53 protein-coding genes are annotated in these 56562 nt (G+C 62.8%); 22 read left to right on the top strand and 31 right to left on the bottom strand.

The window, feature by feature from the left end; translation table 11 throughout:
* Positions 1–84: 84 nt before the first annotated feature.
* From AC0IPL_RS20165 to AC0IPL_RS20155, 3 genes are all read left to right on the top strand, one after another.
* On the top strand, positions 85–726 hold the full coding sequence (locus AC0IPL_RS20165) for an acyl-homoserine-lactone synthase (protein ID WP_474276914.1): 642 nt from the start codon (positions 85–87) through the stop codon (positions 724–726).
* Positions 727–810: 84 nt separating this feature from the next.
* Positions 811–2349, top strand: coding sequence for an ATP-dependent DNA helicase (locus AC0IPL_RS20160; protein WP_474276913.1), 1539 nt, complete (start codon positions 811–813; stop codon positions 2347–2349).
* Positions 2346–3083 carry an SDR family oxidoreductase gene (locus tag AC0IPL_RS20155; RefSeq protein WP_474276912.1) on the top strand — a complete coding sequence of 246 codons (738 nt, stop codon included), beginning with the start codon at positions 2346–2348 and terminating at the stop codon, positions 3081–3083. Before AC0IPL_RS20160 ends, AC0IPL_RS20155 begins: the two co-directional genes overlap by 4 nt.
* A 204-nt stretch (positions 3084–3287) precedes the next feature.
* Here AC0IPL_RS20155 and AC0IPL_RS20150 read toward each other — a convergent pair whose 3' ends face one another.
* From AC0IPL_RS20150 to AC0IPL_RS20060, 19 genes are all read right to left on the bottom strand, one after another.
* On the bottom strand, positions 3288–4073 hold the full coding sequence (locus AC0IPL_RS20150) for a TIGR02186 family protein (RefSeq protein ID WP_474276924.1): 786 nt from the start codon (positions 4071–4073) through the stop codon (positions 3288–3290).
* Between the two features lie 2 nt (positions 4074–4075).
* Complete coding sequence (locus tag AC0IPL_RS20145; RefSeq protein ID WP_474276911.1) at positions 4076–4999, bottom strand: sulfite exporter TauE/SafE family protein; 924 nt, start codon at positions 4997–4999, stop codon at positions 4076–4078.
* Positions 5000–5189: 190 nt separating this feature from the next.
* Positions 5190–6197: an ABC transporter permease gene (locus tag AC0IPL_RS20140; RefSeq protein ID WP_474276910.1), complete on the bottom strand. Its 1008-nt coding sequence runs from the start codon at positions 6195–6197 to the stop codon at positions 5190–5192.
* Positions 6197–7291 (bottom strand): ABC transporter permease, encoded by a 1095-nt coding sequence (locus AC0IPL_RS20135; protein ID WP_474276909.1) that lies wholly within the window; start codon positions 7289–7291, stop codon positions 6197–6199. The genes AC0IPL_RS20140 and AC0IPL_RS20135 overlap by 1 nt, the downstream gene beginning before the upstream one ends.
* Entirely contained in the window at positions 7292–8821 is a 1530-nt protein-coding gene (locus AC0IPL_RS20130; protein WP_474276908.1) for an ABC transporter ATP-binding protein, read from the bottom strand. It lies immediately after the preceding gene.
* A 235-nt stretch (positions 8822–9056) separates the two neighbouring features.
* Complete coding sequence (locus tag AC0IPL_RS20125) at positions 9057–10055, bottom strand: BMP family lipoprotein (protein WP_474276907.1); 999 nt, start codon at positions 10053–10055, stop codon at positions 9057–9059.
* A gap of 163 nt (positions 10056–10218) precedes the next feature.
* A complete protein-coding gene (locus AC0IPL_RS20120) occupies positions 10219–10617 on the bottom strand; it encodes a GNAT family N-acetyltransferase (protein ID WP_474276906.1) in 399 nt (132 codons plus the stop codon).
* Between the two features lie 19 nt (positions 10618–10636).
* On the bottom strand, positions 10637–11233 hold the full coding sequence (gene tsaB / locus AC0IPL_RS20115) for a tRNA (adenosine(37)-N6)-threonylcarbamoyltransferase complex dimerization subunit type 1 TsaB (protein ID WP_474276905.1): 597 nt from the start codon (positions 11231–11233) through the stop codon (positions 10637–10639).
* Between the two features lie 39 nt (positions 11234–11272).
* Positions 11273–11839 (bottom strand): NifU family protein, encoded by a 567-nt coding sequence (locus tag AC0IPL_RS20110; protein WP_474276904.1) that lies wholly within the window; start codon positions 11837–11839, stop codon positions 11273–11275.
* A gap of 193 nt (positions 11840–12032) precedes the next feature.
* The gene (locus tag AC0IPL_RS20105) at positions 12033–12488 is read right to left on the bottom strand and encodes a universal stress protein (protein ID WP_474276903.1); all 456 of its coding nucleotides are present in this window, start codon (positions 12486–12488) and stop codon (positions 12033–12035) included.
* Positions 12489–12563: 75 nt separating this feature from the next.
* Positions 12564–13427: a branched-chain amino acid aminotransferase gene (locus AC0IPL_RS20100; RefSeq protein ID WP_474276902.1), complete on the bottom strand. Its 864-nt coding sequence runs from the start codon at positions 13425–13427 to the stop codon at positions 12564–12566.
* Positions 13428–13704: 277 nt separating this feature from the next.
* Entirely contained in the window at positions 13705–14466 is a 762-nt protein-coding gene (locus tag AC0IPL_RS20095; protein WP_474276901.1) for a Phenylacetic acid catabolic protein, read from the bottom strand.
* A 23-nt stretch (positions 14467–14489) separates the two neighbouring features.
* Positions 14490–15563 carry a 1,2-phenylacetyl-CoA epoxidase subunit PaaE gene (paaE, locus tag AC0IPL_RS20090; RefSeq protein ID WP_474276900.1) on the bottom strand — a complete coding sequence of 358 codons (1074 nt, stop codon included), beginning with the start codon at positions 15561–15563 and terminating at the stop codon, positions 14490–14492.
* Between the two features lie 10 nt (positions 15564–15573).
* Positions 15574–16047, bottom strand: a complete 474-nt coding sequence (gene paaD, locus AC0IPL_RS20085; protein ID WP_474276899.1) for a 1,2-phenylacetyl-CoA epoxidase subunit PaaD — start codon at positions 16045–16047, stop codon at positions 15574–15576.
* A gap of 97 nt (positions 16048–16144) precedes the next feature.
* On the bottom strand, positions 16145–16945 hold the full coding sequence (paaC, locus tag AC0IPL_RS20080; RefSeq protein ID WP_474276898.1) for a 1,2-phenylacetyl-CoA epoxidase subunit PaaC: 801 nt from the start codon (positions 16943–16945) through the stop codon (positions 16145–16147).
* On the bottom strand, positions 16945–17229 hold the full coding sequence (gene paaB / locus AC0IPL_RS20075; protein WP_474276897.1) for a 1,2-phenylacetyl-CoA epoxidase subunit PaaB: 285 nt from the start codon (positions 17227–17229) through the stop codon (positions 16945–16947). The genes paaC and paaB overlap by 1 nt, the downstream gene beginning before the upstream one ends.
* Positions 17230–17287: 58 nt before the next feature.
* Positions 17288–18265 carry a 1,2-phenylacetyl-CoA epoxidase subunit PaaA gene (gene paaA, locus AC0IPL_RS20070; RefSeq protein WP_474276896.1) on the bottom strand — a complete coding sequence of 326 codons (978 nt, stop codon included), beginning with the start codon at positions 18263–18265 and terminating at the stop codon, positions 17288–17290.
* A gap of 24 nt (positions 18266–18289) precedes the next feature.
* Entirely contained in the window at positions 18290–19492 is a 1203-nt protein-coding gene (gene pcaF, locus AC0IPL_RS20065; RefSeq protein ID WP_474276895.1) for a 3-oxoadipyl-CoA thiolase, read from the bottom strand.
* Between the two features lie 102 nt (positions 19493–19594).
* Entirely contained in the window at positions 19595–20167 is a 573-nt protein-coding gene (locus tag AC0IPL_RS20060) for an N-acetyltransferase family protein (RefSeq protein ID WP_474276894.1), read from the bottom strand.
* A gap of 128 nt (positions 20168–20295) precedes the next feature.
* On the opposite strand from AC0IPL_RS20060, the gene AC0IPL_RS20055 reads away from it, so the two are divergent.
* From AC0IPL_RS20055 to AC0IPL_RS20045, 3 genes are all read left to right on the top strand, one after another.
* Positions 20296–21921 (top strand): sulfatase-like hydrolase/transferase, encoded by a 1626-nt coding sequence (locus AC0IPL_RS20055; RefSeq protein WP_474276893.1) that lies wholly within the window; start codon positions 20296–20298, stop codon positions 21919–21921.
* Between the two features lie 132 nt (positions 21922–22053).
* Positions 22054–22704, top strand: a complete 651-nt coding sequence (locus AC0IPL_RS20050; RefSeq protein WP_474276892.1) for a GntR family transcriptional regulator — start codon at positions 22054–22056, stop codon at positions 22702–22704.
* 42 nt (positions 22705–22746) lie between these two features.
* A complete protein-coding gene (locus AC0IPL_RS20045; protein WP_474276890.1) occupies positions 22747–23895 on the top strand; it encodes a calcium-binding protein in 1149 nt (382 codons plus the stop codon).
* A 29-nt stretch (positions 23896–23924) separates the two neighbouring features.
* Here AC0IPL_RS20045 and AC0IPL_RS20040 read toward each other — a convergent pair whose 3' ends face one another.
* Positions 23925–24632 carry a type 1 glutamine amidotransferase gene (locus tag AC0IPL_RS20040; RefSeq protein WP_474276888.1) on the bottom strand — a complete coding sequence of 236 codons (708 nt, stop codon included), beginning with the start codon at positions 24630–24632 and terminating at the stop codon, positions 23925–23927.
* Between the two features lie 81 nt (positions 24633–24713).
* Here AC0IPL_RS20040 and AC0IPL_RS20035 point away from each other — a divergent pair, with 81 nt between their 5' ends.
* Positions 24714–25973: a cytochrome P450 gene (locus AC0IPL_RS20035; protein ID WP_474276886.1), complete on the top strand. Its 1260-nt coding sequence runs from the start codon at positions 24714–24716 to the stop codon at positions 25971–25973.
* 111 nt (positions 25974–26084) lie between these two features.
* Positions 26085–27374, top strand: coding sequence for a type I glutamate--ammonia ligase (locus AC0IPL_RS20030; RefSeq protein ID WP_474276884.1), 1290 nt, complete (start codon positions 26085–26087; stop codon positions 27372–27374).
* A 229-nt stretch (positions 27375–27603) separates the two neighbouring features.
* Here the strand turns inward: AC0IPL_RS20030 and AC0IPL_RS20025 are convergent, their stop codons facing one another.
* Positions 27604–28959 (bottom strand): aminotransferase class III-fold pyridoxal phosphate-dependent enzyme, encoded by a 1356-nt coding sequence (locus AC0IPL_RS20025; protein ID WP_474276882.1) that lies wholly within the window; start codon positions 28957–28959, stop codon positions 27604–27606.
* A 48-nt stretch (positions 28960–29007) separates the two neighbouring features.
* The gene (locus AC0IPL_RS20020) at positions 29008–29787 is read right to left on the bottom strand and encodes an IclR family transcriptional regulator (RefSeq protein WP_474276880.1); all 780 of its coding nucleotides are present in this window, start codon (positions 29785–29787) and stop codon (positions 29008–29010) included.
* A gap of 171 nt (positions 29788–29958) precedes the next feature.
* On the opposite strand from AC0IPL_RS20020, the gene AC0IPL_RS20015 reads away from it, so the two are divergent.
* The 6 genes from AC0IPL_RS20015 (at position 29959) to AC0IPL_RS19990 (ending at position 38104) form a co-directional block, all read left to right on the top strand.
* Entirely contained in the window at positions 29959–30906 is a 948-nt protein-coding gene (locus AC0IPL_RS20015) for a tripartite tricarboxylate transporter substrate-binding protein (RefSeq protein WP_474276878.1), read from the top strand.
* 73 nt (positions 30907–30979) lie between these two features.
* Complete coding sequence (locus AC0IPL_RS20010; protein WP_474276876.1) at positions 30980–31510, top strand: tripartite tricarboxylate transporter TctB family protein; 531 nt, start codon at positions 30980–30982, stop codon at positions 31508–31510.
* A 9-nt stretch (positions 31511–31519) separates the two neighbouring features.
* Positions 31520–33139 (top strand): tripartite tricarboxylate transporter permease, encoded by a 1620-nt coding sequence (locus AC0IPL_RS20005; RefSeq protein WP_474276875.1) that lies wholly within the window; start codon positions 31520–31522, stop codon positions 33137–33139.
* Positions 33046–34488 carry an aldehyde dehydrogenase family protein gene (locus AC0IPL_RS20000; protein WP_474276923.1) on the top strand — a complete coding sequence of 481 codons (1443 nt, stop codon included), beginning with the start codon at positions 33046–33048 and terminating at the stop codon, positions 34486–34488. The genes AC0IPL_RS20005 and AC0IPL_RS20000 overlap by 94 nt, the downstream gene beginning before the upstream one ends.
* Positions 34489–34616: 128 nt before the next feature.
* A complete protein-coding gene (locus AC0IPL_RS19995; RefSeq protein WP_474276873.1) occupies positions 34617–35849 on the top strand; it encodes a Tm-1-like ATP-binding domain-containing protein in 1233 nt (410 codons plus the stop codon).
* Positions 35850–36013: 164 nt separating this feature from the next.
* Complete coding sequence (locus AC0IPL_RS19990; protein ID WP_474276872.1) at positions 36014–38104, top strand: 3-hydroxyacyl-CoA dehydrogenase NAD-binding domain-containing protein; 2091 nt, start codon at positions 36014–36016, stop codon at positions 38102–38104.
* 189 nt (positions 38105–38293) lie between these two features.
* Here AC0IPL_RS19990 and rpe read toward each other — a convergent pair whose 3' ends face one another.
* Positions 38294–38983, bottom strand: a complete 690-nt coding sequence (rpe, locus tag AC0IPL_RS19985) for a ribulose-phosphate 3-epimerase (protein ID WP_474276871.1) — start codon at positions 38981–38983, stop codon at positions 38294–38296.
* A 217-nt stretch (positions 38984–39200) separates the two neighbouring features.
* On the opposite strand from rpe, the gene phnC reads away from it, so the two are divergent.
* The 5 genes from phnC (at position 39201) to AC0IPL_RS19960 (ending at position 43982) form a co-directional block, all read left to right on the top strand.
* Positions 39201–40019 carry a phosphonate ABC transporter ATP-binding protein gene (phnC, locus tag AC0IPL_RS19980; protein WP_474276870.1) on the top strand — a complete coding sequence of 273 codons (819 nt, stop codon included), beginning with the start codon at positions 39201–39203 and terminating at the stop codon, positions 40017–40019.
* A gap of 64 nt (positions 40020–40083) precedes the next feature.
* A complete protein-coding gene (gene phnD / locus AC0IPL_RS19975) occupies positions 40084–40986 on the top strand; it encodes a phosphonate ABC transporter substrate-binding protein (protein ID WP_474276868.1) in 903 nt (300 codons plus the stop codon).
* 111 nt (positions 40987–41097) lie between these two features.
* A complete protein-coding gene (gene phnE / locus AC0IPL_RS19970; RefSeq protein ID WP_474276866.1) occupies positions 41098–41967 on the top strand; it encodes a phosphonate ABC transporter, permease protein PhnE in 870 nt (289 codons plus the stop codon).
* Positions 41964–43328, top strand: coding sequence for a phosphonate ABC transporter, permease protein PhnE (phnE, locus tag AC0IPL_RS19965; RefSeq protein WP_474276865.1), 1365 nt, complete (start codon positions 41964–41966; stop codon positions 43326–43328). The genes phnE (AC0IPL_RS19970) and phnE (AC0IPL_RS19965) overlap by 4 nt, the downstream gene beginning before the upstream one ends.
* Positions 43329–43367: 39 nt before the next feature.
* Positions 43368–43982: an LbetaH domain-containing protein gene (locus AC0IPL_RS19960; RefSeq protein WP_474276864.1), complete on the top strand. Its 615-nt coding sequence runs from the start codon at positions 43368–43370 to the stop codon at positions 43980–43982.
* A 345-nt stretch (positions 43983–44327) separates the two neighbouring features.
* Here AC0IPL_RS19960 and gap read toward each other — a convergent pair whose 3' ends face one another.
* Entirely contained in the window at positions 44328–45341 is a 1014-nt protein-coding gene (gene gap / locus AC0IPL_RS19955; protein ID WP_474276863.1) for a type I glyceraldehyde-3-phosphate dehydrogenase, read from the bottom strand.
* Positions 45342–45486: 145 nt separating this feature from the next.
* On the opposite strand from gap, the gene AC0IPL_RS19950 reads away from it, so the two are divergent.
* The gene (locus AC0IPL_RS19950) at positions 45487–46491 is read left to right on the top strand and encodes a LacI family DNA-binding transcriptional regulator (RefSeq protein WP_474276862.1); all 1005 of its coding nucleotides are present in this window, start codon (positions 45487–45489) and stop codon (positions 46489–46491) included.
* 62 nt (positions 46492–46553) lie between these two features.
* On the opposite strand, the gene AC0IPL_RS19945 is transcribed toward AC0IPL_RS19950, so the two are convergent.
* The 7 genes from AC0IPL_RS19945 to AC0IPL_RS19915 all read right to left on the bottom strand — a co-directional run bounded on the left by AC0IPL_RS19945 (position 46554) and on the right by AC0IPL_RS19915 (position 54678).
* Positions 46554–47699: an iron-containing alcohol dehydrogenase gene (locus tag AC0IPL_RS19945; RefSeq protein ID WP_474276860.1), complete on the bottom strand. Its 1146-nt coding sequence runs from the start codon at positions 47697–47699 to the stop codon at positions 46554–46556.
* Between the two features lie 63 nt (positions 47700–47762).
* Entirely contained in the window at positions 47763–49145 is a 1383-nt protein-coding gene (locus tag AC0IPL_RS19940) for an aldehyde dehydrogenase family protein (RefSeq protein WP_474276859.1), read from the bottom strand.
* A 100-nt stretch (positions 49146–49245) separates the two neighbouring features.
* Positions 49246–50598 carry a glutamine synthetase family protein gene (locus AC0IPL_RS19935; RefSeq protein WP_474276858.1) on the bottom strand — a complete coding sequence of 451 codons (1353 nt, stop codon included), beginning with the start codon at positions 50596–50598 and terminating at the stop codon, positions 49246–49248.
* Positions 50599–50715: 117 nt separating this feature from the next.
* A complete protein-coding gene (locus tag AC0IPL_RS19930) occupies positions 50716–51750 on the bottom strand; it encodes a TRAP transporter substrate-binding protein (RefSeq protein ID WP_474276857.1) in 1035 nt (344 codons plus the stop codon).
* Positions 51751–51801: 51 nt separating this feature from the next.
* Positions 51802–53304: a TRAP transporter large permease gene (locus AC0IPL_RS19925; protein WP_474276856.1), complete on the bottom strand. Its 1503-nt coding sequence runs from the start codon at positions 53302–53304 to the stop codon at positions 51802–51804.
* Positions 53304–53900, bottom strand: coding sequence for a TRAP transporter small permease subunit (locus tag AC0IPL_RS19920; RefSeq protein ID WP_474276854.1), 597 nt, complete (start codon positions 53898–53900; stop codon positions 53304–53306). Before AC0IPL_RS19920 ends, AC0IPL_RS19925 begins: the two co-directional genes overlap by 1 nt.
* Entirely contained in the window at positions 53893–54678 is a 786-nt protein-coding gene (locus AC0IPL_RS19915; RefSeq protein ID WP_474276853.1) for an N-formylglutamate amidohydrolase, read from the bottom strand. The genes AC0IPL_RS19920 and AC0IPL_RS19915 overlap by 8 nt, the downstream gene beginning before the upstream one ends.
* 151 nt (positions 54679–54829) lie before the next feature.
* On the opposite strand from AC0IPL_RS19915, the gene AC0IPL_RS19910 reads away from it, so the two are divergent.
* Together AC0IPL_RS19910 and AC0IPL_RS19905 are read left to right on the top strand one after the other, a co-directional pair.
* The gene (locus tag AC0IPL_RS19910) at positions 54830–55702 is read left to right on the top strand and encodes a MurR/RpiR family transcriptional regulator (RefSeq protein ID WP_474276852.1); all 873 of its coding nucleotides are present in this window, start codon (positions 54830–54832) and stop codon (positions 55700–55702) included.
* A 105-nt stretch (positions 55703–55807) separates the two neighbouring features.
* Entirely contained in the window at positions 55808–56158 is a 351-nt protein-coding gene (locus AC0IPL_RS19905; protein ID WP_474276851.1) for a hypothetical protein, read from the top strand.
* Positions 56159–56562 lie beyond the last annotated feature (404 nt).

Genomic DNA, 56562 nt, shown 5'->3' with positions numbered 1-56562 from the left:
TGTACAGGCTCTGCTTGATACACTCTGGAATTGCAGAAAATCGCGTACCCTGTCCCCACTGTTCACCAGAAAGGGGACCAAATTATGCTTCGTTATATCTATGGCCACGACCTGCACAACCACGCCGCGCTGGCGCACGCGATGTTTCGCGACCGGGCGGACCAGTTCCAGACCCGGCTGGGCTGGGAGGTTCAGGTCGATGACAGCGGCGAGGAGCGCGACCAGTATGATGCGCTGGATCCGCTCTATGTGATCTGGGAGATGCCCGACGGCAGTCATGGCGGCTCGATGCGGTTTCTGCCCACCACCGGTCCGGTGATGGTCAACGACGTGTTTCTGGATCTTGCGGGCGGGGTGCCGGTGTGCAGTCCGCTGATCTGGGAGTGCACCCGGTTCTGCCTGTCGCGCAGCGCCGGGCGCAATGTCGCCGGGGCGTTGACGCTGGGCGGGGTCGAGATCATGCGCCATTTCAAGGTCCGCCATTTTGCCGGCGTCTTTGACCGGCGGATGGTGCGGATCTACCGCAGCCTCGGCTTCAGCCCTGAGGTGATTGGCAGCAGCGGCGAGGGCCGCGAGCGGATCTGCCTGGGCCTGTGGGAATACAGCTCGGAGGTCTATCTGGCGGTGTCCGCCAAGGCCGGGATCTCGCCTGAACTGTCGCAGCTGTGGTTCGACCGGTCCTTTGGCGGTGCGACGGTGCCCGCCGCGTTGGCGCTGACGGGCTGAGGCCGCACCGGGCAGACGCAGCAATGCACATCGCGGGGCCGGGAGCCTCTGGCGGACCCGGCCCCGCGTCTGTAATGTCGCGTCATGACAGCCTTGCCCGTACAGTTTTCCGATGACCAGGCCACCGCTTATGACAGCGTGACCGAGCTCCTGCGCCAGGCGGGGATTGATCTTGATGACGGGCTTTTGCAGCCGCCGCGTGGCGATGCCGGGGTGATGGCGGTGATCGGCAAGGCGGGCTCGGGCAAGACGCTGCTGCTGGCGGAGCTGTACAAGGCACTGGAGCAAGCGGGCGTCGAGGTGGTGTCAGGCGATTATGAAAGCCGCAAGAAAAGCGACGACCGCCGGACCCTGGCGATTCTGGCACCCACCAACAAGGCGGCCAGCGTGCTGCGCCTGCGCGGCGTGCCCGCAACCACCATCCATCGCATTCTATATACCCCCGTCTACGACCCGGAGTATGAGCGTATCGCCGAATGGCTGGCCGGGCAGGGCGACAAGCCCGATATTGAGGGCCTCACCGAGGAGGCACTGGCCCGCGCCGCCGCCTTTTATGAGAAGAACAAGTCGATCCCCGGCGCGCTGGCCGCGGCGGGTTTGCGCGGCTCGGACTTCATCACCGGCTGGAAACGGCGCGAGGAGCCGCTGGACATCGGCTTTGTCGATGAGGCCTCGATGCTGGACGACCGCCAGTTCGCGGATCTGAAGGAGATCTTTCCGAACCTCATCCTGTTTGGCGATCCGGCGCAGCTGGCGCCGGTGAACCAGTCGGGCTCGATGGTGTTTGAAACCCTGCCGGAGCCGCGCCAGCTGGTTCTGAACCGCATCCACCGGCAGGAGGCGGGTAACCCGATCTTGGACCTTGCCCATGCGCTGGCCGATCCGCAGCTGGGGTTCGAGGACTTCGAGCGGATGATCGAGGACACCGCAAGGCGCGACGAGCGTGTGGTCTGGGGACAGCGGGTGGAGGTCGACCTGATGGCGCGCTCGCCGGTGCTGGTGTGGCGCAACAACACCCGCATCCGGCTGATCAACGCCTTCCGTGCCGTGCATGGCGCGCCAGAGGATGCGCTGATCGAAGGCGAGCCGCTGATCTGCGACGGGCTGGAACTGCCGATGAAACATCGCAAGAAACGTCTCGACCTGGAGGCGCGCGGCCTGATCAAGGGCGCGCAGGTGATCTTTCTCGGCGCGGGCCGCAAGCCGGGGTTTTCCCGCCTTCATGTGATGGGCGCGGAGGACCCGCAGGTTTCCGCCGCCTCGATCGTGAAAATCGAGAAACCCGATGAGGAAGAACCCTTCATCCCCTATGCCGCCCGCATGGGGGCCACCTTTCTGCACGGCGCGGCGGTGACCATCCACAAGGCGCAGGGCTCGCAGTGGGATACCACCCAGGTCTTTGCCCCTGATATCTATGCCGCCGCCCGTATGGGCCGGGTCGAGGCGGGCCAACCGCTGTGGAAACGGCTGGCCTATGTCGCCATCACCCGGGCGCAGGAGCGGCTGATCTGGGTGGTGCGCAACCGGCTGGCCAAACCCAGCGGCCCCTTGCAGGTGGACGACCTCAAGGCCGTCCCGGCGGCGGCCCTGACGCTGGAAATCCAGGAGGAAACCCCGGCATGAATAAAACGATCCTGATCACCGGCGCCAGTTCCGGCATCGGTCGCGCTGTGGCGCAATTGTTTCTGGGGGAGGGGTGGCACGTGGGGCTGCTGGCCCGCCGCGCTGACAAACTGGAGGAGGTGGCGCGAGGCCATACGCATGCCCATGTGCTGCCCGCCGATGTGACCGATCCGGCGGCGGTGGATCACGCGGTGAACAGCTTTGCCATGACGGCCGGGCGGTTGGACGTGCTGTTCAACAACGCGGGCATCTTCACGCCCCCTGCCACCATCGACGAGATCCCGCTGGAGGACTGGTTTGCCTCGGTGAACGTCAACCTCAACGGCATGTTCCTGGCCGCCCGTTCGGCGTTTCGCCAGATGCGGCACCAGACGCCGCGGGGCGGGCGCATCATCAACAACGGCTCCATTGCCGCCCATGTGCCACGGCCGCAGTCGGCGCCTTATGCGGCGACCAAGGCGGCGATCACCGGCCTGACCAAAAGCCTGTCGCTGGATGGCCGCGCCTATGACATCGCCTGTGGCCAGATTGACATCGGCAATGCCCGCACCCCGATGGTAGAGACGCTGAGCCAGCGCCAGGCGGCCGCCGAGCCCGAGGCGGAGCCAATGCAGAGCTTTGCGGTGGAGGATGCGGCGCGGTCGGTGCTGCACATGGCCGATCTGCCATTGGAGGCCAACGTGCAGTTTATGACGGTGATGGCCACCAAGATGCCCTATATCGGCCGCGGTTGAGGGGGGCCTCCCGCCCGGGGCGGTACATCAAAAATGCACCTCCCCAGTTGGGCGTTGCGCTGCGCTGGTGCGCAGCGTGCCTCCGGCGGGAGTATTTGACCCAGAAAGAGGCAAGGTGACTACGTAATCTGCCGTTGGCTCTTTCTGGTCAGAAATACTCCGGGGTGAATTGGCCGTCAGGCCAAGAGGGGCTGGCCCCAGATGTCACCGATTGCGCAGCAGGCTGAAGGCGGCAGATGCGCCCCATCCGGCGGCAATGGCAATCGCCAGCGACATCAGCCCATAGAGAAACGGCTGTTCGCGCGACAGGGCATAGAGAAATTTCTCCAGCCCGACTTTGCGCACGTCGATCGCGGTTTCATAGCTTGAAACCACCTCGCCGCCGCGGGTCAGGAAGATGCGCGTGGCGTAGGTGCCCTCGGTCAGGTTGGCGGGCATCCGGATGGCGGTTCGGAACAGGGTCTGCTCATCCACCGCCACGGTGTTCTCGCGCAGCGAATACAGGCCGTTTGTTTCGCGGATGCGCACTACCGCATCGGCGAAATCCTGCGCGCCACGGATATGCATCGCCGCCCCGACCGAGCGGATTGCACGTTCAATCGAGATACGGTGGCGCAGGTCTTCAGTGTCGGTCAGCACCTGGTGGAACGGCGCGCTGGTGGCCACGGCGTAAAAGGCGGGGGCGGAATCGACCAGGACCCTGTCAGCGTTGACCCAGATGCCCAGCTTCTTTTCCTTGCGACGCACCATCACCGCCGGGGCAGGGCCGGAGACCGTCACAACAACTTGCAGCGGGTCGTCGTCGGGGATCGGGGTTTCGCGTTTCACCGCGCCGAACACCAGAATTTCCGACCCGTCAAAAGTGGCGGTGATTGCCACGCGGTCCTGGCTGAGACCCAGCACCACCTCTTCTTTGCCCGCCTGCGCGTTTGCCTGCGGTGTTAACAGACATGTGGCGGCGGCCAGTACGGAGAGCAGAAGCCGACGCAACATCAGTGCCCCCCCGCCGCGCCGAGCGAGAACAGTTCCGCCGGTTGCAACAGCAGGTCCAGACCCAGTTTGACGCAGACCGCGATGACCATCAGGGCCAGTAGGATGCGCAGCTGTTCTGCCTTGAGGTAGACGCCGATGCGGGTGCCGATCTGTGCACCGATGACGCCGCCAATCAACAGAAGAACCGCCAGGACGATGTCGACGGTATAGTTGGTGGTTGCATGCAGCATGGTGGTGAAGGCGGTGACCAGAATGATCTGGAACAGGGAGGTTCCAACAACGACCTTGGTCGGCATGCCGAGGATGTAGATCATCGCGGGCACCATGATAAAGCCGCCGCCGACCCCCATGATCGCCGCCAGGATACCGACACAGATGCCGACCAGAATGGGCGGGATTACCGAGATATAAAGGCCCGAGGTGCGAAACCGCATCTTGAACGGCAGCGCATGCACCCAGCCACGTTGGCGCCGCGCGGCCGGGGCAGCGCCGTCTGCCTTGCGCGTCTTGCGGATGGCGTTGAGGCTTTCAACAAACATCAGCCCGCCAACCACGCCGAGAAAAACCACGTAGCACAGCTTGACCAGAAGATCGACTTGCCCCATCGCCTTGAGGTAGTTGAACACAACCACCCCCAGCGCCGCGCCGATGAGGCCGCCCGCCTGAAGCACCAGCCCCATCTTGATGTCGACCGTGCGCCTTCGGAAATGCGCCAGCACACCGGAAAAGGATGAGGCGACGATCTGGTTTGCCTCGGTTGCTACCGCCACCGCGGGCGGGATGCCGATGAAAAACAACAGCGGCGTCATCAGGAAGCCGCCGCCAACGCCGAACATGCCCGACAGTACCCCCACCAGGCCGCCAAGGCCCAGCAGCAGAAACGCGTTGACCGAAACCTCGGCTATGGGAAGGTAGATCTGCATAACCTTTGTTAGACCTGAGTTCGTTCAAAAATCAATGATCTATGCCGCTGTGCAGCGTGCAGGACTGATTTGACGCGGAAAACTGGACCTATTCGCGCCAAGGTCCGGAGCGCGGCACGCGTTGCAATGAAAACGCCCGGTGCAGGACCGGGCGTTTCAGCGGTAGAATGTCTTGGGGTCACGTCAGGCCTCAGCGTTCCTTGACATATGGTTGACCACCGGCGCGGGGCGGAATGGCCTTGCCGACAAAACCAGCCAGAATCACCACTGTCAGCACATAGGGGAGTGCGTCCATTGCCTGAACCGGGATCGTGAGCCCGCCCAGTTCAATGTTCTGGAAGCGCAGCGCGATGGCTTGCAGCAGGCCGAACAGCAGGCAGGCGCCCATGGCGTGCCAGGGCCGCCACTTGGCAAAAATCAGCGCTGCCAGCGCGATGAAGCCGCGGCCTGCGGTCATTTCCTTGACAAAGCCTGCCTGCAGCGCTGTGGCCAGATAGGCGCCGGCGATGCCGCACAGGAGGCCGCAGATCATCACCGCCGCGTAGCGCAGGCCGACAACCGACACCCCGGCGGTGTCCACCGCTGCCGGGTTTTCGCCCACGGCGCGCAGGCGCAGACCAAAGCGGGTGCGGAACAGGATCCACCAGGTCGCCGGCACCGCCAGAAGGGCGAAGTAGACCAGGATCGAGTGGCCGGATAGAAGCTCGGAGTAGACCAGGTGCACCGGATTGGCCTCGGCCATCAGGCGCGAGACCGGCTCGCCTGCGGCCTCTGCATCGGCGGGGCCGATGGCGAAGGGCCATTCCCAGCCCTCAAAGCGGCCGCCGCTGAACAGTGACGGTGTGCGTCCGCCCTGTTTGAACCAGTCCTGGGCGATCAGCACCGTCAGGCCAGAAGCGAGGAAGTTGATTGCCACCCCGGAAATCAGCTGGTTGCCGCGGAAGGTGATCGACGCGACCCCGTGCAGCAGGGCCAGAACCAGCGAGGAGGCGATACCTGCCAGCAAGCCCAGCCAGACATTGCCGGTGACCGCCGCCACGGCGGCCGAGAAAAAGGCCGCCATCAACATCTTGCCCTCGAGCCCGATGTCAAAGATGCCCGCTCGTTCGGAGAACAGACCCGCCAGGCACGCCAGCAGCAGCGGCGTGGCCAGGCGGACGGTGGAGTCCAGGATCTGGATTATGGTCAGGAAATCCATCAGTTCTGCCCCTTCCGAACCGCGATGAAGATCCGCTCCAGCGGCATCCGCACCATGTTGTCCAGCGCACCGGTAAACAGGATCACAAGAGCCTGGATCACCACGATCAGCTCACGCGGGATCGAGGTCCACAGCGCCAGCTCAGCGCCGCCCTGGTAGAGAAAACCGAAGAGGATTGCGGCCAGGAACACGCCAAAGGGGTGGTTGCGCCCCATGAGTGCCACGGCGATGCCGATGAAGCCGGCCCCTTCGGTGGAATTCAGAACCAGTCGCTCAGCCTCGCCCATGACGTTGTTGATGGCCATCATCCCGGCCAGCGCGCCGGAAATCAGCATGGCGATCATCACGATCCGAACCGAGGAAATACCGGCATAGCGCGCCGCCGGTTCGGATTTGCCCAGGGACCGGATTTCGTAGCCCAGCGGGGTGCGCCAGATCAGCAGCCAGATCGCCACGCAGGCGCCCAAGGCGACCAGCAGGCTGACATTTGCGGGGCCGGATTTCGAGAACTCGATCCCCAGGGGGGCCAGCATTTCATGCAGCGACGGCAGGTGGACGGTTTCGGGAAAACGCGCCGAGGCCGGATCCTGCGAGCCCTTGGGGCGCAGCACGTTGACCAGCATGTAGTTCAGCACCGCGGCCGCGATGAAGTTGAACATGATGGTGGTAATCACGATATGGCTGCCACGCTTGGCCTGCAGATAGGCGGGAATGGCGGCCCAGGCGGCGCCAAACAGACCCGCGCCCAAGGCGGCAAAGATCAGCGCCAGCGACCAATGCGGCCAGGGGATGAACAGGCAGACCAGCGCGACGCCCAGGCCCCCCAGCATCGCCTGGCCTTCGCCGCCGATGTTGAATAGGCCTGCATGCGCAGCCACCGCCACCGCAAGACCGGTGAACATGAAGTTGGTGGCGTAATAGAGTGTATACCCCCAGCCATAGGTGGATCCGAGCGCGCCATCGACCATCAGGTTGACCGCGGCCACCGGGTCTTCGCCGATGGCCAGGATCACCAGCGCCGACAGCACGGCGGCCAGCAGGAGGCTGATCAGCGGAATCAGGACCACATCGGCCCATTTTGGCATCTTTTCCATTTACGCGGCCTCCCCCGCGACACCGGCCATCATCAGGCCGAGTTCTTTTTCGTCCGTCTGATCCGCCGGGCGTTCGCCCATGATCATTCCGTCAAACATCACCGCGACGCGGTCGGACAAGGACAGGATCTCTTCCAGCTCGACTGAGACGAGGAGGATGGCCTTGCCCTGGTCACGCAGGTCGACGATCTGCTTGTGGATGAATTCGATGGCGCCGATGTCGACGCCGCGGGTCGGCTGGCCCACCAGCAACAGGTCGGGGTTGCGCTCGATCTCGCGCGCGACCACGATTTTCTGCTGATTGCCGCCGGAAAAATTCTTGGCTGCCAGCCAGGGGTCGGGGGGGCGGACGTCGAATTTCTCCATCTTGGCCTCGGTATCGGCACGCAGGGCGGCGTTGTTCATCAACATCCCGTTTTGATAGGCCGGATCCCGGTGGTAGCCAAAGGCGACGTTTTCCCAAGCATGGAAATCCATGATGAGACCTTCACGCTGGCGATCTTCCGGCACGTGGCCGATGTGGGCCGCGCGACGGGCACCGCCGTCGGCGCCATGGCCTGACAGGGCCAGCGGCTCGCCATGCAGCCTGATGCTGCCGGTGCCCTCGCGCATGCCGCCCAGAACCTCCAGAAGCTCTGACTGTCCGTTGCCCGCAACACCCGCGATGCCGACGATCTCGCCTGCGCGCACGGTCAGGTCGATGCCCTTCAGACGCTCGACGCCCGCGCTGTCGACCACCCGCAGCCCTTCGACCTGCAACACCGGTGCGCCGGGTTGCGCGGGCACCTTGTCGACCCGCAGAAGCACCTTGCGGCCGACCATCAGCTCGGCCAGATGCTCGGGGCTGGTCTCGGCGGTCTTGACGGTAGCGGTCATCTCGCCGCGCCGCATCACCGACACGGTGTCAGTATATTCCATGATTTCACGCAGCTTATGCGTGATGAGGATTATGGTTTTCCCCTCGGCGCGCAGCCGGTCGAGGATGCGGAACAGCTGGTCCGCCTCCGAGGGGGTCAGCACCCCGGTCGGCTCGTCCAGGATCAGGATCTCCGCCTTGCGGTACAGCGCCTTGAGGATCTCGACCCGCTGCTGGGCGCCGACGCCGATTTCGTCAATGCGCTTGTCGGGATCGACGAACAGCTCGTATTCCTCCTCCAGCGCCTTCAGCTCCTTGCGGGCACGGGTCAGCGAGGGCATCAGCATGCCGCTGTCCTCCGCCCCCAGCACGATGTTCTCCAGAACGGTGAAGTTCTCCACCAGTTTGAAATGCTGGAACACCATGCCGATGCCTGCGGCGATGGCGGCCTGGCTGTCGGGAATCTCGGTGCGGGTGCCGTTGATCCAGACTTCGCCTTTGTCGGCTTTGTAAAACCCATAGAGAATCGACATCAGCGTCGATTTCCCGGCGCCGTTTTCACCGATTATACCGTGAATGGTGCCGGGGGCGACGCGAATGGAAATGTCCTTGTTTGCCTGGACCGGGCCAAAGGCCTTGGAGATACCTTTGAGTTCGATGGCGGGGGCGGTCAAGTGGGCTCTCCCATGCCTGAAAATCCGATGTTCTGCACTGGCTTGCCGTCATGCAACCAGGCGCGGGGCTGATGTGCGGCGCACGCCTTGGACGGGACGGCGGTGCCGGAACCGGAGTGAAAAAAGAGGAACCCGCCCCCCGTGTCCGCCAAAGCGGCGCGGGAGGCGGGTGATGGCAGGCCCCAGACGGCAAACGGGATATGCAGAAACACCGTCATGGCCCGGGGCAATCAGATCAGAAGCTCAGTGCCGGGCAGCTGTCGTTCTCATAGTAGCTCGCCACGCTGATGTCGCCTGCAATGATCTTCTCGCGGGCTTCGTCTACGGCGGCCTTCATCTCCTCGTTGACCAGCGGTGCGTTGTGCTCATCCATCGCAAAGCCGACGCCGTCTTCGGCCAGGCCCATGGTAAAGACGCCGGTTTCCAGATCCTCGCCTGCCTTCATCGCGTCATAGACGGCCACGTCCACACGCTTGAGCATCGAGGTCAGCACTTTGCCGGGGTGCAGGTGGTTCTGGTTGCTGTCCACACCAATCGACAAGATGCCTTCGTCAGCGGCGGTTTGCAGCACGCCAACACCGGTGCCGCCAGCCGCGGCATAGATCACGTCAGCGCCCTGGCTGATCTGCGACTTGGTCAGCTCGGAGCCTTTGACCGGATCGTTCCAGGCCGCCGGAGTGGTGCCTGTCATGTTGGCGACGATCTTGGTATCGGGGTTCACTGCCTTGACACCCTGGGCATAGCCGCAGGCGAAGTGGCGGATCAGCGGGATGTCCATGCCGCCGATGAAGCCGACCGTGTCGGATTTGGACGCCATCGCCGCCATCATACCCACCAGATAGGAGCCTTCATGTTCGGCAAAGCCGATTTGGCGCACGTTGGGGGCCTCCAGCCAGGTCACGTCGACGGCTACGAACTTGGTATCCGGGTAGTCGGCCGCGACAGTGCTCAGTGGATCCGCCATGGCAAAGCCCATGGTGATGACCGGGTTTGCGCCAGCCTCGGCAAAGCGGCGCAAGGCTTGCTCCCGCTGGGCTTCGGACTGCAGCTCGATCTCGCGGTAGCTGCCGCCGGTCTCTTCGGCCCAGCGGCTGGCGCCGTTATGGGCGGCCTCGTTGAAGCTCTTGTCGAATTTGCCGCCCAGGTCGAAGATCAGCGCCGGCTCTGCCAATGCGGCGCCTGCGGTCAGCGCCAGCGACGCGGCCGCGCCCATCAGCGATTTCATCAGGGTCATCAGGAAACTCCCGTTATCATTTTTGTTGGATGCAGCGGGGATTTGCCGCTGCCCGGCCCCGTTCAGGCCAAAAGGGTGCGGCAATTTAGCCTGCAGGGCAGGGAGAGGGTCAACTGCTTTTTGACCAATTGGTGCGAAATAGCGGCCTGAGCAGCAAAGTGGCCTAACGTAAAGCTTTGCGCATCAGCAACGCATCGATAGCTTTGGCCTGTGGGCGCGGGTAATAACCGCGCCGTCGTCCGCAAATTGCGAATCCGCTCGACCGGTAAAGCGCCTGTGCCGGCGCGTTGTCGGCGGCCACTTCCAGGAAAACCTCAGCCACGCGCCGCGCCTGCAAATCCGTTTCCCACCCAGCGATGCAGCGGCGCGCCAAGCCTTGGCACTGGTGGTCAGGATGGGTCGCAATGGTCAGCAGTTCGGCCTCATCGGCGATGACCCGCAACAGGGCAAAGCAGCGGATGTCGCCGGATGCGAAGGTAAACGGACTGTCCAGCAAGGCGACGAATTCGGCTTCGCTCCAGGGGCGGGACTGGGTGAAGGCGGCAGCATGGGTGGCGGCCATCTGCGCGGCGGTCAGCCGGTCAGTCATCAATCAGCGCGGGCGGTACATCGCTGGAGGGCGCGGCATCGGCCGCGCGCAGATACAGCGGTGCGGGGGCGGTTTGCGGGGTGGCGAAACGCTTGCCCGCGATGCGGGCAATGGCCTCGGCGATACCGGGCGGGCTGGCAACGGGCGCACAGGTCAGCCCGGCGCCGCGCGCGGCATCTTCAGCCTCATGGCGGGGCATCAGACGCGGCGCCTCGCCCGGCAGGGCAGCATAGACCTGCTCGCGCGGCGCTGGCACCGCGGGGAGGCTGCCCTCAGCGGCGCGGGCCTCAAACCCGTTGACGCCCACCGCCGGAATCTCCAGCCCCAACGCAAGGCCGCGTGCGGCAGAGACCGCAATCCGGATACCGGTGAAATTGCCAGGGCCGATGCCGACACCGATGGCAACGAGGTCGTCCCAGCCGACGCCACCCTCGGCCAGAACTTCCTCCAGCAGGGGCATCAGCCGTTCGGCTTGACCGCGAGACATTTCCTCCATCCGGGAGACCAGCAGCGCATCGCCGCGCAACAAAGCGGCCGCGCAATGCGCGGCCGATGTGTCGAACCCCAGAACCAGCGGTTCAGATGTCATCAGATGTCCTTTCGCACCGGATCAGGCCAGGCCGTCGGCTCAGATGGCAACCGGGCGCACTTCGGTCACTTCGGGAATATAATGACGCAGCAGGTTCTCGATGCCCATCTTCAAGGTCAGGGTCGAGGAGGGGCAGCCCGCGCAGGCGCCCTGCATATGCAGGTAGACAACGCCGCGGTCAAATCCGTGGAAGGTAATGTCGCCGCCGTCCTGGGCCACCGCGGGGCGCACACGGCTGTCCAGCAGTTCCTTGATCTGGTTGACGATCTCTGCGTCTTCGCCGGAGTGCTCGGCATGGCCCGAGGCCGGATCGGCGGAACCGTCCGCCATCACTGGCTGGCCGGACTGGTAGTGCTCCATCACCGCGCCCAGGATGGCGGGTTTGATGTGGTCCCAATCGACGCTGTCCTGCTTGGTCACGGTGACGAAGTCATTGCCGAAGAACACGCCGGTAACGCCCTCGACCGCAAAGATGCGGGCGGCCAGCGGCGATTTCGCAGCGGCTTCGGCGCTGGGGAAGTCGGCCGTGCCGACCTCCAGAACGGTCTGGCCCGGCAGGAATTTCAGCGTCGCCGGGTTGGGCGTGGATTCAGTCTGAATGAACATGGCGGGTCTCCGTTAAGCGTGACCCCGATATGCGCCTTGTGGCGCGCCAAGTCAAGATTTGGAACAATTCTAAGTTTGCGGCAGGTCAGGACGCACGGCGGGCGGCATCGAGGGCGGCTTTGATCCTGTCGCAGGCCCAGTTGCAGGCCGGATCGCGGGGTCAGCTGTCTGTCCGGATGGCGGGCGGGGGGCGTCAGGTGATGGCTTCCAGCCGCTCCTTGGACAGGTCACCCGGTACGATGGTGATCGGCACCGGCAGGGTGCCCGAGTTCTTGGTCAGTTGGGTGACCAGCGGACCCGGCCCCTTGCGGCCCAGCCCGGCGCCCAGCACCAGTACACCGATTTCCGCATCCCCCTCGATATAGTCGAGGATTTCCGGCACCGGCTCGCCCTCGCGGATGACCAGCTCCGGGTCGACGTTCTGCCGGTCGCGCATCCATTTGGCGAAAACTTCGAAATGGGCGTGGATGCGTTCGCGGGCTTCTTCGCGCATGACCTCGCCGACACCGATCCAGTGGTTGAACTCATCCGGCGGGATCACCGACAGGATGGTCACACCGCCGCCGGTATGCGCCGCGCGCATCGCGGCAAAGCGCATCGCGTTCAGGCATTCGCGGCTATCGTCCAGTACCACCAGAAATTTGCGCATCTCGCCTCTCTTGTTGCTGCGTCGCGGATCATGGCCCAAGCCGGTCGATCAGGCAAGAGAGCCTATGCGGTGCAGTCATTTCTGTCCGGCAGCCCAGTCCCAGTAAAGGTCGCGCACGCGCCGTGTGACCGGGCCGACCTGAAACTGGCAGTCGTCAAAAGCCGTGACGGGGGTCACCTTTGCCATGTTGCCGGACAGGAAGACCTCATCTGCGGTTTCGAAATCCTCGTAGGTCAGCACGCATTCGTTCACAGTGATGCCATCGGCACGCATGTTCGTGATGTGGCGAGCACGGGTGATGCCAGCCAGGAACGTGCCGTTCGGGATCGGGGTGAACACGGCGCCGTCGCGCACCATGAAGACATTGCTGGTGGCCGTTTCAGCCACATTGCCCATGGCGTCGAGCGCCAGCGCGTTGGTGAAACCCTTGCTGCGGGCCTCGCGCAGCATGCGGGCGTTGTTGGGATAAAGGCAGCCTGCCTTGGCGTTCACCACTGCGTTCTCCAGCACCGGGCGGCGGTAGCGGGTCCGCGTCAGCGTGGCGGCAGCATCGGGGGAGGGCATCGGGATCTCCTCCAGGCTGACGGCAAACTGCGTGCTGTCGGCGGCGGGCGCGATCAGCGTCGCGTCGCCATCGGTGGCCCAGTACATCGGTCGCACATAGACCGCCGCATCGACGGCAAAGCCTGCCAGCCCGTCGCGGATCAGCGCTGCCATCTCTGCCGCCTCCACTGTCGGTTCCATCATCAGGGCACGGGCTGAGGCATTGGTGCGGGCACAGTGAAGATCCAGATCCGGGGTCACCCCATCGAAATAGCGCGCGCCATCAAAGACAGAGGAGCCGAGCCACATGGCGTGGTCGGCCGCCCGCATGACGGCCACGTCGCCATCCTGCCAGCTGCCGTTGAAATAGGTCCGGATTGTGCTGCCCACCGCCATCGATCTGTCCTCTCGCTTGGTGGCGGAACGCTAGGCAGGAAAGAGTCGGACGTCCAGACCGTTTTCTGGGCCACACGCGCCTTCAGGACAAGCGCCGCATTGCCCATGGTCGGCACGCCATCTGCACCACGCAATCAAGCGGCATTGGTCTCGGGAAGGGCGGTGCCGCGCGCCGTCAGGCGCGCCGGGCCCAACTGGCTGCGCGCATGACAATGCGCGCAAGGCCGGGCGGGAGCCTGTGCTGGCCCCGGTCGCAGCACCCACGAGGGGCAGGGGGTCAGCTGACCGTGGACAACCCAACCTTTTCCAGGATGCGCGTGACCTGTTGCTGCCAGCGGGCCTTGAGATCCGCATTGGCGGTTCGGCGCAGGCCAAAGGTCTTCAGCCATTCGAATTTCTCCGAGTTTTCCTGACCGAAACTCGCCGCGACCCGTGGCCACCAATAATCGACCAGCTCTTGCAGACCCGCGGGCCCTTCTGCCTCCGCCAGGACCATCAGCCCCTCCTCGGCCAACTCGGCGTGGTGGGCTTCCAATGGCTGGATGGCGCGGAAGGCCTCGGCCAAGGGTTGGTAGGAAACATGGCTCAGCTCCTCCAGCTGCACAGCAACCGCGCGTCCCATCAAGAGGTTCATCACCACAGCATCCGCCCAGCCCTGCAGCGGGTAATTGAACACCGACAACCGCATGTCGTGGTGGCTGCGGCTTTGGCCGATGTCGGCATCGCGGTCGAGCCGCGCCGTCCAAGGGTGGTGATCGGCGTAGCGGGCGGTGTCCGCTCCGAATTCGCCCATCAGCCGCAGCACCTGTCCTGCGTGATTGGTCTTTTCCAGCACGATGCGGGCGGCGGCAACACGCGCCTGAATGCCCGGCGCGTGGTTGATGATGTCGGCAAAGCCCGCGGCTCCGGCCAGCTCGCTGTCGACAAAGGTCGCCATCAGCTTCAACAGCTCGGCGCGATAGCGCGGCGGCACGTTGACCGGGCTGCTGAGCACCCCGCCTTGTTTCAGGTAGCTTGCGATGCTCATCTCGTCCGTCATGGCCGGTCCTCCCCGGAAAGCCGTTACTGATCGTAGTCGACGACGACGCGGTCGGTCACCGGATAGGCCTGGCAGGACAGAACATAGCCCTTTTCGACCTCGTAATCCTCCAGCGCGTGGTTTGCGACCATCTCCACCTCGCCCTCCAGCACTTTGCAGCGACAGGTGGAGCAGACCCCGGCCTTGCAAGCGTAGGGCGCATCCATGGCGTTTTCCAGCGCCGCGTCCAGCAGCGTTATATCCTTGCCCATCTCGATGGTCTGGGTCGCGCCGTCCAATGTGATGGCGGCTTTGGTCTGGTTGGCGCCGCTGCACGCCTCAGTTGCGCCGGCCTTGCGCCGGGCACGGCCAGGCTGCGCCGAGGCGAACAGCTCGAACTTGATCTGAGCGTCGTCTAGGCCCGCCGTGCGCAGCGCCGCCGCGATGCCCAGCATCATCGGCTCCGGTCCGCAGATGAAGGCGGTGTCGACCGATGTGATGTCGATCCAGTGGTCGAACAACTGGGCGCATTTCTCTTCGGTCACCAGGCCGGTGAACAGGTCGATCTCCTGCGCGTCGCTTTCCAGCACGTGGATCACGTTGAGGCGGCCCATGTGCAGGTTCTTCAGATCCTCCAGCTCCTCGCGGAACATGATCGTGTTCACGCCCTTGTTGGCATAGACCAGCGTGAAGGACGACTGCGGCTCCGCGGCCAGCGTGGTCTTCAGGATCGACAGGACCGGCGTGATACCGGAACCGCCGGCAAAGCCCAGGTAGTGTTTTTCGACCGTCGGGTTCAACGGTGTGTGGAAACTGCCCATGGGGGGCATGGCCTGTAGTGTGTCACCGGGCTTCAGCTCGGTATTGGCCCAGGTCGAGAAGGCGCCGCCGTCGACGCGCTTGATGCCGACTTGCAGGATGCCTTCATCGCGCCCCGCACAGATCGAATAGCTGCGGCGCAGTTCCTCGCCGTCGAAGTTGCGGCGGAAGGTCAGATACTGACCTTGGGTAAAATCAAACTCCTTTGCCGCGCCGTTCGCGGGCTTCAGAGTGACCACCACCGCGTCGCGGATGGTCTTGCGGACGTCGGTGACTTCGAGATCGAAAAAGCGCGCCATCAGGGTCTCCTCAGATGCACTTGAAATAATCAAAGGGTTCTAGGCAGTCCTGGCAGCGCCAGTGGGCCTTGCAGGGGGTCGAGCCGAACTGGCTGACGCGGGTGACATGCGTGCTGCCGCAGTTGGGGCATTTTTCCGGTCCGCCGGCGGCCTGGGGCGGGGCGATGCCGTAGGCTTCCAGGCTGGCGCGGCCCTTGTCGGACAGCCAGTCGGTGGTCCAGGCGGGGGAGATTTGGGTTTTCAGCTTCAGATCGGTGATGCCATGGCTGCGCAGCGCGGTCTCAATATCCATCTGGATCACCGCCGTCGCCGGGCAGCCCGAATAGGTCGGGGTGACGGTGACCTCCAGCGTCTCGCCTTGCCACGCGACATCGCGGATGATGCCCAGATCCACCAGCGAGATCACCGGGATTTCCGGATCGGGAACGGTGTCAAGCCAGTCCCAGATCTGGTCGAGGCTTGGCTGACTTGTCACTTGGCTCATGCGGTTTACTTTCGCTCTGCACCGCCCGGCCACAAGGCCGGATCGTGCCTGTCCGCCGCCATGGCTGGGCGGCGTCCTCAGTTCCTTGGCTGTTGCTTTACCACTTGGCGCCGGGATAGGCGCGCTGCAACCATTGCATCTGGGTCAGCAGGTGGCCCAGATGTTCAGTGTGCATTGCGCCAGTCCGTCCGCCCTTGTGGCCAAAGCGGCTGTCGGGAATGGTCAGCGTCGCTTCGCCCAGAACGCGCATCACCTGCGCATCATACTCCGCGCGCAAACTTGCCGGATCAGGGGCGATGCCCGCCTGCACCATGGCGGCGTCTCCCGCGTCGGACTGGAACATCTCACCCACGTAAGGCCACAGGTAGTCGAGTGCCGCCTGCATCCGCGCGCGGCTATCTTCGGTGCCATCGCCCAGGGCAATCACCGTTTCGGCGGAGCGGTCCAGATGATAGGCGACTTCCTTGCTGGCCTTTTCGGCAATGGCGGCAACGCGTGGATCAGAAGCGTTTATCAATCGTCCCAGTTGGAGCGCATGCCACGCATCGAACAGGAATTGGCGCATCAGGGTCTGGCCAAAGTCACCGTTTGGCATCTCGACCAGCAGCAGGTTGCGGAAACCCCAGGCATCACGCAGGAAGGCGAGGTCGTCGGCGGATTTGCCTTCGCCCTGCACCTCTGCCGCAAGGCCGAGCCACATCTGGGTCTGGCCGATCAGGTCCAGTGCGATGTTGGCCAGCGCGATGTCCTCTTCCAGCACCGGCGCATGGCCGCACCATTCGCTGACCCGGTGGCCGAGGATCAGAGTGTTATCCCCCATCCGCAACAGAAATTCGACAAAGGCATCCTGTTGGGCGGAAGCCGGGGTCGCGGCGGCGGTGGCAGCGGCGGTCGCCATCACATCGCCCCCACTTCGTCGGGAATGTCAAAGAACGTCGGGTGGCGGTAGACCTTGCTTTCAGCGGGTTCATACAGCGGTCCCTTGTCGCCAGGCGAGGACGCGGTGATGTTGTTGGCTTCCACCACCCAGATCGACACGCCCTCATTGCGGCGGGTGTACACGTCGCGTGCGTTCTTGATCGCCATTTCGGCGTCGGGGGCGTGCAGCGATCCGACGTGGCGGTGGCTCATGCCGTGCTGGCCGCGGATGAAGACTTCCCAGAGGGGCCATTCGTTTTTCATATCTCTAATCCTCCTGGCTGAGGGGGCATCACGCAGCGGGATGCCGGAAGGCTTGGGGTTATTCGGCGGCGTGTTTGTGCGCGGCTTTCTTGCGGGCGTGCGCCAGCATGCCGTCACGGACCCATTTGCCGTCGTCCCAGGCCTTGTTGCGGGCGGCAAGGCGGTCGGTGTTGCAGGGGCCGTTGCCCTTGATCACGTCAAAGAATTCACCCCAGTCGGGATCGGTGAAATCATAGTGGCCGCGTTCCTCGTTCCATTTCAGGTCCGGGTCCGGGATAGTCAGGCCGAGAAATTCTGCCTGTGGCACGGTCTGGTCGACGAATTTCTGGCGCAGCTCGTCATTGGTGTTCATTTTTATTTTCCAGGCCATCGACTGCGCGGAATGGACCGAGTCCTTGTCCGAGGGGCCAAACATCATCAGCGACGGGAACCACAGCCGGTTCAGTGCATCCTGGGCCATCTTCTTTTGCTCGGGCGTGCCTTCGGCCATCTTGCGGATGGCGTCATAGCCCTGACGCTGGTGGAAGCTCTCTTCCTTGCAGACGCGGATCATGGCGCGGGAATAAGGCCCATAGGAGGTCCGTTGCAGCGGCACCTGGTTCATGATTGCCGCGCCATCGACCAGCCAGCCAACAGCGCCGATGTCGGCCCAATTCAGCGTCGGGTAGTTGAAGATCGACGAATATTTCATCCGCCCGTCCAGCAGCATTTCCGTCATCTCGTCGCGAGAGATGCCCAGCGTTTCGGCGGCGCAATACAGGTACAGACCGTGGCCTGCCTCATCCTGCACCTTGGCCAGCAGGATCGCCTTGCGCTCCAGCGTCGGCGCGCGGGTGATCCAGTTGCCCTCAGGCAGCTGGCCGACGATTTCGGAGTGGGCGTGCTGGCCGATCTGGCGGATCAGCGTCTTGCGGTAGCCTTCTGGCATCCAGTCCTTGGGCTCGATCTTCTCGCCCGCGTCGATGCGCGCCTGAAAGGCCGCCAGCTGTTCGGGGTCGTCCTGGGTTGCCTCGGATTTGACCATCTGAGCATACATGTCTGGGACCTCCTACGGGTTAGATTACACGCGTTCCAGGATCAGGGCTGTTCCCTGTCCGACACCGACGCACATGGTGCAAAGCGCATAACGACCACCGCTGCGCTGCAACTGATAGGCCGCGGTCAGCACCAGCCGCGCGCCGGACATGCCCAGCGGGTGGCCGATCGCAATCGCGCCGCCATTGGGGTTAACATGGGGTGCGTCATCCGCGATGCCAAGTTCGCGCAGGGTGGCAAGGCCTTGGCTGGCGAAAGCCTCGTTCAGCTCGATCACGTCCATTTGTTCGATGGTCAGACCGGTGCGTTCCAGCACCTTGCGGGTGGCGGGCACCGGGCCGATGCCCATGATGCGCGGCTCAACCCCGGCGGCGGCCATGCCGACGATGCGGGCCATCGGTTTCAGCCCGTTTTTGGTAGCCGCAGCTTCACTGGCCATCAGGATTGCCGCGGCCCCGTCATTCACGCCCGAGGCATTGCCCGCGGTCACCGACTTGTCCGGGCCATTGACGCCCTTGAGCTTTGCCAGCTTGGCGGCATCGGTGCCGGGGCGGGGGTGTTCGTCGGTGTCGATCACCAGATCCTCGCCCTTGCGCTGGGGGATGGTGACGGGGGTGATTTCATCGTTGAAAATGCCAGCCTCATTGGCCGCGGCCCAGCGGGCTTGGCTGCGGGCGGCAAAGGCGTCCTGGTCTTCGCGCGAGACGCCGTAATCCTCGGCCACGTTATCGGCGGTCTGGGGCATGGAGTCGGTGCCGTACATGTCGTGCATGCGCTTGTTCACAAAGCGCCAGCCGATGGTGGTGTCATAGACCGCATTGGCGCGGGTGAAAGCGGAGGTCGCCTTGGGCATCACGAAGGGCGCGCGGCTCATGCTCTCAACCCCGCCGGCGATGGCCATGTCATAATCGCCTGCCCTGATGCCGCGCGACGCCATGCCAACTGCATCCATACCCGAGGCACAGAGCCGGTTGATGGTGGTGCCGGGCACGGTGGTCGGCAGGCCGGCCAGCAGGGCGGCCATGCGGGCCACGTTTCGGTTGCTTTCGCCAGCCTGGTTGGCGTCGCCCAGGATCACATCGTCCAGGCTGCCCCAGTCCACATTAGGATTGCGGGCGGCAAGCGCGGCAATCGGCAGCGCGGCCAGATCGTCGGTGCGCAATTGGCTGAGGGCACCGCCGTAGCGGCCGATTGGGGTGCGGGTGGCATCGCAGATGAAAGCATCCATGGGTGTTCGCGTCTCCTGTGGTGCTGGCGGGCATTACCCGACCGTAGGGTCGGTGATACGCCGAATGGCGATTCGCAGCAAGTTAATTGTAACACGGCATAACTATGATCGGTAATTCTGTAACGCATTGGTTGTTGTCGCATTCGCGGGCAAGTGATCGCAGAATTGGAAAATATCGTTGGGATACGTCTCGCCATAGATTGTGAAATGAGTCACGCCAACCCGCTCAAAGCCGTTGCGCAGATAAAACCGGATGGCGGGGGCGTTTTCCGAATTAGTGGTGAGCCAGGGCGCATCCCAGGCGTTCTGCTGGCACAGCGTCAGCCCGGCCGTCAGTAACCGCTGCCCGGTGCCGCCGCCATGGTGGCGGGGCTGCACATACAGGGTAGAGATCTCGGTTTGCGAAGCTGTTTTTGCAGGGCTGGGGCAGTTGTGCGTCAGGCGGATATATCCGGTGATCCCCATCTGGTGTTCTGCGACCAGCACCCTGTCCAGCGGGTCTTGCAGCGCGGCAGCAAAATGAGCTGGCGTGTAGTGGTCCAGCACGTAATCGGCAAAGTGGCCGCTGACGCCTTCGCGCAGGTAGGTGCCCAACCAGACCTCGATTGACAGGGCGGCGAGGCTGGAGCAGTCGCTGGCAGCGGCGGGGCGGATGGTGCCGGGGGATGTGGACATTAAGGCATCTGTTCGCAGTTATCAAAAACCCGAGCGTCAGCCAGCGGCGCGGACAGGTCAAGAAACATCACTCGTCAACAATGCTTCACCTGTTTAATATCGCCGCGGCAGGATCCGGGGAGGCGCCAATGAACATTCTTTATATCATGTTTGACCAGCTGCGGTTTGATTACCTCAGCTGCGCAGGGCATCCGCATCTGCACACGCCGCATATAGATGCGCTGGCGGCCAAGGGTGTGCGGTTCACCCGCGCCTATGTGCAGTCGCCCACCTGTGGCTCTTCGCGGATGTCGAGCTATACCGGCCGCTACCCTTCCAGCCACGGGGTGCAGTTCAACGGCTACCCGCTGCGGGTGGGCGAGTGGACCATGGGCGACCATCTGCGCAAGGCGGGCATGGGCTGCCACCTGATCGGCAAGACGCATATGGTGGCGGACGCCGAAGGCCTGCAGCGGCTGGGACTGGCCCCGGACAGTGTGATCGGCGTGCGCCAGTCGGAATGCGGCTTTGACCCTTGGGTCCGCGACGACGGGCTGTGGGCTGAGGGACCGGACGGTTTCTATGACCAGAAACGCAGCCCCTATAACGAATATCTAAAGAACAAAGCCTATCCCGGTGACAACCCGTGGAATGATTTCGCCAATGCGGGGATCGAGGGCGAGGATGTCGCCTCTGGCTGGTTTATGGTCAATGCCGACAAGCCCGCCAATATCGCGGAGGAAGACAGCGAAACCCCCTGGCTGACCACGCAGGCGATGCAGTTCATTGATCAGGCCGAGGGCCCGTGGTGCGCGCATCTAAGCTATATCAAACCGCATTGGCCCTATATCGTGCCGGCTCCCTATCACGATATGTATGGGCCGGAACATGTGCTGCCGGTGGTGCGCGCCAACGCGGAACGCGCGGAGGCGCATCCGGTGTTCCGGGGCATGATGGACAATCAGATCGGCAAGACCTTCAGCCGCGACGAGGTGCGCGAGAAGGTGATTCCTGCGTATATGGGGCTGATCAAACAGGCCGATGACCAGATGGGCCGCCTGTTTTCCTGGCTCGAAGAAACCGGCAGGATGCAGGACACGTTGATCGTCATCACCTCGGACCACGGTGATTACCTCGGCGATCATTGGCTTGGGGAAAAGAACCTGTTCCACGAGCCTTCGATCAAGGTGCCGCTGATTGTCTATGATCCGCGCAAGGAGGCAGATGCCACACGTGGAACAACCTGTGATGCGCTGGTCGAAGCTATTGATCTTCTGCCCACCTTCCTGGAGGTGGCCGGTGGTGATCCCGCGCCGCATATCCTGGAAGGGCGATCGCTGCTGCCTTGGCTGCACGGCAGGACCCCGGACTGGCGCGACTATGCGGTGGCCGAGTTTGATTATGCCACCATGCCGCTGTGCGAAAAACTGGGACTGGCGCCAAAGGACGCGCGGCTGTTCATGATCACTGACACCCGATGGAAGTTCATGCACGCGGAGGGCGGGTTGCGGCCGATGCTGTTCGATATGGAAAATGACCCGGACGAGCTGGTGGATCTGGCCAAGGACGACGCGCATCAGGCGGTCATCGATATGATGTATGACCGGTTGCTCGAATGGGGCTTGCGGATGTCGCAGCGCATCACCCTATCGGATGCGCAGATCAAGGCGCGGCGCGGCACATCTGACCGCAAGGGTATCTTGCTGGGCGTCTACGAGGCCGATGAGCTGGCGCCGGAGTTGACAGAAAAATATCGCGGGCCGGTGCCTCAATAGCATAACCGCGCAGCCAACTGGCGTGGCGCGTTTTCATCGTACCAGAAATACTCCGGGGGCAGCGCTCCCCAATCTGCGTTGCCAGCAGGCGGTGGCGGGCCTAAATTGGAGCAAACGCAGCAAGGGCGCAGTATGGCAGGGCAGACGGAACAGGTACTGAACGCAATCCTTCGCGATATTGAGGCAGGACATCTGGTGCCGGGCGCAGCCCTGGAGGAAAACGAGCTGGTCACCCGGCACGGGGTGTCACGCACCCCGGTGCGCGAGGCGTTCATCCAGTTGGAGGCGATCGGGCTGATCAAGCGGCTGCCGCGAAAGGGCGCGGTACTGTTCAAGCCGACACTGGAAGAGTTCCTGGCCATCCTCGAGGTTCACGCCCGGTTGGAGGGGCAAGCGGCGGCCTTGGCGGCGCGACGGCTGTCGCCCGCACAAGCGGAGCAACTTGAGGCGGCCGTCTCCGCCTGCGAGGCGCATGCGGCGCAAAAAGGCGATGGCGACCCGGCTGGCTATTACCAGTTGAACCTGCGGTTTCATGCCTGCGTCGCCGAAGGATCCGGCAACCCGTTTTTGGTTGAGATGATCAAGACCAACGCGCGCAAGCTGATGGCCTATTACCGGGCGCGCTACCGCTATCCCGGCGCCATTGCACAGTCGGCACAGGAGCACCGCGAGATTGCGCAGTTGATCCTTGCCCGGGACCGGGAAGCGGCGGAGGCGGCGATGATCGCGCATGTGCAGTTTGATCAAGTCACGGTGATGGATCTCTTGGCGGCGCTGGGCTGATTCCGGCCTTGCCGCTTTACTTGCGGTTGTGGCACGCCTACCTTGAGCAAGCATTTATTTTATGTACTGGCCTGTTGGGAGGTGGCGGTGGTTTATAGCGCCCGGTTTGAAGAACAAACGCGTCTTTCTTTTCATGACATGATCGAAGTCTTTTCGGAAACACTGGTTGGGTTTGAGCCCCGCCGCGCCAGCCCTTCGGAGCTATTCTTCCGTGTTTCCTACACGCGTGTGCTGAGCCGAAATCATGAGGAGACCTATGAAGGTTATCTGGCTGTTGATGGTGACGCGCTCTCTTTGAACCCTGACAACCCCGCGCTTTCCGAGGGGACGATTGATGGTCTTCGTATCCGGATCGGCGGCGAGCGCATTCGGATTGAGACGCCGGAACTCCAGCTAAGCGAGCTGGCGGTGGCCAGTCAGTCGGAGGGTAATATTGCGCGGCTGTTCACAGATCAGAACTGGCGGGTCCGTGTCTCTCTGGACGGCGACTATCAGACTGGCGGCGAGCTGCTGCCTTACCAGCATCATAACGTCCCGAAGCTGGACAGCGTGTTCATTGGCGGGGATGAGGACGACACTCTGATCACGGGCCGGGGGCAGGATACGCTGCGGGGCAAAGGCGGTGACGACACCCTGTGGGGCCGCGAGGCGGCGGATGAGTTGCGCGGCGGTGCGGGCGATGATGATTTAGATGGCGGCGCGGGCACCGATATCTTGCGCGGTGGCGGCGGTGATGACGTCCTGCATGGCGGCAGCGGCGGTGATCACCTGCGCGGCGGCGCGGGGAATGATCGGTTCTTTGGCGGCGGAGGCGGCGACACGATCGTTGCCGGTGCCGGATATGACTATATCTACACCTCTTTCCACCACACACATGGTGACGATGTCTTTGTGTTCTCTGACAATGACGACCTCAACATCGTCAGGTCGACCCGCGGCCGGTATAATAAGGTGGACCTGTCCCGTGTCAGTGAAATCACCGATTTCCAGGACCTGGTGGACGATCATGTGACATTTTACGATGCCGGAGAATATGTTCCGCCGGAAGAGCACCGGCAAGGGTATGAATATCTGATGGGCGCAATTGAATTCTCTGGCGCGGTCATCGATGACGGTGCGGGCACTATCATCCTGATGTCAGGCTACCATCGCATGGCGCATTTCACCGAGGGCTCGCTCTTTATCTTCTAATATCCGCCCGCGCGTCGGTTTCGGTCGGATCAAGCTGCGGCCTGTTCGAAGAATCGCGCGAGGCACTCGGCAAAAAGCTGTTGATCCGAGTGTGCATGTAGGCTGTCCAGCGCACGGGCGTAGACCTCGGCGCCAAGGGTCTCGCGCAGTTCTTCGGTCAGGGCTATGATGAAACCATGGCTCATTTCCGGGTGGTGCTGGGTGGTAAAAATATGGCGGCCCAAGGTGAAGCCTGTGCTGATGCCGTCGGAGGTGCTGAAGGGGATTGCCCCGGCGGGCAGGGCGGCGACATACTCGCAGTGGGCGCCGTAGAGCTTCAACACATCTGGCAGCGCGGCGGCCCAGCCGGGGCGGTTTGCGAGCCGGTTACGGGTTAGCCCGTGAACCCAGCCCGCAGGGTTGCGGCCAAGCGTGCCGCCTAGCGCCTGCGCAATCGCCTGGTGGCCGAAACAGGCCCCGAACAAGGGAAACTGCCGGGCATGGGCGCTGCGGATCAGCTCCAGTAGCTGGGTCACCCAATCCGCACCGGACCGCACCGAGGCCGGGCTGCCGGTGATCATTGCGCCGTCAAAAGCAAACAGGTCCGGCGGAAAGACGCTGTCTTTCACCGAAAAGACGGATGTGGTCCAATCCGGCCGTGCCAATTGGATCAGATCGGTGAACTTCTGCCCGTCCTTCGGGTGGGCGCGGGCAAATGCGCTGTCGTCCGTGTTCGTCATCAGGATGGCCAAGTGCATGAGACTGCTCGCGACTTTATCGTTTACATATTTAATAGCTCGCTTAATATACATATGGCAAGCAAGTTAGGGAAGCCCGCAGTGACAGTTTGGACCCCCACCGACGACGGCCATGCGGATCTGAGCAGCCACGATGCCTTTGCGCCGGGTGTGCCGCACAACACCTTTGCCCGGCTGCGCCGCGAGGATCCGCTGCATTGGACCGAATATGCGGGGGGCAAGAATTTCTGGTCGGTCACCCGCTATGACGACATCACCGCGATGAACAAGAACACCGAGGTGTTCTCTTCGGCGCAGGGCATCCGCATGGAGGACCAGACCTATGAGGAATATCTGGCCCGGCGCACCTTTCAAGAGACCGACCCGCCGGAGCATTCCAAGGTGCGGATGAAACTGCTCAAGGCGTTCTCCAAGACCACCATGGCGCAGTACGAGCAGGACATCCGTGATCTCTGCGGGGACATTCTGGATCAGGCGTTGGCTCAGGGCACGTTTGACGCCACCAAGGAGATCGCTCGACAGCTGCCGATGCGAATGCTGGGTCGCGTGGTGGGTTTGCCGGAAGACGACCTACCGTGGCTGGTGGAAAAGGGCGATGCGCTGATAGCCAACACCGACCCGGATTTTACCTCTCATGTGCTGGACAAGATGCAGACGGATGAATTCCGTATGATGCCCTTCAATTCGCCCGCAGGGGCCGAGCTGTATGTCTATGCCAAGGAACTGATGGAGGCCAAGGCCCGGACGGGAGATACCGCGGGGGTGCTGAACCTGATCCTGGCGCCTGCCAAGGATGGGTCTGTCATCACTGAGACCGAGTTTCGCAATTTCTTCTGCCTGCTGGTCGCCGCGGGCAACGATACCACGCGATACTCCATTGCAGCGGGCCTTCAGGCGATGTGCCACCAACCGGAGCTGCTGGAGCAAATGCAGGCGGGTGGCGCGGTTTGGGAAACGGCGGCGGATGAGATCATCCGCTGGGCCACGCCAGCGCTGTACTTTCGCCGCACCGCGACCCGCGACGTCGAAATGCACGGCAAGACCATCCGCGCAGGCGACAAGGTTTTGTACTGGTTTGCTTCGGCCAACCGGGACGACGGCTATTTCGACCAGCCATTTCACGTGAATCTTCACCGCAGCCCCAACCGACACCTGTCGTTTGGCCAGTTTGGCCCGCATGTCTGCCTGGGCATGTGGCTGGCACGGCTGGAGGTGACGGTGCTGTTTCAGGAGCTGGCCAAGCGTATCCGCCATATCGAGGCCGCAGGCCCGCACAAGTTCCTGCGCTCGAATTTCGTGGGCGGCATCAAGGAGCTGCCGGTCAGGGTTGAGCTGGCCTAGGGATCGCGCTGCGCTGTCGCCGCCATGGTCGGCCAGGATACGATACTATGCTAAGCGACACGGCACGCGAAACGATGCCGTAGTACGTCCAACAGGGAAGGACCCTCAGCCATGAAGACCCGTTTGCGCGCGATGTTCTGCGACCACCTCAGCATCATGCGGGGGAAGTACCTGCCCGGTTCCAAGATCGGTGATGACAGCACCCGCTTTTGCCGATCAGTGTTTGGCACCCATTACGACCGTGACCTTCTGGACGCGCCAGGCTCCATGGTCAAGCAGGGTTTGCCGGACATGGAGCTGCGCTGGCTGCATGATGACATTCGCGACAGCTGGCATGCCTCGACCAAGGTCGTGCTGGGTGATCTGTATGATGATGCGGGGGCGCCGCTGACCTTGTGCCCGCGCGGGGCGCTGAAACGGGCGGTTGCGGACTGGCAGCGGCTGGGTCTGACGCCAAAGATCGGGATCGAGCTGGAGGCCTTTGCCCTGCAGGCGGACGATCGCGGGCGGCTGATGCCTTACGATGCGCCGGGCGGTGTGGTTTATGGCACCGGGCCGTTTGCCGATCCCCTGCGATTCAATGACCGAATCTGGGCGATGGCCGATGACATGGGGTTCAACCTCGATATGATCACCGCCGAGTTCGACAGCCCGCAGTTCGAGTATACGCTGACATTTGACGACGCGGTAAAAGCCGTGGATGACATCGTTCTGTTCCGCCTGATGGCGCGGGAAGTGGCGCTGGAATATGGCATCGTGCTGACCTTCATGCCCAAGCCAGTGGCAGAGGCCGGGGGGTCCGGCATGCATATCAATTTCTCTTTCCTCGATGATGCGGGCGGCAATGCTTTGTCCGCAGGCCCGCGGGGCGGGCCGGAGCATATGAACGATCTGGCGCGCGGCTGTTTGGCCGGGCTGCTGCATCATCACAAAGGTTTGGCGGGGCTGATCGCGCCCACCGCGAACAGTTATATGCGGCTACAGCCGGGATCGCTGTCGGGCTACTGGCAGAACTGGGGTGGCGACCATCGCAACGTGACCACGCGCATCAGTTCCGAAGGTGGGGCCAAGGCGCGGCTGGAGCATCGGATGGCGGATGCCTCTGCCAATCCCTATACGGCGACGGCAGCGGTGCTTCACGCGGCGCGGTTGGGCGTGCAGAACGGCCATCAGCTGCCGCCTATGGAGACCGGAGACGGGTTCGACCATACGGATGCGCGCGATGGCACGGCAATCGACCTAAAGGGGGCCGTGGCGGGTCTGGAGCGCGACACGGCGCTGACGGCGGCTGTCGGCCCGGATCTGGTGGCCAACCACGTTTTCATGAAGCGAAAGGAAGTGCGCAAGACCCGTGACCTGGAAGGGGACGGGATGCGGGACTTCTACGTGCATTTCATCTGAAGAACCGCACCGTGAAGCCATGTAGGTTAGGGGGAGAATTTGCGGACGGTGAAACCGACGCGGCTAAGGCAGGCTGTGGCAGAAATCTGACGCAGGTAGTGGCAGGCGCGCCCGCAGTTAAACGCGCCGCCACCCAAGGTACGGGCCCGAAGCCTGTGCTTCGGGCCCGCCATGGTATCTGGTGGCACCCGGCCCTGCGGTCCGGGTGCGGTTGCGTGGGTCGCCGGGGTCAGCTGACGGCCGCGAAACCTGCGTCCAGGGCGCCAAGGATCGTGGCGGCCTCAGCCTCGGACAGGACCAGTGGTGGCGACAGGATGACATTGGGCCCGGACACGCGGATCATGGCGCCGTTTTCATAGGTGACCTGTTGCAGCCGAGCGATGGTCTTTTTGTCGATTGCGGCCTTGCTGGCACGGTCGGAGACCAGCTCCAGCGCGCACATCAGCCCGTGGCCGCCGCGCACGTCACCGATCAGATCGTAGCGGTCTTGCAGCGCCCGCAGCCCCTGATGCAGCTGGGTACCGCGCGCGGCGGCGTTTTCGGTTACGTTTAGCCGCTGTGTTTCGGCCAGGCAGGCCAGCGCTGCGGCGGCCCCGACCGGGTGGCCGGAATAGGTGTAACCATGGCCGATCGCCGCCTTGCCGGTGGTGTCTTTCTCAAATGTCGCGGTCAGGTGGTCGGCAATCATCACCGCACCAAATGGGAAGTAGCCATTGGTGATGGCCTTGGCGGTACACATCAGGTCCGGCTGCACGCCCCAGTGTCGCGACCCTGACCACGAACCGCTGCGGCCAAAGGCGGTGATCACCTCATCCGCGATGAGCAGGATGCCATGGCGCGAGCAGATCTCGCGCACACCCGGCATGAAGCTGGCATGCGGCGGGATCACCCCGCCGGCGCCGAGGATCGGTTCCATGATGAAGGCCGCGATGGTTCCGGCCCCTTGAAAGGCGATTTCGTCCTCCAGCGCCTGTAGGCACAGCTGCGCCAGGCGTTCGGGATCCGTTTCATTGAACGGGTTGCGGTAGGTGTAGGGCGCGGGGATGTGGTGGCAGCCGGGCAGGAGCGGTTCATACTGCGTGCGAAAATTGGCGTTTCCGTTCACCGAAGCGCCGCCCATGTGGGTGCCGTGATAACCCTTTTTCAGGCTCAGGAACTTGGTGCGTCCCTCCTCGCCGCGGATCTTGTGGTACTGGCGGGCCAGCCGCAGTGCAGTCTCCACCGAGTCCGAACCGCCGGAGGTGAAGAAGGCGCGGCTGAGGCCATCTGGCGCAAAGAACGTGCGCAGCTCCTCGGCCAGCTGGATCACCTGGTCGTTGGTGGTGCCGCGGAAAGTGGAATAATAGGGCAGCACGTCGAGCTGTGCCGCGATGGCGTCCTTCACCGGCTGGCAGGAAAAGCCGAGGTTCACGTTCCACAGGCCGCCGACCGCATCCACCACCTGGTGCCCGTCGATGTCAGTGATCTTCACGCCTTCGGCGCTGGTGATGATGGCGGGCGGGTTGGCCAGGCTGTCGCCGGGGTGGGCCATCGGGTGCCACAGTGATCTGGCGTTATGTTCCTTCAGGAAATTTGCGTCTTTCATGGGTCAGCTCCTGGATGCGGCCAGAACCCTGGCCGGGCGTGGAAAGGGTCAGGCGGGGCTGTGCTGCGGATAGTCCGCAGGGGCCGAGCCGCCGATGCGATGGGTAAGGGTCGCGCCTGCGCGCATCAGAGCGGTGGGGATCAGCGATGTCTGCTCCGCCGTCATCCGCGACACCGGAGCAGCCACGGCGAGCGCGCCGATTACCTGCTGGCCGGGACCGAAAACCGGCACCGCGTGGGAATGCACGTCGGCCTCGAAGCCGCCGATGGACTGGGCCATGCCGCAGCGGCGCACATCGGCCAGCTGGGCGCGGATTGTCTGCGGATCGGTGATCGTGTCCGGCGTGTGTGCGACAAGCGACTGCGCCAGCACCGCGTCGACAAACGCGGGGTCCGCAAAGGCCAGCACCGCGAGGCCGGAGCTGGTGCCGTGAAAGGTGAGCACCTCGGCGTCCTCCATCATCACCTTGGTGGCGTGGCGCGGCGAATAGGCATGAGACAGCGAGTTCAACTGGTTGCCCTGCACCAACGACAGGTGGGTGGTTTCGCCGGTTTCATCGCTGAGATCGCGCAGCACCCGGCGCGAGACCGACAGAATCGGCACCGCTGCCTCTCGCAGGGCGGCCAGGCGCAGAACCTGCGGGCCCAGCCGATACGTCCGGTCCCCATCGGTTTGCTCGACAAAGCCCGAGTCCTGGAGTTCGGCCATTAGCCGATAGACGGTCGCCTTATTCATGCCCGACAGCCGCGTCAGCTCACTCAACCCGATGCCGGTGCGGCCGTGGTTGAAATATGTCAGCAATGACAAGGCTTTGGATACTGTCCCCATGAATTTTTCGGTGCTCCTTCTGCGGGCTTTTCGAGCGGTGCGGCCGCAAAAAGACGCACCCGCAATGCAATTTTGTTGACAGATAAGCGGTCGCCCGTCAATCTAAATTCAAACCAATGGTTCAAATAATGAACCGATAACGACGGCAATGGCATCAACTGGGAGAATGATATGAAGGTCAAATCTGTGATGACGCGGGCTGCGACGGCAGCTGTTCTGGGGCTAACCGCGGTTGCCGCGCAGGCCGAGTATCCTGAAAAGCCGGTGAACTTCATCGTGCCCTGGCCGCCCGGTGATCTGGAGGACGTGCTGACCCGGATGATCGCCGAGGACTTTCAGAAGGAATACGGCGTCGCAGCGGCGGTGGTGAACAAGCCCGGCGGCGGTGGGGGGCCGTTCCCCGGTGCGATCGAGGTCGCCAACGCGCCCGCCGACGGCTACACCATCGGCTCATTCGTGATCGGCGTGCCGGTGATGGGCCACCAGATCGACATTCCACCGCTGACGCCTGCCAAATTCGATCCCTTGGGGATCTTCCTGACATATCCGTTTGTGATCGCCACGTCCGCCGACGCGCCCTACAGCACGATGGAGGAACTGGCGGGCTATGCACAGGAAAACGACGTGGCGCTGGGCCATTTCGGCGATGTGCTGACCCCGACTCAGGTGACCAAGGCCTATGCCAAGAACGCCGGGTTTGAGTGGGGCTCCGATGCCGCCTTTGATGCGCTGGATTGCAATACATTGGCTTCGGGCGATGCGGATGTCATCAACACCACGCTACAACTGGTGCTGCCTTGTCTCGACGATATCAAGGTTCTGGTGTCGATCACCGATGAGCGTATCCCGCTCGTGCCCGACGCGCCAACGATCGGCGAGCTGGACGAGAGCCTCGACATCGCCCTGTGGAACGGTCTGTTCGTAACCAAGGACACGCCGCAGGATGTGCGCGACAAGATCACCGCAGTTGCAGAAAAGACAGTGATGAGCGAGCGCGCCCAGTCCATCGCCAAGGAAACCGGAGCGCTGGTCTATTGGCAGGGCGCCGATGAAAGCGCTGCCCGGGTGGCAGCCGACATCGACACCATGGCGCGCATCGGTGGCCTGCTGGCAGAATGATATCCCTCGCTTCACCGGGGCCGCAGGGGGTCCCGGTGTCTTTTGACTGGCGCGCAAGAGAAGCTTCCTGAGTATGTCTACAGAACGCGAACGCCGCTTTGTTGGACCGCGGCGCGGACAGCTGGTTTTTGCCCTGGGCATGGTGGCGGTCGCGCTGCTGCTGCTGGCGCTGATCGGCCACCAGACCGCCTGGACCAACAACACCAAATTGTTCGCCCAGCCGCGGTTCTGGCCTGCTGTTGCCATAGGCGGCATGGCTATGCTGGGCGGACTCCATCTCTACAGGCTGCCCTGGCGCAAGTTTTGCCGCGATGACCTGCACGAGGTGCGGCGTTGGGTGCAGGTGCTGGAATTCGGTGGCTGGTTCATGGGCTATGTGGTGCTGGTTCCACTCGTCGGCTACCTGCCGGTAACGGTGGTATTCGTGCCGTTGCTGAGCTGGCGAATGGGCTACCGCCGTCCGATCCTGCTGTGGATCAGCGCAGGTTTTGCCGTCGCGGTTGTGGTGCTGTTCAAGGCGTTTTTGTCGGTAAAGATCCCTGGGGCGATACTGTACGAGTATCTGCCGGGGGCCTTGCGCAGCTTTTTCATCCTTTATCTCTGAGTGCCGGTCATGGATCTGATCTTCTCTGCAATCGACATCCTGATGCGCTGGGACGTGGCGCTGGCGCTGCTGGCGGGCTCGGTCGGGGGCGTGTTGATCGGCGCTATCCCCGGTGTGGGTCCGGCGGTGGCAATTGCAATCCTGCTGCCGGCGACGTTCTCGATGGATCCGATTGTCGGGCTGACGGTGCTGCTGGGGATCTACGGCTCCTCCATGTATGGTGGTGCAATCCCGGCGATCCTGATCAACACGCCTGGCACCGCGGTCAATGCGCTGACCACCTATGACGGCTATCCGATGACCGCCCGCGGCGAACCCCGGCGCGCGCTGAGCCTCGCCTATTCCGCCAGTTTCTTCGGTGGGGTGTTTTCCGTGATCTGCCTGATCCTGTTTGCGCCGGTGCTGGCAAGAATCGCGCCGATGTTCGGCTCGCGTGAGATTTTTCTTGCGGCACTTTTGGGATTGGTGCTGGTTGTGGTGGCGCACCGTGGCCAGGCGCTGATCGCGGGCGCGTTGGCCTGTTTCGGGATCTTCTTGCAGACCATCGGCATGGAGCCGGTGAAATACACCCAGCGCTATACATTCGGGCAGGACTTCCTTGGCGGCGGCATCAATCTGATCGTGGTGGTGCTGGGGCTGTTTGCCATCTCGCAGGCGTTCGTGCTGCTGACGGATGAGGACGAGAAGGTCCGCATCACCCGTTTGCGGGGCGGCATGTTGCAGGGGCTGCGCGAATTGGCGCGCCATCCGCGGGTGGCGGGCGTTTCGGCCACCTTTGGCGTATTGATGGGGATGGTCCCCGGCGTTGGAGAGTTCACCGCCCAGTTCATGTCCTATACCTATGCCCAGAAATCCTCAAAGCGGCCGCAGGATTTTGGCAATGGCTCCTCTGAGGGGTTGATCGCGGCCGAGACTGCCAACAACGCGGTGCCTGCGGCCGCCATGGTGCCGCTGCTGGCGCTGGGCATTCCGGGTGAAGCGCTGACGGCGATGATGTTGTCGGTGTTTTACGTCCACAACGTGGTGCCGGGACCGGGGTTGTTTCAGAACGATATGGATTTTGTCGTGGCGTTGTACCTGGCACTGTTGATTCTGAACGTGCTGGTGTTGCTGTTCCTGCTGATTGCGACCAAATCGCTGATCCAGGTTGTGCGCATTCCCAACCGGTTCCTTGGGGTCTGTATCCTGACGCTCAGCTTTGTCGGGGTCTACAGCCTGCGCAATTCCGCGACCGACTGTGTGATGGCGGCGGGTTTCGGCGTCCTTGGCTATGTCCTGAAACGCCTGTCGCTGCCTGCGGTGCCGATCATTCTGGGCATGGTGCTGGGCGGCATCATGGAGGTGAAGCTGCGCGCGGCCATGGCACGGGTCAAGGTCCCGTTTGATTTCATTGATCGCCCAGTGGCGTTCATCCTGTTTCTACTAATCATCATCGTTCTGGTGGTCCACATCCTGCGGGTGCTGAAGGACCACAAGGAACTGAAGGAGGCCGAATGGCAAACCAAGACCTCATCGACAGGCTTCGGCAACTTGATGTGGCGCCGCAGAAGCTCTTTCTTGAAGGATCATGGAAAGAAGGTTCGGGCCAGACACTCGAAGTTGCTTCGCCGATTGACGGATCTGTTCTGACCACACTTGCGGGCGCTTCTGCCTCAGATGTGGAACACGCTGTGGCCTCGGCGCGGCGGGCGTTTGACGATCGGCGCTGGGCGGGACTCAGCCCCGCCGCACGCAAGCGGGTGCTGTTCAAGATCGCCGAACGGATCGAAGCCGAGGCGCTGGAGCTTGCAGTGCTGGGCGTGCGCGACAACGGCACCGAGCTGAACATGGCGCTGAAGGCAGAGCCGGGATCGGCGGCAGGGACGTTCCGCTATTACGCCGAGGCGCTGGACAAGGTGGCTGGCGAGGTCGCGCCGACCGCGCCCGAGGTGCTGGCGCTGGTCCACCGGATGCCGGTGGGCGTGGTGGGGGCCATCGTGCCCTGGAATTTCCCGCTGATGATCGGTGCCTGGAAACTGGCTCCGGCGCTGGCCATGGGCAATTCGGTGGTGCTGAAACCCGCCGAGACCGCATCTCTGTCGCTGTTGCGGCTGGCCGAGATCTGCGCGGAGTGCGGATTGCCAGATGGGGTTTTGAACGTGGTCACAGGCAGTGGCGCGGAAACCGGCGCAGCACTGGCGGCGTCAAACGGTGTGGACGTGCTTGCGTTCACCGGGTCGGGGGCGACGGGGCGCAAACTGCTGGAAGCCTCGGCGCGTTCAAACCTGAAACGATGCTATCTGGAACTGGGCGGCAAATCGCCCAACATCGTCTTTGCGGATGCGCCCGACCTGGAACTGGCGGCCAAGATCTCGGCCAAGGGGATTTTCCGCAATTCAGGGCAGGTCTGCGTGGCGGGGTCGCGCCTGCTGGTCGAGGCCTCGGTGCATGACCGGTTTGTCGAGATGCTGAAGGCTGAGGCCGAAGCGTTGCGGGTGGGGGATCCACTGGATCTGGCAAGTGATGTCGGTGCGGTGAACTCAGAAGACCAGCTGCGCCGTAACCTGTCCTTTATGGATATGGCGCGGGCCGAGGGCGGACAGGTCATCACCGGCGGGCAGCGTATCCTGACGGACACGGGGGGCACATATATGGCCCCGGCTGTGGTCACCGATGTGGCGCGAGATCATGCGCTGTTTCAACGCGAGGTCTTCGGGCCGGTGCTGGCCGTGACCAAATTCGAGAGCGAGGCGGAGGCGCTGAGCCTGGCCAATGGCACGGATTTTGGTCTGGCGGCGGCGGTCTGGACCGCCAACCTGAGCCGGGCGCATCGGATGGTGGCGGGTATTCGTGCCGGCGTGGTGCACGTGAATACCTATGGCGGGGCGGACAACACGGTGCCGCTGGGCGGCGTTGGCCAATCCGGCAACGGCCATGACAAGTCTTTGCATGCGCTGGAGAAATACACCGACCTCAAAACAGCATGGATCCAGCTGTAACGCGGGTTTTGCCACGGTAAGACCCGCGGCCTCCGGTGGGGGTATTTAGCGCGAGAGCAAAGCCACAAGAGGGCTGGGTTCATCTGCCATGCGAAGGCTTGGGGAGGCGCGGGGAAAGGGAGTGAGAGATGGGCAAGAAAATAATCCTGGTGACAGGAACATTTGATACCAAGGATGACGAACTGGCCTATCTGGTGCAAGTCATCCACGGGCAGGGTGGCGATGTTCTGACCATGGATGTGAGCGTATTGGGCGACACCAGCCAGGTCGTCGACATCAGCAAGCATGAGGTTGCAGAGGCCGCGGGCAGCAGCATTCAGGCAGTGATTGATACCGGCGACGAAAACGCGGCCATGCAGATCATGGGCACCGGCGCTGCCGCCAAGGCGCTGGAGCTGTATCGCGCGGGCCGGATCGACGGGGTGATCGTGTTGGGCGGCACCATGGGGACCGACCTGGCGCTGGATCTCTGTGCGGCGCTGCCGGTGGGAGTGCCGAAGTACATCGTCTCCACCGTCGCATTCTCGCCGCTGATGCCGCCAGAGCGGATCCCGGCGGATGTGCAAATGATCCTCTGGGCGGGGGGGCTGTATGGATTGAATTCGATCTGCAAAGCATCGCTGAGCCAGGCGGCGGGGGCGGTTCTGGGCGCGGCGCGGGCGGTGGAGCCGCCGAAGCGCGATCGGCCACTGATCGGTATGACCTCTTTCGGGAAAACGGTGCTGCGCTATATGGTAGCGTTGAAACCGGCGCTGGAGGCACGCGGGTTCGAAGTTGCGGTGTTCCATGCCACCGGCATGGGCGGACGCGCGTTTGAGAGCCTGGCGGCGGAGGGGGCCTTTGCTGCGGTGCTGGATTTTGCGCCGCAGGAGGTGTCGAACCATGTATTTGGTGGCTTGTCGGCAGGGGCGGATCGCATGACCAATGCGGGGCGTGTGGGCACGCCGCAATTGGTGGCTCCGGGCTGTTATGATCTGGTGGATTTTGTGGGATGGCAGCCAACGCCCGCGCAGCTGGAAGGCCGTGAAACCCATGCGCACAACCGGCTGCTGACCTCTGCGATGCTGAATGCGGCGGAGCGGCGGCAGGTGGCGCAGGTGATCTGCGATAAACTCGCCACGGCGCAGGCTCCGGTTGCCATGGTGCTGCCGACAGGCGGCTGCAATGAATGGGACCGCCCCGGCGCGCCGCTGCACGATGCGGAGGGGCTTGGTGCGTTTTGTGACGAAATGCGCAAGGCCTGTCCTGATGGTGTGGAGCTGCATGAGCTTGGCTGCCATATCAACGACACCGAATTTACCGACAGGGTGCTTGAAATCCTGGATGACTGGATTGTTGCCGGTGTGGTCCGCCGCGAGTAGGGCTGTTTCAAAAGTTTTATTTCACCTGAGTTGTTGTTACGTATGTGCGGGCGGCCCTGGGCCGCCTGGGTATTTTGGGGCTTGGCGCAGAAAAATCTGCGGTGCCTAATCAGACGTGAGCCGCGCTGCCCCGCAGGCAGCGCCGGAGGGGAAAGGACAGCCGGATGAGTGAAGCCATTGCATATGAGCGAGAGGGCAGCATTGCTATCTTGAAGGCGCAGAACCCGCCCGTAAACGCCCTGGGCGCGGACGTGCGCAAGGGGTTATGGGCGGGGATCGAGCGCGCCGAAAAGGAGGGCGCCGAGGCGGTGCTGATCTATGGTGAAGGCCGCACCTATTTCGCGGGTGCTGACATTCGCGAGTTCGGCAAGCCGCCGCAGGACCCCAGCCTGCCGGACTTGTGCAACCGGATCGAGGCCTCGCCGCTGATCGTAATTTCCGCCATGCACGGCACCGCGCTGGGCGGCGGGCTGGAGGTCGCGTTGGCCTCGCATTACCGGGTTGCGGTGCCGTCGGCCAAGATGGGTCTGCCGGAGGTCAATCTGGGCATTCTGCCTGGTGCCGGGGGCACCCAGCGGTTGCCGCGATTGGCGGGCACTGAAGCGGCGCTGGAGATGATTACATCTGGTCGACATGTAAGTGCCGCCGAAGCGCTGGAGAAAGGTATCCTGGACCGCGTGGACGAAGGCGAGCCGCGTGAGATCGGGCTGGCCTATGCGAAGGAGCTTCTGGAGCAGGGTGCCACGCGCCGTGCGGTGGGAGAGCTTCCGGCGCCTGAGGCGGTGGATTTTGATGCGGCCTATGCTGCGGTGCTGAAAAAGGGCAGGGGCCAACTGTCGCCTGCGACGGCGGTGCGGGCGGTGCAGGCGGCGGTTGAGGCCGGCAGCCTGGAAGAAGGGCTGAAGCGCGAGCGCGCCCTTTTCATGGAGCTGATGGACTCGGATCAGCGTCAAGGTTTGATCCACGCCTTCTTTGCGGAGCGCGCGGTGAGCAAACTGCCGGAGCTGGAAGGTGTCAGCCCGCGTGACGTGGCTTCGGTCGGGGTAATTGGCGGCGGCACCATGGGCGCGGGCATCGCCACGGCGGCCCTGCTGGCGGGGCTGCCGGTGGTGCTGATCGAGATGACCGAAGACGCCGTAGCGGCGGCACGGGGCCGGATCGAGGGCAATCTGCGCGGCGCGCTGAAGCGCGGCAAGATCAGCGAAGCACGGTTCGCCGAGCTGACCGGCGAGGCGCTGACTGTGGCCACGGACTACGCCGCATTGGCGCCGGTGGATGTGGTGGTTGAGGCCGTGTTCGAAGACATGGCCGTCAAGCGCGACGTTTTCGGCAAATTAGACACCCATTGCAAACCGGGGGCAGTGCTGGCGACCAACACCTCCTATCTGGATGTGGACGAGATTGCGGCGGCAACCTCCCGCCCGCAGGATGTGATCGGGCTGCATTTCTTCTCGCCCGCGCATGTGATGAAGCTGCTGGAGGTTGTGGTGGCGGAACAAACAGCGCCGGAGGTGCTGGCCACCGGATTTGCCCTGGGCAAGCGGCTGAAAAAGGTCGCGGTACGCTCTGGCATCTGCGACGGGTTCATCGGCAACCGGATCATGAACGCGTATCGCAAGGCGGCGGAGTATGTGGTGCTGGACGGAGCGTCGCCCTATCAGGTAGACGAGGTGGTGCGCGGGTTTGGTTTTCCAATGGGGCCGTTTGCAATGGGGGACCTGGCCGGGCTGGACATCAACTGGGCGGCCCGCAAACGCCGCGCGCCGACGCGGGATCCGCGCGAACGGGTGCCCCGCTTCTACGAAATGCTGTGTGAGGGCGGCGATTTTGGCCAGAAAACCGGCAAGGGCTTTTACATCTACGAAGAGGGAAAGCGCGGCGGCGTGCCGAACCCGGAGGTGGCGGAGCTGATCGCCCGCGACCAGCAGGCGCAGGATATCACCCCGCGCGAATTCTCGGATGCCGAAGTGCGGCGCCGCTACATGTGCGCCATGGTGAACGAGGCGGCGCGGGTCGTGGGCGAGGGTATTGCCCGTCGGCCGCTGGACGTCGATATGGTCATGTTGTTCGGCTATGGCTTTCCGCGCTTCTGGGGTGGGCCGCTGAAATGGGCCGACTTGCAGGGGCTGGACGGCATCCTGGCCGACATCCGGTCCTACGCGGTAGAGGATGATTTCTTCTGGCAGCCTGCACCATTGCTGCAGCAGCTGGTGTCCGAGGGCCGTTGCTTTGACGATCTGAACAAGGCCAGCTAACCGTTTGGGCTGCGCCGCCAGCGGTGGCGCGGCCCTCCGGCCCATCGAGGGCCGTCAGGCCGCGGTTCGGCTGCGCCGAACCAGATGTGCCACACGATAGGCGACGCCTGAAAACGCCAGCCGGGAAACGCAAGAGCGGTGCATTGCCAGATGCGCCTGGCGATTGGCGGGAGCGCTTGCGCCGAAGGGCTAGGCCCAGGTGCCTTGGGTTGCCGCGCGGATCTTGCGGATGTTATCGCCGTAGACTTGCGGATTGTCGACAGAGCCGCCTTTGAACACGGCAGAACCCGCCACCAGCACATCCGCGCCCGCTTCAGACACCAGCGGGGCGGTGGTGGGGTCAACGCCGCCGTCGATTTCGATATGCACCGGGCGGTCGCCGATCATACTGCGCAGACGGCGGATCTTGGTGGTCATGTCGAGAAACTTCTGGCCGCCGAAGCCGGGGTTCACGGTCATCACGCAAACGAGATCGGTCAGGTCCAGCAGATGCGCCACCGCTTCGGCCGGGGTGCCGGGGTTCAGCGCCACGCCCGCCTTCATGCCAGCCGCGCGGATGGCCTGAAGGGTGCGGTGGATATGCGGGCCAGCCTCGACATGGGCGGTCAGCACGTCGGCACCGGCATCAGCGTAGGCGTCAATATAGGGGTCAACCGGCGCGATCATCAGATGCACATCCATTACGGTTTTAACATGCGGGCGGAACGCCTTTACCGCCTGCGGGCCGAAGGTGAGGTTGGGCACGAAATGCCCGTCCATCACATCCACATGCACCCAGTCGGCGCCTTGGGCTTCGATCGCCTGGATCTCTTGGCCGAAGTTGGCGAAATCGGCGGAGAGGATCGACGGGGCGATCTTGATGGAACGGTCAAAGGACATCTGGCAGCTTCCTTTAGCAACAATAATATGAGCAGTTGCTGGCCGTATAGCGGGTCTGGTGGCCTGAGGACAGGGGCAGATTGCGCCTCGGTTCGCGGCACAATGCAATTGCACGCCTCGGCTGCAGGCGGGCTGCGTTACAAAACTTTCACGACTGTGACACAAGAGCTTTGAGCAGCGGCGTTAGGCAGTCCCGGACAGAAAAGGGAGCGCCCCCGTGCTGCGCATTGACAGACTTACCAAACGTTTCGGTGACAAGACCGCGGTTGCGGCTGCAACGCTGGACATCGACAAGCCCTGCATGATCGGGATCATTGGCCGTTCGGGTGCGGGGAAATCCACGCTGCTGCGGATGATCAACCGGCTGGGCGACGCCAGCGAAGGACGGATCCTGTTCGGCGACCGGGATGTGACCCGGCTGACCGGCAAGGAAAAGCGCGCCTGGCAGTCAGACTGCGCGATGATCTTTCAGCAGTTCAATCTGGTGCCGCGGATGGACGTGGTGTCCAACGTTCTGCATGGCACGCTGAACCGTCGCAACGTGATGGCGACGCTGTTCAATTTGTATCCGATGGCGGATATTCACAAGGCCATCGACATCCTGGACCGACTGGGCATTGCCGAACATGCCGCCAAACGGGCTGAGGCGCTGTCGGGCGGACAGCAGCAGCGGGTGGCGATCGCCCGGGCATTGATGCAGGACCCCAAGATCATTCTCGCGGATGAGCCGATTGCCTCGCTTGATCCGATGAACGCCCAGACCGTAATGGAGGCGTTGCGCCGCATCCACGAGGAAGACGGTCGTACCGTAATTGCCAACCTGCACACGCTGGATACCGCGCGGCGTTATTGCGACCGGGTGGTGGGGATGCGCGACGGGCGCATCGTCTTTGACGGGCTGCCAGAGCAGCTGACCACCGGTGTTGCGCGCGAGATCTATGGCGCCGGCGCGGAGTTCTCCGAGGCTGCGACCTCTACCGAAATCGAAACGCTGGAAAAGACGGACGCGCTGCGCGCCGCCATTCCCGCCGAATAATCCCCGACTGTTTCCATCGTCCCGGCGGGCGACCTGCCGGAAAGATCAACTGGAGAGACGTAAAATGAACAAACTGATTGCTGCCGTTCTGGCCACCACCGCGCTGACCACGCCGCTGGCGGCACAGGACATCACCGAGTTCCGCATCGGTCTGCTGGGCGGCGAAAATGCTCAGGACCGTCTGAACAACAACGAATGCCTGCGCGAATACGCCGAAGAAGAGCTGGGTGTCGAAACCAAGCTGTTCGCACCGGCCGACTACAACGGCGTCATTCAGGGGCTGCTGGGCGGCACCATCGACATGGCCTGGCTGGGAGCCTCGGCCTATGCCAAGACCTATCTGTCCGACCCCGAAGCGGTGGAGCCGGTGCTGGTCAAGGTCAATACGGATGGCGGCTATGGCTATTATTCGGTCGGGTTCGCGCGCAAGGACAGCGGCGTCACCTCGCTGGAGGATCTGAAGGGCAAGACCTTTGGCTTTGGCGATCCGAATTCCACCTCGGGCTATCTGATCCCCTCGATCGAGATCCCGAACAAGATCAACGCCACAATGGACTCTGGTGACTATTTTGGTGAGGTGAAATTCACCGGCGGCCACGAACAGACGATCGTTGCGGTTGCCAATGGCGATGTGGACGGCGGCGTGACCTGGGCCGATGGTCTGGGCGAGTGGGAAGACGGTTACAAATCCGGCGCGCTGCGTCGTGCGGTGGACGCGGGATTGGTCGACATGAACGACATGGTCGAGATCTGGAAATCGGCGCCGATCCCGGAAGGCCCTGTGGTGCTGCGCAAGGCGCTGCCTGCGGAGGTTAAGGAGAAGATGACCGCGTTGATGGCGGGCCTTGCCGAAAAGGACCGCGATTGTTTCTACGGTGTGGCGGCGGGCGAAGCCCGCGCGTTCGAGCCGATCAGCCATGATGCCTATGAGGTCATCATCGAGGCCCGCAAGCTGAAGTCGAAGTAATTTCAGTCAGGTTTTTTGCGATCACCTTCTGCGGGGTTCGGGTTGTCCCGGACCCCGCAATTTCCCAAACGGCACGTTGAAGTGCCGTCACAACAAAACCAGGACCCCTAAATGGCAGATCTGACGGCAGCCCGGCCAACGCTGGACGAGATCCGGGAACACTACACCGACCACACCCGGCGCAAGCGGCTCTATGGTGGCATTCTCTTGGCGGTGTTTGTTGCAATGATGGTGGCGGGGTTTCGCACCGCCGACGGGCGCAATGCGGGCTCATTTGCCGACGGGTTTACCCGGATCTTCGACTACCCGGCCGAGGTGCTGGCCGAGGCCGGGGAGAAGGCCGCGCAGCTGCCGGGCCATGTGGTGCATTTCTTTCCGGCGCTGGTGGAGACGCTGAATATCGCCGCCGCCTCAACCCTGGTCGGAGCGGTGTTCGGAACCCTTCTGTCGCTGCTGGCGACCCGCGGCATGGCGCCCGGGCCTATGCTGATCCCGGTATTTCGGCGCATCAGCGACATCTGCCGCGCGATCCCCGAGATCGTCATCGCACTGGTCTTGATCTTTGTGCTGGGCGGCGGACCAGTGCCCGCGATGATCGCCATTGCGATCCACACCGCCGGTGCATTGGGAAAACTGTTTTCCGAGGTGAATGAGAACGCCTCATTGAAGCCGGTGGAGGGGCTGTCCTCCGTGGGGGCCAGCTGGGCGCAGCGGATGGCGCTGGGAGTGTTGCCGCAGGTTGGCCCCAATTATGTCAGCTATGCGCTGCTCCGGTTCGAGATCAATATCCGCGCCTCCGCCATTCTGGGTTTTGTCGGCGCGGGCGGTATCGGCTACGAGTTGAAGAACGCGATGGCCTGGGGGCAGGGGCGGTATGACGAGGCCGCCGCGATATTCCTGTTGTTGTTTGTCTCCATCGTTGCCGTTGACCAGCTGTCCGGCCTGTTGCGTGACCGTCTGACCCATGGAGCGAAGGCATGACCACCTTTGACACCAACCTGACCCCGGCTGAGCTGAAGCACGAGACAGCGCAGCTGTTTCTGAAGAAACGCTTGCTGAGCTTTGCCTTGCCTGCGGCGGTAGTGGCCTACATGCTCTACGTCTTCGTGGCCTTTGACGTGGCAAACCTGTGGGAACGCGCCAGCCTCGACAATGCCCGCACGTTGGTCAGTGACAGCTATAGCTACAAGACCCACGTCACCCGCGACAACCGCAGCGGCGCGGTCTCTGTTGCCATCGAGGGTGAGCGCAAGGGCGCCTACCCCGAGGGCGCCGCGCCGGACTGGGTGTCGCTAGGTGCAACCACGGTGATCGATCTTGAGGATGGCCACCGGGTGACATTTGGGCCGGATACCATTGCATACGTCATTCCCGGCTATGGCACCGTGCGCGCCACCCCCAGCCGCAGCGCCGGGGTGCAGGCGGAACTGCCTGCGGGTGACGTGCCGGAGTGGATCAGCAGCTCCAAGAACCGGCTGGCTGTCACCACCGATGCGGGCCGCCTGACCGTGACCCGCAACCGCGCTGAGGTGTTTCGCTACTTCACCGGCTGGGAGCTGTTCTTCTTTACTCTCGACAGTCCCTATCACGGCATGGGCATGGGCGAGCTGGTGCAACGCGCAGCGACGGGCGAGGCCGGGGCGATCCTGCATGACGTCTGGACAAACAAGATGTGGCGGCATCAGGACGTGGTCTGGGCGATTGCCGAAACACTTCTGATGGCGTTCCTTGGCACCTTTGGTGCGGGGCTGGTTGCGCTGCCGATGGCCTTTGCCGCGACCCGCAACTTCATGCCTTTGCGCAGCGTTCGCTTTGCCGTACGGCGGCTGTTCGACTTTGTTCGCGGGGTAGACTCGCTGATCTGGACGGTGGTGCTGGCGCGGGCCTTTGGCCCCGGCCCGTTGACCGGTGCGCTGGCAATCCTGGTGACGGACACGGGCACCTTCGGCAAGATCTTCTCGGAGGCGCTGGAGAACGTCGACGAGAAACAGATCGAGGGCGTGGCCTCAACCGGGGCGCGGCCCGTGCAGCGTTATCGGTTCGGGGTGATCCCGCAGATCACGCCGGTGTTGCTGAGCCAGCTGCTGTATTTTCTGGAATCCAACACCCGTTCCGCCACCATCATCGGCGCGATCACCGGCGGCGGTATCGGGCTGCTGCTGACCCAGGCGATCATCACCCAGAAGGACTGGGAAGAGGTGGCCTATTACATCACCCTCATCATTCTGATGGTCATGCTGATGGATTGGATTTCCGGTTGGCTGCGGCGGCGGCTAATCGCCGGCGACACCCGCACATCCAGCCGCAAGCGGCGCGCGGCCAAGGCGATGCTGCTGCCCTGAGCGGACGGTAGCGAGACTGACCAGCAGGAAGGCGATATCATGGCGCGGCTCAAGGCAGAAAGCCCGTACGTTCATCCCGGCTGCACGATCACCAACAGCGGCTTTGGCGCGTATGTGGAGATCGGAGCCGACAGCCGGATCGCCAGTTCGGAGCTTGGCGATTACAGCTATTGCGACCGCAGCTGCGACATCGCCAACGCCAAAATTGGCAAATTCGCCAATATCGCCAGCTTCACCCGCATCGGCGCCACGGATCACCCGATGGAGAAAGCCTCGCAGCATCATTTCCTGTACCGGTCTGGCGACTATTGGAAAGATGCGGAGGCTGATGACGCGCGGTTCCGCCACCGCGCCGGGCGGATCGCACATATTGGTCACGACACCTGGATCGGCCATGCGGCGATCATCAAGCCGGAGGTAACCATCGGCCATGGTGCGGTGGTGGCGTCTGGTGCGGTCGTGACCAAGGACGTCGCACCCTACACGATTGTCGGCGGCAACACCGCGCAGTTAATCCGCCGCCGCTACCCAGAGCCCGTGGCCGAAGCGATGATGGCGCTGGCCTGGTGGCAGTGGGATCACGCCCGCCTGCGCGCGGCGCTGCCGGATTTTCGGGCGCTAACGGCCGAGGCCTTTCTGGAGAAATACGGCTGATCTGTCGGCGCTTGCTGGCGGCGGGGGCTCCCGCCTGCAGCGGCGCATTTGACAATGCGCCTCACAGTTGGGCGTGGCGCCGCTGCGCGGCGCAAGGGGGCGCTACCCTGGGGCGCTGCCCCATCATGCGGACCTGGGGTGCTGCCCTGTGGAACGACCGACGCTGACTATGATTCACGGGTGACAATCCTGCGCCGACGACAGCAAGGCCCCACAAAACGCTGCGCCCAGACGCAGCTGCGCCGCGCAATAGCGCGGCGCTTGGCCCAACGGGCGGCAGGCACGCCAGTGTCTGGCAACGGGCGGGAGTGGACCCGTCCAGATGGCGCGCCAAAGACGGTTGCTTTAACCTTCGGCGTTCATGACCTCGCCCATGCGGCGCCCGGTGTCGACCATGCGATTGGAGAAGCCCCATTCGTTGTCATACCAGCTGACCACGCGCACCAGACCTTCGGATGTGACTGCGGTCTGCGGCGCCGCGAAGCAGCTGGAGTGCGGGTCGTGGTTGAAATCCACCGACACCAGCGGGTCTTCCTCATAAGACAGGATGCCGGCCATGTCGGATTCCACCGCTGCCTGGATGGCACTGTTCACCGCCTCGACGGTGGCTGGACGTTCGGGCAGGAAGCTGAGGTCGACAACCGAGACATTGGCCGTCGGCACCCGGATGGCAGAGCCTTCGAGACGTCCCTTCAGGTGCGGCAACACCTCGGCGATGGCGCGGGCGGCACCGGTGGAGGTGGGGATCATCGACAGCGCCGCGGCGCGCGCGCGGTACAGATCCTTGTGACTGGTGTCATGGGTTGGCTGATCGCCGGTGTAGGCGTGGATCGTGGTCATGTAGCCGGTCTTGATGCCAAACGCATCGTCCATGACCTTGGCCAACGGCGCGAGGCAGTTGGTGGTACAGGAGGCGTTGGAAACAATCACGTCCTCAGCTGTGAGGTCCATGTGGTTGACGCCGAACACCACGGTGCGGTCCGCGTCCTTGCCGGGTGCCGAGATCAGAACCCGTTTGGAGCCGTTCTTCAAGTGCAGCGCCGCCTTGTCGCGGTCTGTGAACAGGCCGGTGCATTCATAGGCCACATCCACATCCTGCCAAGGCAGCTCTTCGGGGTTGCGGATGGCGGTCAGGCGGATCGTGTGAGGGCCGACGCGGATCTCGTCACCGGACAGGAAAACAGGAGTCGTCAGACGCCCGTGGATGCTGTCGTACTTCAGCAGATGTACAAGGGTTTCCGGCGGGGACAGATCGTTGATCGCGACCACCTCGATATCCTGAACGTCGTTCTCCAGCAGCGCGCGCAGCACCCCGCGGCCAATACGTCCAAACCCATTGATTGCGATTTTCAGTGTCATCTCTGGTCTCCGGCTGGGGCACCGGCGTGAAATCCGGTATCGATAACGATTGCGGGCACTGATAGCGATAACAGGTGGGAAAATCAAGCCTCGCATTGCGGCGTTCCCCCCTTGCGGCGGCCCGCAAACTGCAAGACCATGGGGCATGACGAAAAAATTGTTGTTGAAAGACGTGGCCCGGCTGGCCGGGGTCAGCGAGATGACGGCCTCGCGCGCGCTGCGCGGGGCACCCGATGTCTCGGCCAAGACCAAATCCAAGGTCGAAGAAATTGCCCGCTCCCACGGCTACGTGCCGAACCGGATCGCGGGCTCCTTGTCGTCCCAGTCGGTCAATCTGGTGGCGGTGGTGGTGCCATCGCTCAACAGTTTTGTCTTCCCTGAGGTCCTGTCAGGGATTTCCGCGGTGCTGCGTGACAGCCCGTTGAAGCCGGTGGTTGGGATCTCTGGCTATGCGCTGGAGGAGGAAGAAGACGTCATCCGCGAAATGCTGAGCTGGCGACCTTCGGGGTTGATCGTCGCGGGGCTGGAGCATTCCGACCCGACCCGGCGGATGCTGCAACAGGCGGATTGCCCAGTTGTTGAGGTGATGGATGTGGACGGCGAGCCAGTGCGCCACTGCGTCGGGATATCCCATCTGGACGCGGGGCGCAGCATGGCGGAGCAGATCCTGGCCCGCGGCTACCGGCGGATCGGATTTATCGGCACCAAGATGCCGCAGGACTTTCGGGCCCGCAAACGGTTCGACGGCTTCACAGACGGGCTGGCGGCACAGGGGGTGAGCCTGGCCGACCGAGAGCATTACTCAGGCGAAAGCTCTATCCAGACCGGCCGCCAGCTGACCGCCCAGATGCTGGCGCGCAGCCCGGACCTGGACTGTATCTACTACTCCAGCGACGTGATGAGCGTGGGCGGGCTGATGCATTGTCTGGCAACCGGGCTGACGGTGCCCGGCGATATCGCGCTGGCCGGGTTCAACAATCTGCAGCTGCTGCAGGGGCTGCCGCAGCAGTTGGCCACCACCGATGCCTGCCGCCGCGAGATCGGCGAACGGGCGGCGCAGATTGTCCTGCAAGCGCGCAATGGTGCGGAGCCAGAGGCGCTGGTGTTCGACCGCCTGTATCCGGCGATCAGCCTGGGTGAGACATTGTGAGGCCATGAAAAACGCCCCCCGCGCGGTGCGGGGGGCGTTTGAAGGTTCCATGAGAGATTGGCTTAAAGCGCCGCTTTGAACAGCTGGGTCAGGTTTGCCTCGGTCAGCTCAACCGGGTTGCCGCCGCAGGACGGGTCGATGATCGCGCCTTTGACCAGCTCGGGAATCGCGGCCTCGGTCACGCCCAGATCGGCCAGCGTGCGCGGGATGCCCAGGGAGTCGTTCAGCTCCTGCGCGAAGGCACGGAAGCCGTCGAAACCACCTTCGATCCCCAGGTAGGCCGCCGCCATGTTGAACCGGTCGGCGATGACCGGCGCGTTGAATTCCAGCACGGCAGGCATGCAGACGGCATTGGTGGTGCCGTGGTGGGTGTTGAAATGGGCGCCAATGGGGTGGCTCATGGCGTGGATCGCGCCCAGACCCTTCTGGAAGCCGGTGGCACCCATCGCGGCGGCGGACATCATCTGCGCGCGGGCTTCGATATCGGTGCCGTCAGCATAGGCGCGCGGCAGGTAGTCCTTGACCAGGCGCATTCCTTCCAGCGCGATGCCTTGGGACATCGGATGGTAATGCGGCGAGGAGAAGGCCTCGACACAATGGGCAAAAGCGTCCAACCCGGTGCCTGCGGTGATGAACTTGGGCATGCCCACGGTCAGCTCGGGATCGCAGATCACCACGGTGGGCAGCACCTTGGGGTGGAAGATGATCTTTTTCTGGTGGGTGGCGCTGTCGGTGATGACGCTGGCGCGGCCGACCTCAGAGCCGGTGCCGGCAGTGGTCGGCACCGCAATGATCGGCGCGATGGCGTCGGCGTCGGCGCGGGTCCACCAATCGCCGATGTCCTCAAAATCCCAGACCGGGCGGGTCTGACCCGCCATGAAGGCCACCATCTTGCCCAGGTCCAGCCCGGAACCGCCGCCAAAGGCGATGACGCCGTCATGGCCACCTGCCTTATAGGCTTCGACGCCCGCTTCGAGGTTCTTCTCGTTCGGGTTGGGATCCACGTCCGAGAACATGCCGCGGCCCAGACCTGCCGCTTCCATGATGTCGAGGGTGGACTGGGTCACCGGCAGATCCGCCAGGCCCTTGTCGGTAACCAGCAGCGGTTTCTTGATACCAACAGCCGCGCAGGCATCGGCCAGTTCCTTGATCCGGCCGGCGCCGAATTTGATTGCGGTCGGGTAGGACCAGTTTCCAACGAGGCTCATGTCGTTTTCCTTTGATGCAAACAGCCCGCTCCGGGAGGAGACGGCGGAGCGGGCAGGGTGTCCTCAGCCTGCCACTTTTTTCAGGTGGTAGGACTTCGGACGGGTCAGGTTGTGATAGCCGATGACGGACAGTCCGCCGCCGCGGCCGGTGTCCTTGCAGCCGGTCCAGCACAGGCCCGGATCCAGGTAATCGGCGCGGTTCATGAACACGGTGCCGGTTTCGATCTGGTCCCCGACGCGCTGCGCCCGCTCCACATCCTTGGTCCAGAGCGAGGCAGTCAGGCCAAAGTCGCTGTCATTCATCAGCTTGATCGCTTCTTCGTCGGAGGAGACCTTCATGATGCCCACCACCGGGCCAAAGCTCTCCTCACGCATCACCCGCATGTCGTGGGTCACGTTGGTCAGGATCTGCGGCGTCAAATACGCACCGCCATCGTCCGCCTCCATGGGCGCGATATGGGCGGTGGCACCGGCCTCGACGGCCTCTGCAATCTGATCGCGCACTTCCTTGGCGAAACGCACATTGGCCATCGGACCCATCGTGGTCGCCTCGTCCAGCGGGTTGCCCAGCTTGTAGCCTTCGACAATGGCGATGGCCTTTTCAAGGAAGGCGTCGAACAGGCTTTCATGCACGTAGATTCGCTCAATCCCGCAGCAACACTGACCGGCGTTGAACATGGCACCGTCGATTAGCGTGTCCACCGCCGCGTCCAGATCTGCGTCCTCCATGACATAGCCAGGATCCTTGCCGCCCAGCTCTGTACCAACGCCAGTGAAGGTGCCGGCCGCTGCGCGTTCCATCGCCTTGCCGCCGCCAACCGAGCCGGTGAAGTTCACAAAGTTGAACGCCTTGTCGGCAATCAGCGCCGATGTGGTGTCATGATCGAGGAAGACATTCTGGAACACATCCGTGGGCACGCCAACGGACGCAAAGGCCTGCGCCATGCGCTCACCCACCAACAGGGTTTGCGTGGCGTGCTTCAACACCACCGCGTTGCCCGCAATCAGGGCGGGGGCGACGGTGTTGATTGCGGTCATATAAGGGTAGTTCCAAGGCGCAACCACCAGCACAACGCCATGCGGCACGCGCTTGATGTAGCGTTTGAAATCCGCGTCATCGCCGACCTCGATGTCCGCCAGCGCTTCCGTTGCGATCTTGGCCATATGGCTGGCGCGCTCGTTAAAACCGCCGAACTCACCGCCATAACGCACCGGGCGACCCATCATATGGGCCAGTTCCGGCACGATCTCGTCGTTCATCGCGCCAACAGCAGCGACGCCTGCCATCACCAGGTCGATCCGCTCCTGCAGGGGGCGGGCGGCCCAGGCCACCTGGGCGCTGCGTGCGCGCGCCACGGCGTCAGCCGCCGCCGCGTGCGACAAGGTTTCGCGTTCGGCAAAAACCGATCCGTCGATCGGCGAGATGCACTTCAGTGTCTGGCCCATGCCATCAACTCCATTCCAAGGGGCAAGCTGCCCCTGTTTCTTTCTGGTCTATAATACTCCGGGGGTCCGGGGGCTGGCCCCCGGCACTGCCCGGCGCGGATCACGCCCGCTCGAACCCGCGCGCGATCTCATAGTCAGTGACCACGCGTTCGAAATCCTCGATTTCCACCTCGGCGGCGCGGACATAGTGGTCGACGACGTCATCACCAAGTGCCGCGCGCAGCATGTCAGAGCCCTTCAGCGCCGCGCCAGCATCGCGCAAATTTCCGGGGATCATGCCGCTGTCGCCCTGGTAGACGTCACCCTTGGCGGGCGCTTGCAGTTCCAGCCCTTCCTCAATGCCGGCGATACCCGCGGCCAACATGCCCGCCATCGCCAGATAGGGGTTCATGTCAGAACCCGGAATGCGGCATTCGACCCGGATCGCCTTGGTTCCGTCGCCGCACAGCCGGTAGCCCGCGGTGCGGTTGTCGACGGACCAGATGATGCGGGTGGGGGCAAAGGTGCCCTTCATGAACCGTTTGTAGCTATTGATGTAGGGGGCCATGAAGTACGTGTAATCCGGCGCGTACTTCAGCAGCCCCGCCATGTAGTTTTTCATCAGCTTCGACATGCCAAGCTCATCGTTTTCGTCGAAGAACGCAGGCTTGCCGTCTTGCCACAGGGACTGGTGAACATGGCTCGAAGAGCCCACCTTGTCGTGGCTCCACTTGGGCAGGAAGGTCACCGCATGGCCCTGCTGATGCGCGATCTCCTTGATCGCGTGCTTGGCGATGCTGTGATATTCAGCCGTGTCCATGGCCGGGGCGTATTTGATGTTCAGCTCTTCCTGGCCGGTTTCCGCCTCTCCCTTGGAGTTTTCGATCGGCAACCCTGCGTTCCACAGGTGATTGCGGATCGGGCGCATCACATGTTCCTCGCGGGTGGTTTGCAGGATGCTGTAGTCCTCATTATAGCCGGAGATCGGCGCCAGGTCGCGGAAATTCGATTTGCGGATCTCGTCGAAACTCTGCTCGAAGAGGAAAAACTCCAGCTCGGTGGCGCACATGGCGTCATAGCCCATCGCCTTCAGACGGCTCACCTGCTTCTTCAGGATCGCGCGCGGAGAGTGGGAGATTTCCGCATGGGTGTGGTGGTCCAGCACGTCACACAGCACGATCACCGTGCTGTCCAGCCAGGGCACCGGGCGCAGCGTCGCCAGATCCGGCTTCATGACATAGTCGCCATACCCCCGCTCCCAAGAGGTGGAGGCATAGCCATCGGGCGTGGCCATCTCCAGGTCTGTTGCCAGCAGGTAGTTGCAGCAGTGGGTTTCTTCCCAGGCGCCATTGATGAAGTGCTGCGCATGAAAGCGTTTGCCCATCAGGCGGCCCTGCATGTCTACAAAGCAGACCAGAACCGTGTCGACCCGGCCGGAAGAGACCTGGGATTTCAATTCGTCGAAGGAGAGCATGAGCAGCCCTTTGCGTGCTGGGGCCAAAACTTCTACGCAGAAGTTTTGGCAAATTCCTTGGTCAAGGAATTTGGCCCGCGGCGCTGCAGGCCAAATTCGGTGTTGAGAGACGTCGTCTTAGCCGTAGCGGTAGGGACGGCCTGCTTTTTGCATGTCGGCGTTGTACTTCTTGAAGATCTCGACAACCTTTGCCTTGGTGGGGCTTTCTGCCGCGATCTCGTCCCAGAATTTCACGGCGGCGTCTTCGACCTGCTGCCATTCGTCGTCCGGGATGGTGGTCAGTTTCATCTTCTCGCCGTTCACGCGCAAGGAGGCTTCGCCGCCCCAGTACCACCACTGACGATAGTAGTGCGACTGGTCACAGCAGACGCGGAACAGGGTCTGCATGTCTTCGGGCAGCTCGTTCCAGCGGCCCTGGTTGGCGAAGAAGGAGCCCGCCCAGGCACCGGAGATGTTGTTGGTCAGGAAGTAGTTGGTCACGTCGGCCCAACCCACGGTGTAATCCTCGGTGATGCCGGACCAGGCTACGCCGTCCAGCTCGCCGGTCTGCATAGCGACTTCGATGTCTTCCCAGGGCAGGGTGACGGGCACGACGCCGAACTGGCTGAGGAAGCGACCGGCGGTCGGGAAGGTGAAGACGCGCTTGCCCTTGAGGTCGGCGAGCGAGTTGATCGGGTCCTTGGTGGCAAAGTGGCAGGGATCCCACGCACCGGCCGAGATGTGTTTGACGCCGACCTTGGCGTATTCCTCGTCCCAGATCTCGTTCAGGCCGTACTGATTGAACAGTACCGGCACGTCCAGTGAATAGCGCGAGGCGAAGGGAAAGTAGCCGCCGAATACGGTGACATCGGTGGGCGAGGCCATCGAGTCGTCGTCGGACTGCACCGCGTCGATGGTACCGCGCTGCATGGCGCGGAACAGCTCCCCTGTCGGAACCAGCTGGTCGGCGTAATACAGTTCGATCTGCATGCGGTCGCCGGCGATTTTGTTGAACATGTCGATGGCGGGTTTCACCACATGTTCGGCCAGCGCCGCACCTGCATAAGTCTGCATCCGCCATTTGATGGTGGATTGCGCCAGCGCCGGAGTGGCCAGCGGTGCCGCCATTGCGCCAACGCCCGCGCTCTGCAAAAACTTGCGTCTTGTTGTCATGTTTCTCTCTCCTTGTTGAAATATCCGGCCCCTTGGCAGGACTCTTATGGGTTATTTTCCGTAAACATATTCCGGCAGCCACAGGGCGATTTGCGGGAACACCATGATAAGCGCCAGCGCCACCACCATCACCCCAGCAAAGGGGATGATCGAGACATAGATGTCCTTCAGCCCGATTTCCGGCGGTGCCATCGCGCGCATAAGGAACAGGTTGTAGCCGAAGGGCGGCGTCATGTAGGCGATCTGAGTGGTGATGGTGTAAAGCACCCCGTACCAGATCAGATCAAACCCGAGCGCGCCCACCAGCGGCACATAGAGCGGCGCCACGATCACCAGCATCGCGGTGTCATCCAGGAAAGTGCCCATCACGATGAAGCTCAGCTGCATCAGGATCAGGATCATCCAGGGGCTGAGGCCCAGCTTGGTGGTGAACAGATCCTCGATCGCCTTGACCGCGCCCAGCCCGTCAAAGATGGCGCCAAAGGCCAGCGCGGCCAGGATGATCCACATGAACATGCAGGAGATCCCGAGGGTGGAGCGCACGGAGGTCTCGAACACCTCCTTGTTCATGCGCCCCTTCAGCACCGCGGCGATGAAGGCCGTCATGGCGCCGATGGCAGAGCTTTCCACCAGCGAGGTCCAGCCGTTCACGAAAGGCACCATCATTGCAGCAAAGATTGCCAGCGGCAGCACACCCGAGAACAGCAGGCGGTATTTCTCCTTCATGTACACGTCTTTGTAGAACAGCGGGTTCCGGCGGGTCACAAAAGACAGCGCAGCAAGCGCGGCGGCCAGGCCGAGGGCCGGTTTGGCCTCCAGCATGTCGGTCTGGATCAACAGCGGCACCAGCACCAGCGCGCCAAGCACGATGTAATTCAGCCGCAGTGGATGGTCGGAGATGGCTTCGTATTCGGCCAGATCCGCGGGGTCCATTGCGGGGCCGAGATCGGGCTGCATGCGGGCGCGCATGTAGATGTAGATGATGAACATCGTGGCCATCAGCAGCCCCGGCACCACGCCCGCGAGCCACAGCTGCCCCACGGGCTGGCGCGCAATCATCGCATAAAGCACCAGCACCACTGACGGTGGCACCAGAATGCCGAGTGAGGAACCCGCCTGGATGGTGCCCGTCACCAGGATTTTGTCGTAGCCGCGGCGCAGCAGCTCTGGCAGCGCGATGGTGGCGCCAATGGCCATGCCCGCCACCGACAGGCCGTTCATCGCCGAAATCAGCACCATCAGGCCGATGGTTCCGATCGCCAGGCCGCCCTTCACCGGGCCCATCCAGACGTGGAACATGCGGTAGAGGTCGTCGGCAATCTTGGACTCTGACAGAACGTACCCCATGAAGATGAACATCGGCAGCGTCAGCAGCGGATACCATTTCATCAGCTTCATCGCGGCCGAGAAGGGGATTTCAACACCACCCGTGCCCCACAGCAGCATGCCCGCAACCGCACCGACGAAACCAATGGCGCCAAACACGCGCTGGCCGGTCATCAGCATCAGCATCATGCCGGCAAACATGACGATCGCAATCCATTCGTAGGACATCAGATTTCAACTCCACGCAGGCGTCCGATATCCCGGAACAGTTCAGCAAGGCATTGCAGCAGCATCAGGAAGACGCCGAAGCAGAGAAGGGTTTTCACAGGCCACAGGAAGGGGCGCCACGCGGTCGAACTGCGCTCCAGATAGCCCAGTTTTTCGCCTGCGGCGCTAAAGCCTTCGGTCAACAGCGTGACCAGCAGCTCCCAGAAGAATTGCACCGGTTCCATCCCGAAATAGCCCAGCGAATAGGCGGTGGAGCTAAGCGCGCCATACATCAGGATCACAAGATAGGAGATCAGGAACAGCACGGTGAAGGCATCGACCAGCGCCTTGGTGCGGGTTGACCAGCTGCCATAGAACAGATCCATCCGCACGTTCGATCCCATCTGGATGGAGTAGGGGCCACCCAGAATGTAATAGGCCACCATCACGAATTGCGCCGTTTCCAGCGTCCAGAGCGACGGGTTGAAGAAGGTCTTGGAGACCGACGACCAAAGGAGCACCCCGATCAGGGCAAAGATCAAATACATTGCGATGCGACCGATAAAGCGGTTCATCGCGTCGATGCCGCGGACATAGGCCCGAATTACCTTAGGCATGTGTGTCCCCCTCGGGCGTCAGCGTGGCAAGGGCGGGGCGCAGCAGGGTGAGCATCTCCTGGGCCAGCGCGGCTTCTTCGGTTTCAGTTGTCAGCAGGTCGTTGCGGATCTCGATCATCACATTGGCAAGCCCATGGGCGATGCCATGCAGTTGCAACGAATGGGTTACCCCGTCCTGTGGGCCATAGGGCTCGTTGCGCGCGATGCGGCGGTGGGGCAGGGCCGGTGCGGCTGCCAGCATCGCATCCGCCAGGCGGCTGTCGTTGTCGTGCAGGATGCCGATCTCCACCGCCCGTTCCTTGCCATAATAGTGGCGGGTGAAACTGTGCATGGTGACCAATACGGTTTGCAGGCCAGCCGCCTTGCGCGCCTCGATCAGCGCAGTGGTCGCCGCGCAGAAGGGTTCGTAGACTGTGGTCACCCGCTCCTGCCGTTGGGCCTCGGTCAGGTTCCGGTTGCCGGGTACTTCGATCAGCTCGGATTTCTCAGGCATCGCCGAGGGCGCTTCGGGCGGTCGATTGCAATCGTAGACCAGCCGCGACACACGGCCTGCCACCAGGGGCGCGTCCAGAGCGCGCGACAGATGCAGTGCCACCGCCCGCGCACCGGGATCCCAGGCGGCGTGGCTGAGCCGGTGATCTTGCTGCAGTCCCAGGCCCTGATAGCGGTCCGGAATATGATTGGACGCGTGCTCACACAACAACAGAACCTGACCGGTACCGTCGCCGTTCACCACCTCCACGGATGTGTCCTGAGCGTGAGAATCGCTCACCTTCATGTATCGTCCCCCTGAGGTTTGGAAAAATGTTTCCATGAAGAGATATTTGTGTCAATATACTTTCATGTCTGATTTCCAACAGGGGCTTTGATAATTTCTCTTCAGGGCGCCGCCGGGGTGGAAAATCCAGTTCACAAGCGGGAGTGCCACGTTGACGAAGCCGCCAGCCACCGTACGCGAGTTGATCCGTGAGCATTTCTCCGGGCTGACCCAATCCGAGAGGAAGTTTGCCACCAGGTTGCTTGAAAACTACCCGGCGGCCGGGCTTGCCTCGATCACCATTGTCGCCGCGAATGCCGAGGTGTCGACGCCGACGGTTGCACGGATGGTGCAGAAGCTGGGGTTCAAAGGGTACCCACAGTTCCATCAGGCGCTGCTGAAGGAGTTGGAGGCGAAGGTCTCCGGTCCGACCAAGCGGCGCGACAACTGGGCGTCGGAAGCGCCGGAGGGGCACTTGCTGAACCGCTTTGCCACGGCCGTCACCGACAACCTTCAGCAGACATTCTCCAATATTGATTCCGCCCAGTTCGACACGGCAGCCCGTCAGCTGGCCAACACCGAAGGACGGCTCTATGTGGTGGGCGGACGCATCACGCGCGCGCTGGCGGATTATGCCTTTACCCATTTCCAGGCCATCCGGCAGCGGGTCACACATATGACGTCCTCCTCCGCGACCTGGCCGCATTACGTGTTGGACATGGTCGAGGGTGACACGCTCTTGATGTTTGACGTGCGCCGCTATGAAACCAACCTCCAGCGGCTGGCGGAGCTGGCCGCCGAACGCGGCGTGAAGATCGTGCTGGTTACCGACCAATGGACCAGTCCTATTGCCTCGGTGGCGGATTTCACTTTCAATTGCTGGGTAGAGATCCCCTCGGCGTGGGACTCCAACATCTCCACCATGATGTTGCTGGAGGCGATGATCGCCGCCACCCAGGAGGAAAGCTGGGACAAGACCAAGGAACGGTATGACCGGCTCGATGAGTTGTTCGACATGACTCGTCTGTTTCGCAAGTTCTCCTGATAGCGGCGCTGCCGCATAGACATAGAAGGCTTCATGGCGCTTACTGATGTCGGGCCGAGCTCGACACGGCTGTCGGGACCGACCCGTACAAGGGGGGTATTCGATTTGCGACTTTCCAGATTTCTGACCATTGCCGCCGTGTCGGTGTTGGCCGCCACACCCATTGCCGCCAACCCGCTGAGCAGGATCCTCGCGGAGTCCGGGCTGACACCGCAGGACACCAACCTGATGCGCGAAGCAGAGCAAAAGCTGCTGGCCGATGCCAGCGCGGGCGGTGGCGCCAAGGTAAACTGGCAAAACGCCCGCAGCGGCGCCCGCGGAGAGGTCCGGATTACCGCCAGGCGGGGTGCTTGCCGTGTTGTCCAGCACCAAGTGCACCGAGACGACCAGTCAGAGTCGCGACGGCTGAAGCGAAAGTTCTGTCCCGCGGATGGTGGCTGGATGCTGACGCCGTGATTCCTCCGTAGTCCCGGTGCATCCTTTTTTGTGATTCCACGCGAGTCTGGGGGTGAGTCTGTGGGTAAGTTGCCCTGACCTGTGGGTAAGTGCGGGCTGAGTCCAAACAGTCGGTAAAACGGCGCGGGGATGTGGCGGCAGTTGCCGGAAAAAGGTCAGAGAGCCTGACTTTATTGCCATCTAACTATCTGATTTCTTTGCGTTGTGCGTTTTTCTTTCCGCAAAGCCGCGTTTTTGTGAATTTTTGGGTTGCGGGGGTGGGGCACTCGCCGTAGAACCCCCCTCACCGGCGGCGCTGAGGCGCTGCTGACGGATCGGAGAGACGGTCGGACACGCTGGAAAGACGGCGGCATCTGTTGGATGGGATGAGGCGGGCGCGCCGGGAGATTGGCGCATCGGTCTTG

The sequence above is a fragment of the Leisingera sp. SA32 genome (assembly GCF_056033425.1).
Note: the sequence above shows the minus strand (reverse complement) of the source record. Positions and strands in the feature narration are given on the sequence as shown.

Bases quoted from the DNA above. Each gene is read 5' to 3' on its own strand.
- AC0IPL_RS20165 (WP_474276914.1), top strand. From the start codon at position 85: ATGCTTCGTTATATCTATGGCCACGACCTGCACAACCACGCCGCGCTG.
- AC0IPL_RS20160 (WP_474276913.1), top strand. From the start codon at position 811: ATGACAGCCTTGCCCGTACAGTTTTCCGATGACCAGGCCACCGCTTAT.
- AC0IPL_RS20155 (WP_474276912.1), top strand. From the start codon at position 2,346: ATGAATAAAACGATCCTGATCACCGGCGCCAGTTCCGGCATCGGTCGC.
- AC0IPL_RS20145 (WP_474276911.1), bottom strand. From the start codon at position 4,999: ATGCAGATCTACCTTCCCATAGCCGAGGTTTCGGTCAACGCGTTTCTG.
- AC0IPL_RS20140 (WP_474276910.1), bottom strand. From the start codon at position 6,197: ATGGATTTCCTGACCATAATCCAGATCCTGGACTCCACCGTCCGCCTG.
- AC0IPL_RS20135 (WP_474276909.1), bottom strand. From the start codon at position 7,291: ATGGAAAAGATGCCAAAATGGGCCGATGTGGTCCTGATTCCGCTGATC.
- AC0IPL_RS20125 (WP_474276907.1), bottom strand. From the start codon at position 10,055: ATGACCCTGATGAAATCGCTGATGGGCGCGGCCGCGTCGCTGGCGCTG.
- AC0IPL_RS20120 (WP_474276906.1), bottom strand. From the start codon at position 10,617: ATGGCCGCCACCCATGCTGCCGCCTTCACCCAGTCCCGCCCCTGGAGC.
- tsaB (WP_474276905.1), bottom strand. From the start codon at position 11,233: ATGACATCTGAACCGCTGGTTCTGGGGTTCGACACATCGGCCGCGCAT.
- AC0IPL_RS20110 (WP_474276904.1), bottom strand. From the start codon at position 11,839: ATGTTCATTCAGACTGAATCCACGCCCAACCCGGCGACGCTGAAATTC.
- AC0IPL_RS20105 (WP_474276903.1), bottom strand. From the start codon at position 12,488: ATGCGCAAATTTCTGGTGGTACTGGACGATAGCCGCGAATGCCTGAAC.
- AC0IPL_RS20100 (WP_474276902.1), bottom strand. From the start codon at position 13,427: ATGGCGGTGGGCAGCACAATCCGGACCTATTTCAACGGCAGCTGGCAG.
- AC0IPL_RS20095 (WP_474276901.1), bottom strand. From the start codon at position 14,466: ATGACGGACGAGATGAGCATCGCAAGCTACCTGAAACAAGGCGGGGTG.
- paaE (WP_474276900.1), bottom strand. From the start codon at position 15,563: ATGGCGCGCTTTTTCGATCTCGAAGTCACCGACGTCCGCAAGACCATC.
- paaD (WP_474276899.1), bottom strand. From the start codon at position 16,047: ATGAGCCAAGTGACAAGTCAGCCAAGCCTCGACCAGATCTGGGACTGG.
- paaC (WP_474276898.1), bottom strand. From the start codon at position 16,945: ATGGCGACCGCCGCTGCCACCGCCGCCGCGACCCCGGCTTCCGCCCAA.
- paaB (WP_474276897.1), bottom strand. From the start codon at position 17,229: ATGAAAAACGAATGGCCCCTCTGGGAAGTCTTCATCCGCGGCCAGCAC.
- paaA (WP_474276896.1), bottom strand. From the start codon at position 18,265: ATGTATGCTCAGATGGTCAAATCCGAGGCAACCCAGGACGACCCCGAA.
- pcaF (WP_474276895.1), bottom strand. From the start codon at position 19,492: ATGGATGCTTTCATCTGCGATGCCACCCGCACCCCAATCGGCCGCTAC.
- AC0IPL_RS20060 (WP_474276894.1), bottom strand. From the start codon at position 20,167: ATGTCCACATCCCCCGGCACCATCCGCCCCGCCGCTGCCAGCGACTGC.
- AC0IPL_RS20055 (WP_474276893.1), top strand. From the start codon at position 20,296: ATGAACATTCTTTATATCATGTTTGACCAGCTGCGGTTTGATTACCTC.
- AC0IPL_RS20050 (WP_474276892.1), top strand. From the start codon at position 22,054: ATGGCAGGGCAGACGGAACAGGTACTGAACGCAATCCTTCGCGATATT.
- AC0IPL_RS20040 (WP_474276888.1), bottom strand. From the start codon at position 24,632: ATGCACTTGGCCATCCTGATGACGAACACGGACGACAGCGCATTTGCC.
- AC0IPL_RS20030 (WP_474276884.1), top strand. From the start codon at position 26,085: ATGAAGACCCGTTTGCGCGCGATGTTCTGCGACCACCTCAGCATCATG.
- AC0IPL_RS20025 (WP_474276882.1), bottom strand. From the start codon at position 28,959: ATGAAAGACGCAAATTTCCTGAAGGAACATAACGCCAGATCACTGTGG.
- AC0IPL_RS20020 (WP_474276880.1), bottom strand. From the start codon at position 29,787: ATGGGGACAGTATCCAAAGCCTTGTCATTGCTGACATATTTCAACCAC.
- AC0IPL_RS20015 (WP_474276878.1), top strand. From the start codon at position 29,959: ATGAAGGTCAAATCTGTGATGACGCGGGCTGCGACGGCAGCTGTTCTG.
- AC0IPL_RS20010 (WP_474276876.1), top strand. From the start codon at position 30,980: ATGTCTACAGAACGCGAACGCCGCTTTGTTGGACCGCGGCGCGGACAG.
- AC0IPL_RS20005 (WP_474276875.1), top strand. From the start codon at position 31,520: ATGGATCTGATCTTCTCTGCAATCGACATCCTGATGCGCTGGGACGTG.
- AC0IPL_RS19995 (WP_474276873.1), top strand. From the start codon at position 34,617: ATGGGCAAGAAAATAATCCTGGTGACAGGAACATTTGATACCAAGGAT.
- AC0IPL_RS19990 (WP_474276872.1), top strand. From the start codon at position 36,014: ATGAGTGAAGCCATTGCATATGAGCGAGAGGGCAGCATTGCTATCTTG.
- rpe (WP_474276871.1), bottom strand. From the start codon at position 38,983: ATGTCCTTTGACCGTTCCATCAAGATCGCCCCGTCGATCCTCTCCGCC.
- phnD (WP_474276868.1), top strand. From the start codon at position 40,084: ATGAACAAACTGATTGCTGCCGTTCTGGCCACCACCGCGCTGACCACG.
- phnE (WP_474276866.1), top strand. From the start codon at position 41,098: ATGGCAGATCTGACGGCAGCCCGGCCAACGCTGGACGAGATCCGGGAA.
- phnE (WP_474276865.1), top strand. From the start codon at position 41,964: ATGACCACCTTTGACACCAACCTGACCCCGGCTGAGCTGAAGCACGAG.
- AC0IPL_RS19960 (WP_474276864.1), top strand. From the start codon at position 43,368: ATGGCGCGGCTCAAGGCAGAAAGCCCGTACGTTCATCCCGGCTGCACG.
- gap (WP_474276863.1), bottom strand. From the start codon at position 45,341: ATGACACTGAAAATCGCAATCAATGGGTTTGGACGTATTGGCCGCGGG.
- AC0IPL_RS19950 (WP_474276862.1), top strand. From the start codon at position 45,487: ATGACGAAAAAATTGTTGTTGAAAGACGTGGCCCGGCTGGCCGGGGTC.
- AC0IPL_RS19945 (WP_474276860.1), bottom strand. From the start codon at position 47,699: ATGAGCCTCGTTGGAAACTGGTCCTACCCGACCGCAATCAAATTCGGC.
- AC0IPL_RS19940 (WP_474276859.1), bottom strand. From the start codon at position 49,145: ATGGGCCAGACACTGAAGTGCATCTCGCCGATCGACGGATCGGTTTTT.
- AC0IPL_RS19935 (WP_474276858.1), bottom strand. From the start codon at position 50,598: ATGCTCTCCTTCGACGAATTGAAATCCCAGGTCTCTTCCGGCCGGGTC.
- AC0IPL_RS19930 (WP_474276857.1), bottom strand. From the start codon at position 51,750: ATGACAACAAGACGCAAGTTTTTGCAGAGCGCGGGCGTTGGCGCAATG.
- AC0IPL_RS19925 (WP_474276856.1), bottom strand. From the start codon at position 53,304: ATGTCCTACGAATGGATTGCGATCGTCATGTTTGCCGGCATGATGCTG.
- AC0IPL_RS19920 (WP_474276854.1), bottom strand. From the start codon at position 53,900: ATGCCTAAGGTAATTCGGGCCTATGTCCGCGGCATCGACGCGATGAAC.
- AC0IPL_RS19915 (WP_474276853.1), bottom strand. From the start codon at position 54,678: ATGAAGGTGAGCGATTCTCACGCTCAGGACACATCCGTGGAGGTGGTG.